Origin of the sequence: Streptomyces sp. NPDC056224 (genome assembly GCF_042267665.1) — a bacterium.
Taxonomy (GTDB): Bacteria; Actinomycetota; Actinomycetes; order Streptomycetales; family Streptomycetaceae; genus Streptomyces.
In genome coordinates this window covers 1-57,671 of sequence record NZ_JBHJTK010000036.1, presented here as the reverse complement: position 1 = coordinate 57,671, position 57,671 = coordinate 1, and the positions used below count along the sequence as shown (strand labels likewise).

The 57,671-nt window shown below is 72.9% G+C and carries 49 protein-coding genes (1 of these 49 running past the window's edge); 33 read left to right on the top strand and 16 right to left on the bottom strand.

Annotated elements, in window-relative coordinates; all coding sequences use genetic code 11:
- Window position 1 carries a 1-nt sliver of a cystathionine beta-synthase gene (locus tag ACFCZ1_RS29915; RefSeq protein ID WP_376681407.1) on the top strand. Its footprint begins 1,385 nt before the window's first position, so only 1 of the gene's 1,386 nt is visible here; its start codon lies beyond the left edge, outside the window; the stop codon is cut by the window's left edge — 1 of its three bases falls inside, at window position 1.
- A gap of 419 nt (window positions 2-420) precedes the next feature.
- Here ACFCZ1_RS29915 and ACFCZ1_RS29910 read toward each other — a convergent pair whose 3' ends face one another.
- Complete coding sequence (locus tag ACFCZ1_RS29910) at window positions 421-792, bottom strand: hypothetical protein (RefSeq protein WP_376681395.1); 372 nt, start codon at window positions 790-792, stop codon at window positions 421-423.
- A 141-nt stretch (window positions 793-933) separates the two neighbouring features.
- On the opposite strand from ACFCZ1_RS29910, the gene ACFCZ1_RS29905 reads away from it, so the two are divergent.
- Window positions 934-1,776, top strand: coding sequence for a MurR/RpiR family transcriptional regulator (locus tag ACFCZ1_RS29905; protein ID WP_376681394.1), 843 nt, complete (start codon window positions 934-936; stop codon window positions 1,774-1,776).
- A gap of 114 nt (window positions 1,777-1,890) precedes the next feature.
- On the opposite strand, the gene ACFCZ1_RS29900 is transcribed toward ACFCZ1_RS29905, so the two are convergent.
- Window positions 1,891-3,291, bottom strand: a complete 1,401-nt coding sequence (locus tag ACFCZ1_RS29900) for a diaminopimelate decarboxylase (RefSeq protein ID WP_376681393.1) — start codon at window positions 3,289-3,291, stop codon at window positions 1,891-1,893.
- Between the two features lie 95 nt (window positions 3,292-3,386).
- Between ACFCZ1_RS29900 and hutU the strand changes: the two genes are divergently transcribed.
- The 8 genes from hutU to ACFCZ1_RS29860 all read left to right on the top strand — a co-directional run bounded on the left by hutU (window position 3,387) and on the right by ACFCZ1_RS29860 (window position 13,089).
- Window positions 3,387-5,051, top strand: a complete 1,665-nt coding sequence (hutU, locus tag ACFCZ1_RS29895; RefSeq protein WP_376681392.1) for a urocanate hydratase — start codon at window positions 3,387-3,389, stop codon at window positions 5,049-5,051.
- A 23-nt stretch (window positions 5,052-5,074) separates the two neighbouring features.
- Entirely contained in the window at window positions 5,075-6,265 is a 1,191-nt protein-coding gene (locus ACFCZ1_RS29890) for an allantoate amidohydrolase (protein WP_376681406.1), read from the top strand.
- On the top strand, window positions 6,256-7,611 hold the full coding sequence (locus ACFCZ1_RS29885) for a formimidoylglutamate deiminase (protein WP_376681391.1): 1,356 nt from the start codon (window positions 6,256-6,258) through the stop codon (window positions 7,609-7,611). Before ACFCZ1_RS29890 ends, ACFCZ1_RS29885 begins: the two co-directional genes overlap by 10 nt.
- A gap of 118 nt (window positions 7,612-7,729) precedes the next feature.
- The gene (gene hutI / locus ACFCZ1_RS29880) at window positions 7,730-8,908 is read left to right on the top strand and encodes an imidazolonepropionase (RefSeq protein WP_376681390.1); all 1,179 of its coding nucleotides are present in this window, start codon (window positions 7,730-7,732) and stop codon (window positions 8,906-8,908) included.
- Window positions 8,909-9,021: 113 nt separating this feature from the next.
- On the top strand, window positions 9,022-9,696 hold the full coding sequence (locus ACFCZ1_RS29875) for an LPXTG cell wall anchor domain-containing protein (protein WP_376681389.1): 675 nt from the start codon (window positions 9,022-9,024) through the stop codon (window positions 9,694-9,696).
- A gap of 17 nt (window positions 9,697-9,713) precedes the next feature.
- Window positions 9,714-10,736, top strand: coding sequence for a hypothetical protein (locus ACFCZ1_RS29870; protein WP_376681388.1), 1,023 nt, complete (start codon window positions 9,714-9,716; stop codon window positions 10,734-10,736).
- Window positions 10,733-11,764, top strand: a complete 1,032-nt coding sequence (locus ACFCZ1_RS29865; protein ID WP_376681387.1) for a hypothetical protein — start codon at window positions 10,733-10,735, stop codon at window positions 11,762-11,764. The genes ACFCZ1_RS29870 and ACFCZ1_RS29865 overlap by 4 nt, the downstream gene beginning before the upstream one ends.
- On the top strand, window positions 11,761-13,089 hold the full coding sequence (locus ACFCZ1_RS29860) for a hypothetical protein (RefSeq protein ID WP_376681386.1): 1,329 nt from the start codon (window positions 11,761-11,763) through the stop codon (window positions 13,087-13,089). Before ACFCZ1_RS29865 ends, ACFCZ1_RS29860 begins: the two co-directional genes overlap by 4 nt.
- A 67-nt stretch (window positions 13,090-13,156) precedes the next feature.
- Here the strand turns inward: ACFCZ1_RS29860 and ACFCZ1_RS29855 are convergent, their stop codons facing one another.
- Window positions 13,157-14,671 carry a peptide MFS transporter gene (locus ACFCZ1_RS29855; RefSeq protein WP_376681385.1) on the bottom strand — a complete coding sequence of 505 codons (1,515 nt, stop codon included), beginning with the start codon at window positions 14,669-14,671 and terminating at the stop codon, window positions 13,157-13,159.
- Between the two features lie 476 nt (window positions 14,672-15,147).
- Between ACFCZ1_RS29855 and ACFCZ1_RS29850 the strand changes: the two genes are divergently transcribed.
- Window positions 15,148-15,825, top strand: a complete 678-nt coding sequence (locus ACFCZ1_RS29850; RefSeq protein WP_376681384.1) for a response regulator transcription factor — start codon at window positions 15,148-15,150, stop codon at window positions 15,823-15,825.
- 14 nt (window positions 15,826-15,839) lie between these two features.
- Window positions 15,840-17,108 carry an ATP-binding protein gene (locus ACFCZ1_RS29845; RefSeq protein WP_376681383.1) on the top strand — a complete coding sequence of 423 codons (1,269 nt, stop codon included), beginning with the start codon at window positions 15,840-15,842 and terminating at the stop codon, window positions 17,106-17,108.
- A gap of 37 nt (window positions 17,109-17,145) precedes the next feature.
- On the opposite strand, the gene ACFCZ1_RS29840 is transcribed toward ACFCZ1_RS29845, so the two are convergent.
- On the bottom strand, window positions 17,146-17,724 hold the full coding sequence (locus ACFCZ1_RS29840; protein WP_376681405.1) for a GtrA family protein: 579 nt from the start codon (window positions 17,722-17,724) through the stop codon (window positions 17,146-17,148).
- A 200-nt stretch (window positions 17,725-17,924) separates the two neighbouring features.
- Between ACFCZ1_RS29840 and ACFCZ1_RS29835 the strand changes: the two genes are divergently transcribed.
- From ACFCZ1_RS29835 to ACFCZ1_RS29820, 4 genes are all read left to right on the top strand, one after another.
- Complete coding sequence (locus ACFCZ1_RS29835; RefSeq protein ID WP_376681382.1) at window positions 17,925-19,064, top strand: 5-(carboxyamino)imidazole ribonucleotide synthase; 1,140 nt, start codon at window positions 17,925-17,927, stop codon at window positions 19,062-19,064.
- Complete coding sequence (purE, locus tag ACFCZ1_RS29830) at window positions 19,061-19,597, top strand: 5-(carboxyamino)imidazole ribonucleotide mutase (RefSeq protein WP_376681381.1); 537 nt, start codon at window positions 19,061-19,063, stop codon at window positions 19,595-19,597. The genes ACFCZ1_RS29835 and purE overlap by 4 nt, the downstream gene beginning before the upstream one ends.
- Complete coding sequence (locus ACFCZ1_RS29825; protein WP_376681380.1) at window positions 19,594-20,772, top strand: dipeptidase; 1,179 nt, start codon at window positions 19,594-19,596, stop codon at window positions 20,770-20,772. Before purE ends, ACFCZ1_RS29825 begins: the two co-directional genes overlap by 4 nt.
- 156 nt (window positions 20,773-20,928) lie before the next feature.
- Window positions 20,929-21,999 carry a membrane dipeptidase gene (locus tag ACFCZ1_RS29820; protein WP_376681379.1) on the top strand — a complete coding sequence of 357 codons (1,071 nt, stop codon included), beginning with the start codon at window positions 20,929-20,931 and terminating at the stop codon, window positions 21,997-21,999.
- A gap of 178 nt (window positions 22,000-22,177) precedes the next feature.
- Here ACFCZ1_RS29820 and ACFCZ1_RS29815 read toward each other — a convergent pair whose 3' ends face one another.
- Complete coding sequence (locus tag ACFCZ1_RS29815) at window positions 22,178-23,521, bottom strand: UDP-glucose dehydrogenase family protein (RefSeq protein ID WP_376681378.1); 1,344 nt, start codon at window positions 23,519-23,521, stop codon at window positions 22,178-22,180.
- A gap of 195 nt (window positions 23,522-23,716) precedes the next feature.
- Between ACFCZ1_RS29815 and ACFCZ1_RS29810 the strand changes: the two genes are divergently transcribed.
- From ACFCZ1_RS29810 to ACFCZ1_RS29800, 3 genes are all read left to right on the top strand, one after another.
- Entirely contained in the window at window positions 23,717-24,874 is a 1,158-nt protein-coding gene (locus tag ACFCZ1_RS29810; RefSeq protein ID WP_376681377.1) for an acyl-CoA dehydrogenase family protein, read from the top strand.
- A gap of 129 nt (window positions 24,875-25,003) precedes the next feature.
- A complete protein-coding gene (locus ACFCZ1_RS29805; RefSeq protein WP_376681376.1) occupies window positions 25,004-25,645 on the top strand; it encodes a hypothetical protein in 642 nt (213 codons plus the stop codon).
- A gap of 152 nt (window positions 25,646-25,797) precedes the next feature.
- Entirely contained in the window at window positions 25,798-26,880 is a 1,083-nt protein-coding gene (locus ACFCZ1_RS29800) for a sugar phosphate nucleotidyltransferase (protein ID WP_376681375.1), read from the top strand.
- Window positions 26,881-26,994: 114 nt separating this feature from the next.
- Here ACFCZ1_RS29800 and ACFCZ1_RS29795 read toward each other — a convergent pair whose 3' ends face one another.
- Entirely contained in the window at window positions 26,995-28,329 is a 1,335-nt protein-coding gene (locus ACFCZ1_RS29795; protein ID WP_376681374.1) for an LCP family protein, read from the bottom strand.
- Between the two features lie 105 nt (window positions 28,330-28,434).
- Between ACFCZ1_RS29795 and ACFCZ1_RS29790 the strand changes: the two genes are divergently transcribed.
- A complete protein-coding gene (locus ACFCZ1_RS29790) occupies window positions 28,435-28,971 on the top strand; it encodes an acyl-CoA thioesterase (RefSeq protein ID WP_376681373.1) in 537 nt (178 codons plus the stop codon).
- A 44-nt stretch (window positions 28,972-29,015) separates the two neighbouring features.
- Here the strand turns inward: ACFCZ1_RS29790 and ACFCZ1_RS29785 are convergent, their stop codons facing one another.
- Complete coding sequence (locus ACFCZ1_RS29785) at window positions 29,016-30,533, bottom strand: LCP family protein (RefSeq protein ID WP_376681372.1); 1,518 nt, start codon at window positions 30,531-30,533, stop codon at window positions 29,016-29,018.
- A gap of 177 nt (window positions 30,534-30,710) precedes the next feature.
- Here ACFCZ1_RS29785 and ACFCZ1_RS29780 point away from each other — a divergent pair, with 177 nt between their 5' ends.
- Window positions 30,711-31,736 (top strand): glycosyltransferase family 2 protein, encoded by a 1,026-nt coding sequence (locus tag ACFCZ1_RS29780; protein ID WP_376681371.1) that lies wholly within the window; start codon window positions 30,711-30,713, stop codon window positions 31,734-31,736.
- A gap of 63 nt (window positions 31,737-31,799) precedes the next feature.
- Here the strand turns inward: ACFCZ1_RS29780 and ACFCZ1_RS29775 are convergent, their stop codons facing one another.
- The 4 genes from ACFCZ1_RS29775 to ACFCZ1_RS29760 all read right to left on the bottom strand — a co-directional run bounded on the left by ACFCZ1_RS29775 (window position 31,800) and on the right by ACFCZ1_RS29760 (window position 37,720).
- Window positions 31,800-33,494, bottom strand: a complete 1,695-nt coding sequence (locus ACFCZ1_RS29775; protein WP_376681370.1) for an LCP family protein — start codon at window positions 33,492-33,494, stop codon at window positions 31,800-31,802.
- 62 nt (window positions 33,495-33,556) lie between these two features.
- Window positions 33,557-35,296, bottom strand: coding sequence for an LCP family protein (locus tag ACFCZ1_RS29770; RefSeq protein ID WP_376681369.1), 1,740 nt, complete (start codon window positions 35,294-35,296; stop codon window positions 33,557-33,559).
- A 224-nt stretch (window positions 35,297-35,520) separates the two neighbouring features.
- A complete protein-coding gene (locus ACFCZ1_RS29765) occupies window positions 35,521-36,738 on the bottom strand; it encodes an LCP family protein (protein WP_376681368.1) in 1,218 nt (405 codons plus the stop codon).
- 232 nt (window positions 36,739-36,970) lie between these two features.
- Complete coding sequence (locus ACFCZ1_RS29760; RefSeq protein ID WP_376681367.1) at window positions 36,971-37,720, bottom strand: TIGR03089 family protein; 750 nt, start codon at window positions 37,718-37,720, stop codon at window positions 36,971-36,973.
- A 138-nt stretch (window positions 37,721-37,858) separates the two neighbouring features.
- On the opposite strand from ACFCZ1_RS29760, the gene ACFCZ1_RS29755 reads away from it, so the two are divergent.
- On the top strand, window positions 37,859-39,247 hold the full coding sequence (locus ACFCZ1_RS29755) for a peptidoglycan recognition protein (protein WP_376681366.1): 1,389 nt from the start codon (window positions 37,859-37,861) through the stop codon (window positions 39,245-39,247).
- Window positions 39,248-39,467: 220 nt separating this feature from the next.
- Window positions 39,468-40,469, top strand: a complete 1,002-nt coding sequence (locus tag ACFCZ1_RS29750) for a DNA-3-methyladenine glycosylase family protein (protein WP_376681365.1) — start codon at window positions 39,468-39,470, stop codon at window positions 40,467-40,469.
- 63 nt (window positions 40,470-40,532) lie between these two features.
- Here ACFCZ1_RS29750 and ACFCZ1_RS29745 read toward each other — a convergent pair whose 3' ends face one another.
- The 3 genes from ACFCZ1_RS29745 to ACFCZ1_RS29735 form a co-directional block, all read right to left on the bottom strand.
- The gene (locus ACFCZ1_RS29745) at window positions 40,533-41,849 is read right to left on the bottom strand and encodes a coenzyme F420-0:L-glutamate ligase (protein WP_376681364.1); all 1,317 of its coding nucleotides are present in this window, start codon (window positions 41,847-41,849) and stop codon (window positions 40,533-40,535) included.
- Window positions 41,846-42,832: a 2-phospho-L-lactate transferase gene (cofD, locus tag ACFCZ1_RS29740; RefSeq protein ID WP_376681363.1), complete on the bottom strand. Its 987-nt coding sequence runs from the start codon at window positions 42,830-42,832 to the stop codon at window positions 41,846-41,848. The genes ACFCZ1_RS29745 and cofD overlap by 4 nt, the downstream gene beginning before the upstream one ends.
- Before the next feature lie 107 nt (window positions 42,833-42,939).
- The gene (locus ACFCZ1_RS29735) at window positions 42,940-43,455 is read right to left on the bottom strand and encodes a cysteine dioxygenase family protein (protein ID WP_376681362.1); all 516 of its coding nucleotides are present in this window, start codon (window positions 43,453-43,455) and stop codon (window positions 42,940-42,942) included.
- A 628-nt stretch (window positions 43,456-44,083) separates the two neighbouring features.
- Between ACFCZ1_RS29735 and ACFCZ1_RS29730 the strand changes: the two genes are divergently transcribed.
- From ACFCZ1_RS29730 to ACFCZ1_RS29720, 3 genes are all read left to right on the top strand, one after another.
- Window positions 44,084-44,347, top strand: a complete 264-nt coding sequence (locus ACFCZ1_RS29730; protein WP_003983763.1) for a WhiB family transcriptional regulator — start codon at window positions 44,084-44,086, stop codon at window positions 44,345-44,347.
- A gap of 255 nt (window positions 44,348-44,602) precedes the next feature.
- Complete coding sequence (locus ACFCZ1_RS29725; RefSeq protein WP_376681361.1) at window positions 44,603-48,205, top strand: glycosyltransferase family 2 protein; 3,603 nt, start codon at window positions 44,603-44,605, stop codon at window positions 48,203-48,205.
- Window positions 48,202-49,689: a DUF5719 family protein gene (locus tag ACFCZ1_RS29720; RefSeq protein WP_376681360.1), complete on the top strand. Its 1,488-nt coding sequence runs from the start codon at window positions 48,202-48,204 to the stop codon at window positions 49,687-49,689. Before ACFCZ1_RS29725 ends, ACFCZ1_RS29720 begins: the two co-directional genes overlap by 4 nt.
- Before the next feature lie 21 nt (window positions 49,690-49,710).
- On the opposite strand, the gene ACFCZ1_RS29715 is transcribed toward ACFCZ1_RS29720, so the two are convergent.
- Window positions 49,711-50,178 (bottom strand): metallopeptidase family protein, encoded by a 468-nt coding sequence (locus tag ACFCZ1_RS29715; protein WP_376681359.1) that lies wholly within the window; start codon window positions 50,176-50,178, stop codon window positions 49,711-49,713.
- A gap of 90 nt (window positions 50,179-50,268) precedes the next feature.
- Between ACFCZ1_RS29715 and ACFCZ1_RS29710 the strand changes: the two genes are divergently transcribed.
- From ACFCZ1_RS29710 to ACFCZ1_RS29685, 6 genes are all read left to right on the top strand, one after another.
- The gene (locus ACFCZ1_RS29710) at window positions 50,269-50,670 is read left to right on the top strand and encodes a DUF3499 domain-containing protein (RefSeq protein ID WP_376681358.1); all 402 of its coding nucleotides are present in this window, start codon (window positions 50,269-50,271) and stop codon (window positions 50,668-50,670) included.
- A 78-nt stretch (window positions 50,671-50,748) separates the two neighbouring features.
- The gene (locus tag ACFCZ1_RS29705; protein ID WP_376681357.1) at window positions 50,749-52,119 is read left to right on the top strand and encodes a phosphomannomutase/phosphoglucomutase; all 1,371 of its coding nucleotides are present in this window, start codon (window positions 50,749-50,751) and stop codon (window positions 52,117-52,119) included.
- Window positions 52,120-52,277: 158 nt separating this feature from the next.
- Window positions 52,278-52,463, top strand: a complete 186-nt coding sequence (locus ACFCZ1_RS29700; protein WP_215149771.1) for a Trm112 family protein — start codon at window positions 52,278-52,280, stop codon at window positions 52,461-52,463.
- Window positions 52,464-52,534: 71 nt separating this feature from the next.
- A complete protein-coding gene (locus tag ACFCZ1_RS29695) occupies window positions 52,535-53,668 on the top strand; it encodes an SIS domain-containing protein (protein WP_376681356.1) in 1,134 nt (377 codons plus the stop codon).
- Window positions 53,669-53,705: 37 nt separating this feature from the next.
- Entirely contained in the window at window positions 53,706-54,863 is a 1,158-nt protein-coding gene (gene manA / locus ACFCZ1_RS29690) for a mannose-6-phosphate isomerase, class I (protein ID WP_376681355.1), read from the top strand.
- Between the two features lie 72 nt (window positions 54,864-54,935).
- Window positions 54,936-55,859, top strand: coding sequence for a cation diffusion facilitator family transporter (locus tag ACFCZ1_RS29685; protein WP_376681354.1), 924 nt, complete (start codon window positions 54,936-54,938; stop codon window positions 55,857-55,859).
- Window positions 55,860-55,949: 90 nt separating this feature from the next.
- Here ACFCZ1_RS29685 and lepB read toward each other — a convergent pair whose 3' ends face one another.
- A complete protein-coding gene (gene lepB / locus ACFCZ1_RS29680) occupies window positions 55,950-56,639 on the bottom strand; it encodes a signal peptidase I (RefSeq protein ID WP_376681353.1) in 690 nt (229 codons plus the stop codon).
- Window positions 56,640-56,932: 293 nt separating this feature from the next.
- Between lepB and ACFCZ1_RS29675 the strand changes: the two genes are divergently transcribed.
- Window positions 56,933-57,671 (top strand): adenosylhomocysteinase (locus tag ACFCZ1_RS29675; RefSeq protein WP_376681352.1); only part of this gene is annotated, 739 nt, incomplete at its 3' end.

The window sequence follows — 57,671 nt, the reverse complement described above, 5'->3', positions numbered from 1 at the left end:
GCGGTCACGCCGCGTGCCCGCCCGTCACGCAAACGGTACGGGCCCGACACGTGACGGCAGCACCGGCTTAACACGGCTCCGGCACAGTGGTGGTTGTCGGCAGGGAGGCCCGGGAGACCGGGGCCCCGGCCGGCACCACCGAACGGCGTTGCGTGTCTCCGGAGCGGCTCCCGGACCGCGTGGACGCCGCCGGACGCGGACGGCCCTGACCCGTCCCGTGTCCTTCGCGGGGACCGCCGTCGTCCCGCCCCCGGGCAACCGGGGTGCGGCGGTTCCCGCGCACACTCCTTCCGGGGCCCGGTTCGCTTCGGCCCGTCCGCCCGCCCGCTCGTGCGGTCGCCGGCCGGGCATTCGGTTCCGCCGGGCTTCGAGGCGCGGTGGCCCGCAGGCAGCGCCCCCGCAACGGCGCCGCACCCCGCCCTATGCGGCGGGCCCCCGCCGCAGCCGCTTGTGGGCGTGGACGAAGTTCACGCCCAGGATGCCCGCCCAGGCCACCACGAGCCCGCTCAGGTGCGCCTGCGCCGCGGCGATCGCCGACAGCGGGATCGCCAGGACCAGCGTGACGACGGCGAAGCCGAAGCGTTCGCCGAAGTTCCCCTCCGCCGGGGCGGACGGACCGGCGGGGCCCCGCGCGGCGGACAGCCGGTCCTCCGCGAGCCGCCGCCGGAGCTGCGTGTCGACCTTCTCGACGAACGAGTCCACCAGCGCGGCCTCGTACTCCGGACCCAGCTCCCTGCGGGCGTCCAGCGTGGCGTCGAGTTCCTTCTTCAATTCCCGGGCATGCGCGTCCATCCCCCCACCGTAGGAACGGCCCCGGGCCCCGGCACTGGGGCTGGCCCCCGTATCCGGATCGCGGGCGCGGCTTGCCGTGCTGCATAACCACATGCAGAGTGCTCGGTGACTGAATATCTCACCGGGACGGAGGGGACGGGCATGAGCGACAGCCCGGCCGCGCGGCTGCAGAAGCTCTTCGAGGGGCACCGGCTGACGCCGACCCAGCGGCGGATCGCGCACTGCATGGTGCGCGGAGCGGCGGAGGTGCCTTTCCTGTCGAGCGTGGAGCTCGCGGAGCTGGCCGGGGTGAGCCAGCCGTCGGTGACCCGGTTCGCCGTGGCGCTGGGCTTCGACGGGTATCCCGCGCTGCGCCGGCACCTGCGCGAGGTGGCCCCCGCCGAGCGGGCGGAGACCGGGCGCGAGGACGCGTACAACGAGTACCAGCAGGCGGTCCAGGGCGAGATCGAGAACCTGCGCCGGCTCGCGGCGATGCTGGCCGACCCCGCGCCGGTCCAGGAGGCGGGGCGGCTGCTGGCCGCCTCGACGCCGCTGCCGGTGCTGGGACTGCGGGCGGCGTCCTCGCAGGCGCGCGGGTTCGCGTACTTCGCCGCCAAGGTGCACCCGGACGTCCGGCTCCTCGACGAGGGCGGCTCGATGCTGGAGGACCGGATCGACGCGGCCGTCGGGGCGGGAGCGTCGGCGCTGTTGTGCTTCGCGCTGCCCCGCCATCCCCGGGAGGTCGTGGACACCCTGGAGCGGTCCCGGCGGGCCGGGCTGACCGTGGTGACGGTCGCGGACTCGGTCTTCGCGCCGGTGGCCCGCCACTCGGACCTGCTGATCCCGGCGCCGGTCGGGACCGGGCTGGCCTTCGACACGGCGTGTGCGCCGATGCTGCTGGGCCGGGTGCTGCTGGAGTCGATGGCGGACGCCCTGCCGGACGCGCAGGCCCGGCTGGAGGCCTTCGACACCCGGGCCGCCGCGCGGGGGCTGTTCGTCGAGTAGCCGCCGACGGCAGCCGAGCCCGGCCCCGGCCGCCGGGCGCCCCCCGCCCCCGCCTTGCGGCGCACGGCACCAGCGGCGGCGGGCCGGGTCCTTCGGGCCTCCGGCGCGGCGGCCTCAGGGCAGCAGTGCGTCGGCGAACGCGCCGCCGGCCTCCGCCACGATCTCCGTGAGGGACTGCGCCGGGCGGACCAGGGCGAAGCGGACCTCCCCCTGCGGGGTGACCGTGAAGCCGTGGACCGCCGGGCGCGGCAGGCTGTTGTAGCCGTAGTGGGCGGTGAAGAAGTAGGCGCCCGTGTCGGGGACCCCGATCAGGTCGCCCGGGTCCAGCCGCGGCAGCTCCCGCGCCGTGGCGAGCAGGTCGCCCGCGAAGCAGGCCGGGCCGGCGACGTCCTGGGCGACGGGGTCGCCGTCCTTCGGGGCGCCCTTCGCGTCGTACGGAAGGATCCGCACCGGCCAGGCCGCCGGGGCGTACACCGTCCGGGTCGCCAGCTGCACCCCCGCGTGGGTCAGGGCGATCGGGCGGTTCCCGGTGGTCTTGGTGTACTCCACCCGGGCCAGGACCAGCCCGTGCTTGGCCAGCAGGGACCGGCCGAACTCCGTGACCAGGCCGTACGAGCCGTCGAAGAGCGCGGGAGCCGCCTCGCGCAGGGCGCTCACGTACTGCGCGTACGTCGGGGTCCGCTCGTCGGAGGCGAAGTTCACCGGCAGGCCGCCGCCGATGTCGAGGGTGTCGACCTGGCGGCGGCCCGCCGCCGCGTTGATCTCGTCGGCCAGCGCGTGCATCTCCCGTACGCCCTGCGCGATCAGCGGCAGCGGGACGCCCTGCGAGCCCGAGTGGGTGTGCAGCCGGGTCAGCCACGGGCGGTCGAGGAAGGCCCGTACGAGCCACTCGCGCGCGCCCGGGTCGCGCAGCGCGATGCCGAACTTCGAGGTCGCCGTGGCGGTGGACAGGGCGTCGATGGATCCGGCCCCGGTCTGGGGGTTGATCCGGACCCCGATCGGGGACCGGGACGGGGCCGCGGCGACCAGGGCGTCCAGCCGCTCCAGCTCCTGCCGGTTGTCGGCGTTGACGGCGATGCCGAGGGCCAGGGCCTCGCGCAGCTCGGCCGCCGTCTTGGCGGGGGAGTCCAGGACGGTCCGCTCCGGCCGCACCCCGGCAGCCCGGGCCATCGCCAGCTCGCCGGGGCTGGCCACCTCGCAGCCGAGCCCGGCGCCGGCGAGCAGCCGCAGCACCGGGACGAGCGGGGCGGCCTTGACCGCGAAGGTGTGCAGGACGGGGGTGCCGGGCGCCAGGGCGTTCGCGAACGCGCTGGTCAGGGCGGTGGCGGAGGCTCGGATCCCGGCCGTGTCCAGCAGGCAGACCAGGGGTGGCCCGGATTCCCCGGACGGGGTCGGGGAGGACCCCCCTCCGTCACCCCCGCCGCCCACCAGGCCCTGCTCGACCGCGGCCCGTACCGCCAGATCCCGGCGCTCGACGGCGCCCCGCATGTCCATGTCGCCAGCCATGTCCGCCATCCCATCATCCGGCGCGGCCGATCGCAGCTGTTGACTGAATCTATTCAGCGGGCGAGGATGTGAATGGATTAACCAACATCGGAGGAGGCACAGCCATGTCAGGACCTCGCCCCGTACGGGCCTCGCGCGGTACCGCACTCAGCACCCTGGGATGGCAGCAGGAAGCTGCGCTGCGGATGCTGCAGAACAATCTCGACCCCGAGGTCGCCGAGCACCCGGACAAGCTCGTCGTCTACGGTGGCACCGGCAAGGCCGCCCGCGACTGGCGCTCGTACGACGCCATGGTCCGCACCCTGCAGACGCTCAAGCAGGACGAGACGATGCTCGTCCAGTCCGGCCGCCCCGTCGGCGTCATGCAGACCCACGAGTGGGCGCCGCGCGTCCTGCTCGCCAACTCCAACCTCGTCGGCGACTGGGCCAACTGGGAGGAGTTCCGCCGTCTGGAGCACCTCGGCCTGACCATGTACGGGCAGATGACCGCCGGTTCGTGGATCTACATCGGCACCCAGGGCATCCTCCAGGGCACGTACGAGACCTTCGCCGCGGTCGCCGCCAAGAAGTTCAACGGCACCCTCGCGGGCACCATCACCCTGACCGCCGGCCTCGGCGGCATGGGCGGCGCCCAGCCGCTGGCCGTGACGATGAACGACGGCGTCGCGATCTGCATCGACGTCGACCCGCGCGCCATCGAGCGCCGCATCGAGCACCGCTACCTGGACGTCAAGGCCGACAACCTGCGCCACGCCCTCCAGCTGGCCACCTCGGCCCGCGACGCCCGCAAGCCGCTCTCCATCGGCCTGCTCGGCAACGCCGCCGACCTGCTCCCGCAGATGCTCGCCGAGGGCGCGCCGATCGACATCGTGACGGACCAGACCTCCGCGCACGACCCGCTCGCCTACCTGCCGACCGGCGTCGACTTCGACGACATGGCCGCCTACGCCGCCAAGGACCCGGCGGGCTTCACCACCCGCGCCCGCGAGTCGATGGCCAAGCACGTCGAGGCCATGGTCGGCTTCATGGACGCCGGCGCCGAGGTCTTCGACTACGGCAACTCCATCCGCGGCGAGGCCCAGCTGGCCGGCTACGACCGCGCCTTCGCCTTCCCCGGCTTCGTCCCCGCCTACATCCGCCCGCTGTTCTGCGAGGGCAAGGGCCCCTTCCGCTGGGCCGCCCTGTCCGGCGAGGCCTCGGACATCCACAAGACCGACAAGGCGATGCTGGAGCTCTTCCCGGAGAACGAGTCCCTGCACCGCTGGATCAAGATGGCGGGCGAGCGCGTCCACTTCCAGGGCCTGCCCGCGCGCATCTGCTGGCTCGGCTACGGCGAGCGCGACAAGGCCGGCGAGCGCTTCAACGAGATGGTGGCCGACGGCACCCTCGCCGCGCCGCTGGTCATCGGCCGCGACCACCTCGACTGCGGCTCGGTGGCCTCCCCGTACCGCGAGACCGAGGCCATGCTCGACGGCTCCGACGCCATCGCCGACTGGCCGCTGCTCAACGCCATGGTCAACGTGGCCTCCGGCGCCTCCTGGGTCTCCATCCACCACGGCGGCGGCGTCGGCATGGGCCGCTCCATCCACGCGGGCCAGGTCACCGTCGCCGACGGCACCCCGCTCGCCGGCGAGAAGATCCGCCGCGTCCTCACCAACGACCCGGGCATGGGCGTCATCCGGCACGTCGACGCCGGCTACGACATCGCCGAGACGGTGGCCGACGAGCGCGGCGTCCGCGTCCCCATGCGCGAGGGTGACTCCGCGTGAGTGAGGCTCCCTCCTTCCACACCATGTGGGCGGAACTCGCGCCGGTCGGGCGCGACGCCGGTACCGGCGGCTACCGCCGGTACGCCTGGAGCGGGGCCGACGCCGACTGCCGGACCTGGTTCCAGGAGCAGGCCGAGGCGCGCGGGCTGACGTACGAGACCGACCGCAACGGCAACCAGTGGGCCTGGCTCGGCGACCCCCTCGCGGGGGACGCCGTGGTCACCGGCTCGCACCTGGACTCCGTCCCCGACGGCGGGGCCTTCGACGGCCCCCTCGGGGTGGTGTCCTCCTTCGCGGCCCTGGACGAACTCCGCAGGAGGGGCGCGGAGTTCTCCAGGCCGCTCGCCATCACCAACTTCGGTGACGAGGAAGGGGCCCGCTTCGGGCTCGCCTGCGTCGGCTCCCGGCTCGCCGCCGGGCAGCTGACCAAGGAGAAGGCGTACGAGCTCCGCGACGCCGACGGCATCTCCCTGCCCCGGGCCATGGAGGCCGCCGGGTACGACCCCGAGGGCATCGGGGCCGATCCCGAACGCCTGGGCCGGATCGGCGCCTTCGTCGAACTGCACGTGGAGCAGGGGCGGGCCCTGGACCTGTCCGGGGACCGCGTCGGCATCGCCTCCGCGATCTGGCCGCACGGCCGGTGGCGGTTCGACTTCCGCGGCGAGGCCAACCACGCGGGCACCACCCGCCTGGTGGACCGCCGCGACCCGATGCTCACGTACGCGGCGACCGTGCTGGCCGCCCGTACCGAGGCGGCCCTCGCCGGGGCCGTGGCCACCTTCGGGAAGATCTCGGTCGAGCCGAACGGGGTCAACGCCATCCCCTCCCTCGTGCGGGGCTGGCTCGACTCCCGCGCGGCCGACCAGGCCACCCTCGACACGGTCGTCACCGCCATCGAGAAGGCCGCCCGCGAGCGCGCCGACCAGGACGGCATCGACCTCGGGGTCGTCCGGGAGTCCTTCACCCCGGTCGTCGAGTTCGAGCACGCCCTGCGCGACGAGCTGAACCGGATCCTGGGCGGGGCCGTCCCCGTGCTCGGCACCGGGGCGGGACACGACGCCGGAATCCTCTCCGCGGCCGTCCCGACCGCGATGCTGTTCGTACGGAACCCCACCGGCGTCTCCCACTCCCCGCGGGAGTTCGCCGCCGAGGACGACTGCGTGGCAGGCGTCCTCGCCCTCGCCGACGTACTGGAAGGCCTGGCATGCCGTTGAACGCGCACGGCCGCACGACGTACTGGCTGGAGCACGCCTGGCTCGGCACCCATGTCGAGCCGGGCGTCGCCCTCGAAACGGGGGCCGACGGCCGGATCGCCGCGGTCCGCACCGGGGCCGCGACCCCGCCCCCCGGCGCCGAGGTCCTGCGTGGCCTCACCCTCCCGGGTCTGGCCAACGCCCACAGCCACGCCTTCCACCGGGCCCTGCGCTCCCTCGTCCAGGTCGGCTCGGGCACCTTCTGGACCTGGCGCGACTTCATGTACAAGGTCGCCCAGAACCTCACCCCCGACACGTACTTCGCGCTCGCCCGCGCCGTGTACGCCGAGATGGCGCTGGCCGGCATCACGAACGTCGGCGAGTTCCACTACGTCCACCACAACCCGGGCGGCGCCCCGTACGCCGACCCGAACGCCATGGGCGAGGCCCTGATCGAGGCCGCCGCCGAGGCCGGCATCCGGATCACCCTCCTCGACACCGCCTACCTCTCGGCGGGCTTCGGCGAGGCCCCGAACGCGCACCAGCTGCGCTTCTCCGACGGCACCGCCGACGCGTGGGCGGAGCGCGTGAGCGCCCTCAAGCCGCGCGAGCACGCCCTGATCGGCGCGGCGATCCACTCGGTGCGCGCCGTGCCCGCCGCCCAGCTGGCCACCGTCGCCCGCTGGGCCGAGGAGCGCCGGGCCCCGCTGCACGTCCACCTCTCCGAGCAGACCGCGGAGAACGACGCCTGCCGGGCGGCGCACGGCCTGACCCCGACCCAGCTCCTCGCCGAGCACGGGGTGCTCGGCCCGCGCACCACCGGCGTCCACAACACGCACCTGACCGACGAGGACATCGCCCTCCTCGGCGCCGCCGCCACCGGCACCTGCATGTGCCCCACCACGGAACGCGACCTCGCCGACGGCATCGGCCCGGCGACCCGCCTCCAGCGCGCGGGCAGCCCGCTGTCGCTCGGCAGCGACAGCCACGCCGTGATCGACCTGCTCGAAGAGGCCCGTGCGATGGAACTCGACGAGCGCCTGCGCAGCCGTACCCGGGGCCACTGGACGGCGAACGCGCTGCTGACCGCGGCCACCGCCGGCGGCCACGCGGCCCTCGGCCGGCCCGACGCGGGCCGCCTGGAGGCGGGCGCGCTCGCGGACTTCACCACGATCGCCCTGGACTCCGTGCGGACGGCGGGCCCGGTGCCGCGCCTGGGCGCCGAGACGGCGGTCTTCGCCGCGACGGCCGCCGATGTCCGGCACACGGTGGTCGGCGGCCGGCACGTGGTCCGCGACGGCGCCCACAGGCTGGTCCCCGACGTCCCGTCGGCCCTGGCCGAGTCCATCGCCGCCCTCCGCTCCTGACCGCAGCGCCTGCGGCGGGCGCCCCGGCCCGGACCCGCTCCCGACCGCCGGTGCGGTTCACGACACGGCGCTCCGGGCGGGGTCCGGGGCGGAGCCCCAGGTAACTCCGAGAGGAATCATGACCACCACCGTCATCACCAACATCGGCAGCCTCGTCACCAACGACCCCGCCCTCGGCGACGGCTCGCCGCTCGGCCTGATCGAGAACGCCGCCGTCGTCATCGAGGACGAGAAGACCGTCTGGGTCGGCCCCGCCGCCAAGGCCCCGGCGGCCGACGAGAGCTACGACGCCGACGGCCGCGCCCTGATCCCCGGCTTCGTCGACTCCCACAGCCACCTCGTCTTCGCCGGCGACCGCACCCAGGAGTTCAACGCCCGGATGTCGGGCCGCGCCTATTCCGCCGGCGGCATCCGCACCACCGTCGCCGCCACCCGCGCCGCCACCGACGCCGAGCTCGAAGCCAACCTGGTGCGCCACCTGGACGAGGCCCGCCGACAGGGCACCACCACCTTCGAGACCAAGTCGGGCTACGGCCTCACCACCGCCGACGAGGCCCGCGCCCTGCGCATCGCCGCCGCGCACACCGAGGAGGTCACCTACCTCGGCGCGCACATCGTCTCCCCGGACTACGCCGAGGACCCGGCCGGCTACGTGGACCTCGTCACCGGCGAGATGCTGGCCGCCTGCGCCCCGTACGCCCGCTGGGTGGACGTCTTCTGCGAGAAGGGCGCCTTCGACGGGGACCAGGCCCGCGCGATCCTCACCGCGGGCGCGGCCGCCGGGCTGATCCCGCGCGTCCACGCCAACCAGCTCTCCCACGGCCCCGGCGTCCAGCTCGCCGTCGAGCTCGAAGCCGCCTCCGCGGACCACTGCACCCACCTCACCGACGCGGACGTCGACGCCCTGGCCCAGGCCTCCGCCACCACGGTGGCCACCCTGCTGCCCGGCGCCGAGTTCTCCACCCGCGCCCAGTGGCCCGACGCCCGGCGCCTGATCGAGGCCGGAGCCACCGTCGCGCTGTCCACCGACTGCAACCCCGGCTCGTCCTACACCAGTTCGATGCCGTTCTGCATCGCGCTCGCCGTCCGCGACATGCGGATGACCCCCGACGAGGCCCTGTGGTCCGCGACCGCCGGCGGAGCCCGCGCGCTGCGCCGCGCCGACATCGGCGCCGTCACGCCCGGAGCCCGCGCCGACCTGGCCCTCCTGGACGCTCCCAGCCACGTCCACCTGGCCTACCGCCCCGGTGTCCCGCTCGTTTCCGCGGTGTGGCAGAAGGGTCTGCGGGTCCACTGACGAACGGTCAATCCGGGCCCGTCCTTTGTCTTCCCTCCGTAAGGACCCGGGCGTACCTTGAGCCACCGATCTGATGTGTCGTCAGGAACTTGTGGCCCGAGGGGAAGACGAAGGTGCCCGACCGGAAACGCTCCACCGCGCTCGCGCTGGCCTCCGCGCTGGCCGGATCGGCGGTCCTGCTGGCCGCCCCCGCAGCCCGTGCCGCCGTCGTCGACGTGGCGTACGACTGCAAGACCCCGATCGGGGACAAGTCGGCGGTATCGCCCATCGACATCAAGGCCGTCAAGGAAGGCGACGGCTACAAGCTCACGATGACCTTCCAGAAGGGCGTCTCGTCCAGCCCGATCGAACTCGGCAAGGGCGCGATGAACCCCAGTGCCGTCATCCTCGTCGGCGGGGCCGAGAAGGTCTCCGTACCGGTCTCCGGCCCGCCCAACCCCGAGGCCGTGCCCGCCAACACCCCCATCAGGATCACCGACCTGTCGGGCACCTACACCCCCAAGAAGAGCGGCAAGGTCACCTTCACCGCCGGAGTGCTCACCATCAAGGCGATGGGCACCACGACCACCTGCACCCCCGGCAACAGCCCGGGGCCGTCCCTGGAACTGGACGTCACGGCCCCCGGCGGCGGCGCCGTGCAGTCCGGCGGCGACACGGACGGCACCCTCCCGCAGACCGGCCCCACCGACTCCGCCCTCGCCCTCGGCACCCTCGGCGGCACCGTGCTGCTGTCCGGCGCCGCCGGTGTGCTCTGGCTGAACCGGCGCGGCCGGCGGGCCGGGTCCTGAACGGAGCACCCCCGGCCATGAGCGTGCTCCACACCTTCCGACGGCTCGGGGTGCTGCTCCTCGCGGCGACCGCGCTGCACGCCGCCGCCGCGGCCCCCGCCGCGGCCGACGACCCCGGCTGGACCGCCGAGCCCGCCGCCGGCGCGGCCGCCCGGCCCGGCGCGGCCCGCCCGTACTTCTACCTGTCCGGCACCCCCGGCACCGTGCTGGAGGACCGCCTCGCCCTGACCAACACCACCGACCGGGAACGCACCATCACCCTGCGCGGAGCCGATGCCTACAACACGGCCGAGGGCGCCTTCGCGGTGCGCCCGGCCGGGCCCGCGGCCACCGGCGGCCCGGCCGGCACCGGGCCCGGCGCCGGAGCCTGGGTCGGCTTCGGCTCCGGTGCCACGGTGACGATCCCGCCCCGCACCCGCGCGGTGGTCCCCTTCACCGTCACCGTGCCGCCCGCGTCCCCGCCCGGCGACCACCCCGCCGCGGTGGTGGCCACCGAAAGCGGCCACGAGGTGGGCGTACGGATCCACCTGCGGGTCAGCGGCCCCACGCTGGCCGCCCTCACCGTCGAGGACGTCGCCGTACGGGGCCGGGGCCCGGCCGCGGTCGTCGCCTACACCCTGGTCAACCGGGGCAACGTGGCCCTCGCCCCCGAGCTCGCGATCCGCGCCGAGGGCCTGTTCGGCGAGGTTCCGGGCCGCGGCGCCCGCGCCCTGCCGGTGGAACTGCTCCCCGGCCAGCGGGTGCGGCTGACCGAGCCCTGGCCCGGTGCCCCCGTGGCCGACCGGGTCCGGGTCACCCTCACGGTCACCGCCCCCGGCGGCGCCCTGGCCGCCGGGATCGGCACGCGCTGGCTCGTGCCCCGGGACCTCGCCGGCTGGACGGGGCTCGGCCTGCTCGGCCTCGGCGCGGCCGCCGCGGCCGCACTGGTCCTCGTACGCGGCCGGCGGCGCCGCCAGGATCCGCCGGGCGACGAGCCGGGCGACGAGCCGCCCGCGCCGGCCCCCGCACCCGAACACGAACTGACGGGAGCCTCCAGGTGAGAAGACTCGGAGCCCTGCTCGCCGCGGGACTGGCGGTGTGCGCGCTGGCGCTGTGCCCGACGCCGCCGGCCGCCGCCGACGAGGCCGGGCCCGCCGTGGCGCTCTCGCTCCAGGAGGCCGCCAAGGGCACCGGGATCACCGTCACCGGCACCGGGTGGCGGCCCAGGACGCTGGTGATGCTGCTGGTCTGCGGGCAGAACATGATCGGCGGCACCAACAGCTGCGCCAACGCCGACGGTGCGGCCGTCTCGGTCGCCGACGACGGGCACTTCACCGCGCAACTGCCCGTGGTGGCACCGCCCAAGCCCTGCCCCTGCGTCGTCAGCGTCACCTCCGTCAACGGCGACCAGTCCACCGTCGCCACCCCTCTGAAGATCACCGACCATGCGGTGGCGGACCTGCCCGCCGAATCGGGCACGCCCCGCCTGGCGATGCTCACCGGGGTCCGGCTGGAAGGCGAGGACGGGGTGCTGACCTGGTTCGGAGCCCCGCCCAGCCGGAAGTTCAAGGTCACCGTCGGCAACCTCGGCCCGGCGCCGGTCAAGGACCCCGTCTTCCAGCTCGGCACCGCCCACGGGGTGTTCGCGCCCCTGTGGGAGGAGGCCCGGTGGAAGGGCAGCATCCCGCCGGGCGGCAAGGCGGAGATCACCCTGGACGTCGCCCTCACGGCGGGCGCCCACGGCGACTACACGATCTCCCTCAAGTACGGCGACACCGTCGTGGCCACCCAGCCCTGGGGCGTGGACCGGCCGTACGGGGTCCTGCTCTTCTGGGGCCTGCTCCTGCTGGTGATCCCGGCCGCCGTCTTCCGCGTCGGCATGGCCGTCGTCGACAGGGTCCGGCCGCGCGCCGCGGCCGCCGCGGGCCGCCACCGGGGGCCCGCTCCGGCGCGCCCCGGGCGGGCGCCGGAACCCCCCGAGACCACCACGGCGGTCCTGCCGTGGTTCACCCCGGACAGCGCGCCGGAGACAGCACCACAGACGTCCGCACCGTCTGAGAACCGTTCGACGACGAAGGGACACTCGTGAAGACCCAACGGAGGGTGAGCGCGGCCGTGGTCGCGCTGCTGCTCGGCGGCGCGGGCATCGCCATTTCGGCTTCTCCCGCCCTGGCCGCCGAGGCCACGTACAAGGTCAGATGCGTGCCGCCGGCCGGCGGTGGCGACCCGGTGGAGGGCGAGACCACAGCCAGGATCACGGCCCCGGCCGCGGCCAGGGTCGGCGACGAGGTCGACGTGGTCTGGGAGACGGTCAAGCCCGCCTCGAACAACACGGACCTGATGGACATCCCGAAGGACGCGGTCCAGCCCACCGGCTGGATCGCGCTGGGCGGGGGGATGGGCGAGCTGAAGGTCGTCGGGGAGAAGAAGAACCCGCCGATCCCCAAGAAGGCCCCGATGGTCATGTCGCCCATGAAGGGCAAGCTGAAGCTCACCAAGGCCGGCAAGATCACCCTGACCCCCGGCAAGTACGACGTCGCCGTCACGTTCTCCTTCGGCACCTTCGTCACCAAGTGCGCACCGGTGGGCGAGGTGAAGGGCGGGGCGACCATCGACGTGTCGGCCGGCTCCAGCGGCGGTACGACCAGCGGGGGCACGACGAGCGGCGGTACGACCAGCGGGGGCACGACGAGCGGCGGCACGACCACGGGCGGGGCGACCACCGGCGGCTCCACCACCTCGGGCGGCTCCACCACCGGAGGAGCCGGCGGCCAGACCGACTTCCCGGGCAAGCCCGTCGAGGTCTCCTTCGACTGCGGTCCGGTCGTCCCCGGGGGCATCAAGACCCCGGTCACGATCAACGCCAGGAAGAACGGCGGCAGCTACGACCTGACCGTCAAGACCGCCAAGGGCGCGATGGCCGCGCCCATGGCCCTGCCGGCGGGGGCCCTCAAGCCCTCGATGGACGTCAAGCTCGGCGGCGCCGACAGCGGCACGGTCAAGGTCTCCGGCCCGGCCAACGCCGAGGCGATCCCGGACAAGGGGCCGGTCAGCCTCAGCGACATGACCGGCACCTACAAGCCCGGCAAGACCGGCAAGGTGACGCTCAGCCCGGACCAGCTGACGATCGACGTCACGATGGCCCCGGGCTCGACGCCGATCAACGTCCCCTGCAAGGCGGCCAGCAGCGGCGTCTCGCTGGAGCTGGACACCACCGCCCAGGCGGGCGGCTCCGGCTCCTCGACCAGCACCGGCACCAGCACCGGCACCGGCACCTCGGGCGGCCTCGCCGACACCGGTGCCGAGGACGAGGGCGGAATCCAGGCCCTGGCCCTGGTCGCCGGCACGGTGATCCTGCTCGGCGGCGCGGTCTTCACCTTCACCCCGTGGCGCCGCCTGCGCGGCACCCGCTGACCGGATACGCGAGCGGCCCGGCACACCGTTCGGTGTGCCGGGCCGCCTCACGTGCCAGGGGGGTGCGTCAGTGCACGCCGCCCATGAGGGTCTGGACCTTCTTGCGGTACGAGTAGACCGCGAAGCCGGCCAGGACCGCGGCGAGCGCCTGGAAGGCGATCACCCAGGTGCCGTTGAGGTCCACGCCGCCGATGGACAGGAGGCTGGTGATGCAGTCACCGGCGGTGACCGCGAGGAACCAGACGCCCATCATCTGGGAGGCGTACTTCTGCGGGGCCATCTTCGTGGTGACCGAGAGGCCGACCGGGGAGACGCACAGCTCGCCGATGGTCTGGATCATGTAGATCGAGACCAGCCACATCGGGGAGACCTTGACGTCGCCGGTCGCCATGCCCATCGGGACGATGAAGACGAAGAACGAGGCACCGATCAGGACCAGGCCCATCGCGAACTTCACGATGGTGTTCGGCTCCTGGTTCTTGCGGGCCAGCCACAGCCACAGCCACGCGAAGACCGGGGCCAGGGCCATCACGAACAGCGGGTTCAGCGACTGGTACCAGGTGGCCGAGAAGTCGAAGCCGAAGACGGTGCCGGCGGTCTTGTCGTCCGCGAACAGGGACAGCGTGGAGCCACCCTGGTCGTAGATCATCCAGAACACGGCGGCGGCGATGAAGAACCAGATGTACGCGGTCATCTTCGACTGCTCGGAGCCCGACAGGTCCTTGTCGCGCTTGATGCGCGCCAGCACGGCGATCGGGATGATCAGGCCGGCCAGCGTCAGCGGGACCAGGGCCCAGTTCAGCGTGTAGGCACCGAGGCCGACCACGGCGCCGTAGAAGACGGCGATGGCCAGGACCACGAAGACGACCTTGGTGAGGACGGCCTTGCGCTCCTGCGGGGACAGCGGGTTCGGGACCACGCTGCTCTTCGGGCTCAGGTGCTTGGTGCCGAGCAGGAACTGGGTGAGACCCAGGCCCATGCCGACGGCGGCGAGGGCGAAGCCCAGGTGCCAGTTGTGCTCCTTGCCGACCGTGCCGACGACCAGCGGGGCGACGAAGGCGCCGAGGTTGATGCCGATGTAGAAGAGGGTGAAGCCACCGTCGCGGCGCGGGTCCTCCGGGCCGTCGTACAGGTGGCCGACCATCGTGGAGATGTTGGCCTTCAGCAGACCGGAACCGGCCGCCACGAGGATCAGACCGACGAAGAACATCGCCTGGCCGGGCAGCGCCAGCGAGAGGTGACCAGCCATGATCACGAAGCCGGCGATGGCGACCGTCTTGCGGGCACCCCAGACGCGGTCTCCGAACCATCCGCCCGGCATGGCCATCAGGTAGACCATCGAGACGTACACGGAGTAGATCGCCGTGGTGGTGGCCGCGGTCATGGCCAGACCGCCGCCCTGGCTGCCCGTGGCTGCGTCGGCGCCGCCCGAGACCAGGTAGTACACGAGAAGTGCGCGCATGCCGTAGTAGGAGAAGCGCTCCCACATCTCGGTCATGAACAGAGTGGCCAGGCCACGGGGGTGGCCGAAGAAGGTCTTCTCGGACGGATCCGCAGAGTCCCTCGTCAGGCTGGAAGCCATGGTCGATCCTTGCTTGGTCGGGACGCGCGTCGCTTCGTGAGCTGTTCAGCGCCCGGTGGGGGGTGGCCGGCACCGGCAGCGGGTGACCCACCCCACGCCTCGGGGCTTCGCCCCCGACGGATCGGAGGCGAAGGGTCAGCCGTAACCGGGATCCACGCCCTGTCGCACACCTTCGCGCTGACAAGGCCCGGCCCACAGGTCATTCACTGTCATCTGGGGCGGACAAACCGACCAGAGCAGAATTTGAGGTCTTTGGCTCGCTTTTCGGCACAAAGATCCCCTGGGTAGTGCATCAGGCGTCTCGCCACCATACGACACGACACTGCGGCATATGGAAGGTTTTGAGACACGGATCACAAGGCTGGCCGGGAACCGATCAACCATATTCGAAGGCACTCGCGCGTTCATAACCACAGATCAGGAGGGTCCCGCAGGCATGCCCCTCCTGGCAGCCGCTGCGGACTACCATCACCCACATGACGCGTGTACTGCTCGCCGAGGACGACGCATCCATCTCGGAACCCCTGGCCCGCGCCCTGCGCCGGGAAGGGTACGAGGTCGAGGTCCGGGAGGACGGCCCCACAGCCCTGGAGGCCGGGCTGCAGGGCGGCGTCGACCTGGTCGTCCTGGACCTGGGCCTGCCGGGCATGGACGGCCTGGAAGTCGCCCGCCGGCTGCGCGCCGAGGGCCACGGCTTCCCGATCCTCGTCCTCACCGCCCGCGCGGACGAGGTCGACACGGTCGTCGGCCTGGACGCCGGCGCCGACGACTACGTGACCAAACCCTTCCGGCTCGCCGAGCTGCTGGCCCGGGTCCGGGCCCTGCTCCGGCGCGGCGCGAACGAGACCGCCCAGCCCCCCGCCACCCACGGCGTGCGCATCGACGTCGAGTCGCACCGCGCCTGGATGGGCGAGGAGGAGCTCCAGCTCACGGCGAAGGAGTTCGACCTGCTGAGGGTCCTGGTCCGCGACGCCGGCCGGGTCGTCACCCGCGACCAGCTCATGCGCGAGGTCTGGGACACCACCTGGTGGTCCTCCACCAAGACCCTCGACATGCACATCTCCTGGTTGCGCAAGAAGCTCGGCGACGACGCCGCCAACCCCCGCTACATCGCCACCGTCCGCGGCGTCGGCTTCCGCTTCGAGAAGAGCTGAGCGTTGACTGAGCCATGCGCCGCCGCCTGATCAACTCCACGCTCGCCGTGGTGCTCGTCGTGATCGCCGTGTTCGGGGTCTCCCTGGTCATCGTGGAGACCCGGACCATCACCAGCAGCGCCCAGGACCGCATCGAGTCCGAGGCGCTGCGCCTGGTGGGGATCGTCGAGGCGAACGTCCTGGAGAAGAAGCCCGTCGACCCCCAGGCGCTCGCCGACCAGCTCGACATGGGCCACCACGCCAGGATCACCATCCCCGGGCAGCCGGCCGTGGAGGTTGCGGACCGCATCGACGGCGACGTCATCCGGGGCACCGCGCGCGGCGAGCAGGGCGAGATCGTGGTCGTCGAGGAGTCCCGCTCCACCGTGACCAAGGAGGTCGGACGGACCCTGGCGGTGGTCGGCGCCGTGGCGCTGCTGGCCGTCGTGGCGGCCGTACTGCTCGCCGTACGGCAGGCGAACCGGCTGGCCTCCCCCCTCACCGACCTGGCCGAGACGGCGGAGCGGCTGGGATCGGGCGACCCGCGGCCCCGGCACAAGCGGTACGGGGTCCCCGAGCTCGACCGCGTCGCGGACGTCCTCGACTCCAGCGCCGAGCGGATCGGGCGGATGCTGACCGCCGAGCGGCGCCTCGCCGCGGACGCCTCCCACCAGCTGCGCACCCCGCTCACGGCGCTGTCGATGCGGCTGGAGGAGATCACCGTCACCGAGGACCTGGACACCGTGCGGGAGGAGGCGTCCATCGCCCTCACCCAGGTGGAGCGGCTCACGGACGTCGTGGAGCGCCTCCTGACGAACTCGCGGGACCCGCGGACCGGCTCGGCGGTCCCCTTCGACCTCGACGAGGTCGTCAAGCAGCAGGTGGAGGAGTGGCGCCCCGCCTACCGCAGCGCGGGCCGGGCCATCGTGCGCTCCGGCAAGCAGGGCGTACGGGCCGTCGGCACCCCGGGAGCCGTCTCGCAGGTACTGGCGACCCTGGTGGAGAACGCGCTGATGCACGGCGGCGGCACCGTCGCGCTGCGCACGCGGGTCGTCGGCAACCAGGCGGTGCTGGAGGTCACGGACGAGGGTCCGGGGGTCCCGCCCGATCTCGGGAACCGGATCTTCGAGCGGGCGATCAGCGGCCGCAACTCCACCGGGATCGGCCTGGCGGTCGCCCGGGACCTCGCGGAGGCGGACGGCGGGCGGCTCGAACTGCTCCAGGCGCAGCCGCCGGTCTTCGCCCTCTTCCTCAGCCGTACGGCACCGCGGCGGAGCGAGCCGGAGCGGGCCACGGTCAGGTAGGGCCGGAGCGGGCCAGTCCGGTCGGGCGACCGGCGGGCTAGGTGTTCGCGGGCGCGGGGATCGGGCTGGGCACCGGATCCGGCAGCGGATCGGGCATCGGGTCCGGACCGGGCTCGGGCCGGGGCAGCGGCGCCGGATCGGGCATCGGCTCGGACTGCTCGAACCGCGTCGCGGCCACGGGCAGGGCCCTGAAGACCCAGGTCCGGTAGGACCAGAAGCGGAAGACGGTGGCGGCGGCGATGCCGATGAACTTGAACACGTTGCTGGCGACCTGACCGTCCCAGCCGAGGCCGTAGGTGGCTGCGTACAGCACGCCGTTCTCGATGACCAGGCCGATGCCGCTGAAGACGGCGAACAGGGTCAGCTCGCGGGTGCGGCCGCTCTGGGCGCGGTCCCGGTAGGCGAAGTAGCGGAAGCCGAGGTAGTTCGTGGCGATGGCGACGACGGTCGCTATCACGCTCGCGCGCACCACCTGGAGGTCGGTGGTGCTGCGGATCAGGTTGAAGACACCCAGGTTGACCAGCACACCCAGACCGCCGACCGCCCCGAACTTGGCGACCTCCCGAACGAGACCGCGTACGCGTTCGAGAACCGATCCGTCGCCCGGCGTGCTCATCTGAATGGCCAGTCCCTGTCGGTCGCCGCCCCGCGCGGGGCGTCCGGTCTTCTCCGTCAACCCCCACATGGTAAGTGTCCCCCCTGTGGCCCGTGTGTGCCTTCGGGCAGCGTGCGACGCACGGCACACCCGGGCTCCGCCGACGGGTCCTGGCCAGGGTCACGTCCGGATGGCGGAATACCGCCGGATACCCTGGAGGAGTGACGTTCCCGGTAGTCGGCATGGTCGGCGGCGGACAGCTCGCCCGCATGACCCACGAGGCGGGTATCCCCCTCGGCATCAGATTCAAGATCCTCAGTGACACCCCACAGGACTCGGCGGCCCAGGTCGTGAGCGACGTCGTCATCGGCGACTATCGCGACCTGGAGACGCTGCGCGCCTTCGCGCGCGGCTGCGACGTGATCACCTTCGATCACGAGCACGTACCCACCGAGCACCTCAGGGCCCTGGAAGCGGACGGCGTCCCCGTCCGCCCGGGGCCCCACGCGTTGGTGCACGCCCAGGACAAGGGGGTGATGCGCGCCAAGCTCGACGAGATCGGCGCGCCCAGCCCCCGCCACCGGATCGTGCGCGATCCGGCGGACGTGGCGGCCTTCGCGGACGAGGTGGGAGGCTTCCCGGTCATCCTCAAGACGGTGCGCGGCGGATACGACGGCAAGGGCGTGTGGTTCGTCCGCACCCCCGACGACGCGGAGGCGCCCTTCAGGGCGGGCGTCCCCGTCCTGGCGGAGGAGAAGGTCGAGTACACCCGCGAGCTCGCGGCCAACATCGTCCGCTCCCCGCACGGCCAGGCGGTGGCCTACCCCGTGGTGGAGTCCGTCCAGGTGGACGGGGTCTGCGACACGGTGATCGCCCCCGCCCCGAACCTCTCGGAGGAGCTGGCGGGCGAGGCCCAGGCGCTCGCCCTGCGCATCGCCAAGGAGCTCGACGTGACCGGCCACCTGGCCGTGGAGCTGTTCGAGACCGCCGACGGCCGGATCCTGGTCAACGAACTGGCCATGCGCCCGCACAACAGCGGCCACTGGACCCAGGACGGGGCCGTCACCTCCCAGTTCGCCAACCACGTACGGGCGGTCCTGGACCTTCCGCTGGGCGACCCGCGCCCGCGTGCCCGCTGGACGGTCATGGCGAACGTACTGGGCGGGGACTACCCCGACATGTACGCGGCGTACCTGCACTGCATGGCCCACGACCCGCAGGTGAAGATCCACATGTACGGCAAGGACGTGAAGCACGGCCGCAAGGTCGGCCACGTCAACACCTACGGCGACGACCTGGACGATGTGCTGGAGCGCGCACGCCACGCTGCCGACTACCTCAGAGGAACGGTCACCGAATGAGCACCTCCGCCGCTGGTCCCGTCATCGGCATCGTCATGGGCTCGGACTCCGACTGGCCGGTCATGGAGGCCGCCGCCCAGGCCCTGGACGAGTTCGAGATCCCGTACGAGGTCGACGTCGTCTCCGCCCACCGGATGCCGCGCGAGATGATCGAGTACGGGGAGCAGGCCGCCGGCCGCGGCCTCAAGGCGATCATCGCGGGCGCCGGCGGCGCCGCCCACCTGCCCGGCATGCTCGCCTCCGTCACCCCGCTGCCGGTCATCGGCGTCCCGGTGCCGCTGAAGTACCTCGACGGCATGGATTCGCTGCTGTCGATCGTCCAGATGCCCGCCGGGGTTCCCGTCGCCACCGTCTCGGTTGCCGGGGCGCGCAACGCGGGCCTGCTGGCCGTACGGATGCTGGCCGCGCACGACACCGAGCTGCTGGCCCGGATGCGCGACTTCCAGCAGGAGCTGAACGACCAGGCCACCGAGAAGGGCAAGCGGCTGCGGACGAAGGTCGCGGGCGCGGACTCCTTCGGGTTCGGCAAGTGAGCGCGGCGCAGCGCCTGGACGAGGCGCGAGAGCTCCTGGCCGAGCACCCCGTCGTGGACGGCCACAACGACCTTCCCTGGGCGCTGCGCAAGCAGGTCCGCTACGACCTGGACCAGCGGGACATCGCCGGCGACCAGTCGGCGTACCTGCACACCGACATCCCGCGGCTGCGGGCCGGCGGGGTCGGCGCGCAGTTCTGGTCGGTGTACGTGAGCACCGAGCTGACCGGCGACGAGGCGGTCAGCGCCACGCTGGAACAGGTGGACGTGGTGGACCAGCTGATCGCCCGTTACCCGGGCGACCTGGTGCGGGCGCTGACGGCGGACGACATGGAGGCGGCCCGCGCCGACGGCCGGATCGCCTCGCTGATGGGTGCCGAGGGCGGCCACTCGATCAACAACTCGCTCGCCACCCTGCGGGCCCTGCACCAGCTGGGCGTGCGGTACATGACGCTCACGCACAACGACACCATCGACTGGGCGGACTCGGCGACGGACGAGCCCCGGCACGGCGGTCTCACCGACTTCGGCCGCGAGGTCGTCCGGGAGATGAACCGCGTCGGCATGCTGGTGGACCTCTCGCACGTGGCGGCGACGACGATGAGCGACGCGCTGGACGTCTCGGCCGCGCCCGTGGTCTTCTCGCACTCCTCGGCGCGTGCGGTGTGCGACCACCCGCGCAACATCCCGGACGACGTGCTGGAGCGGCTCCCGGCCAACGGCGGCGTGGCGATGGCCACCTTCGTGCCGAAGTTCATCCTCCCGGCGGCCGTCGAGTGGACGCTGGCCGCGGACGCGAACCTGCGGGCCCACGGCTTCCACCACCTGGACACCACGCCCGAGGCGATGGCCCTGCACCGGGCCTTCGAGGCGCGGCGTCCGCGCCCGGTGGCCACGGCCGCCACCGTCGCCGACCACCTGGACCACATGCGCGAGGTGGCCGGGGTCGACCACATCGGCATCGGCGGGGACTACGACGGCACGGCCTTCACCCCGTCCGGGCTGGACGACGTGGCGGGCTACCCGAACCTGATCGCGGAGCTCCTGGCGCGCGGCTGGTCGAAGGCCGACCTGGCCAAGCTGACCTGGTCCAACGCGGTACGGGCGCTGCGCGACGCGGAGGCGGTTGCGCGGGACCTCTCGGCGTCCCGGGGCCCGTCCAACGCGGTGATCTAGCGGGGGCGGGGCGGGGCGGGGCGGCTACGGCGGCCGGGTGTGACCTGCTGACCTGCGGGTCACACCCGAATGCCACATCTGCCGGGCGACCCGGGCGCCCCACATGTCACGGTGGCACCATCTCTCCCTGCTGCCGCCGAGACCGGAGCGAACGCCATGGCCGACCTGCAGGACGAACCCCACTCAGTGGGCATCGGAGCAGAAGACGTCCCCGCACCGTCCGATACGGCGGCCTGCGCCCTCGAACGGGCCGCCGCGCTGCTGTCCGTGCATCCCGTCGCCGACGGGTGCAACACGCTCGTCTGGACGCTGCGCCAGAGCCCGTACCACGACATCGACAAGCCGGGGGACAGCGGAGTCGACACCGACCTCCCCCGGCTGCGCGCGGGCGGAGTCGGCGCGCAGTTCTGGTCGCTCCTGACCCCGCACGGGGCGGGGACCCCGACGGGCCAGGTCGTCTCCGACACCCTGGAACAGATCGACGTGGCGCTGGCCCTGATCCGTCGCTACCCGGACAGCCTCTGCCTGGCGCTGACCGCCGACGACATGGCCGACGCCCGCAACCGCGGCCGGATCGCCTCGTTCCTCGGCCCGGTGCCCGGCGAGGCCGTGACCGACTCCCTGGGCCCGCTGCACGCCTTCCACGCGCTGGGCGTACGCATCCTCGCGCCCGCCGGAGCGCCCTGGGCCCAGCAGGACCTGACGGCCTTCGGCCACGAGGTGGTCCAGGAGGCCAACCGGCTGGGCATCGTGCTGGACCTGACCGGGTGCCCGCCCACGGCGGCCCGTCAGATCGCGACCGCCTCGAAGGCCCCGGTGGTCGTCTCGAACACGGCGGCCGCGGCCCTGAACCCGCACCCGGGCAACGTCACGGACGAGGTCCTGCTCGCGCTGCGGGAGGCGAACGGCCTGGCGATGGTCACCTTCGACGCCACGCGGACCGGTGACTCCCTGCACGCGGTGGCGGACCACGTCGACCACGTCCGCGCGGTCGCGGGTCCTCAGGGTGTCGGCCTCGGCGCCGCCTTCGGCACCGAACGGGGCACCTCCCGCCCGACCGGCCTGACCGACCCCTCGGGCTACCCCCATCTGATCGCGGAACTCCTGGACCGGGGCTGGCCGGAAGCCGACCTGGCCCTGCTGACCTGGGGCAACGCCCAACGGGTCCTCCGCGACGCGGAATTCACCTCCCGCGCCGCCCACCACCGCCGCAGCCCCTCGTCCTGACCACGCCCCCCGCACGACCCGGCCCCGGCGGTCCTCCCCGGCTTCGCGCCGCCGCGCCGCCCTCGGGCCGTCGCGGCCGGGCCCCGCCGGGGTCCGGGGCGCCGGCCCCGTCCGAGGAAGGGGCGGGCCGGGGAACGGCCCCGCGCCGCGGCCCGGTGGCCGGCCCGCGGCCGGGCGGCTACGCGCGAGGGCGGCCCATCGCCCGGTACGTCCAGCCCTCGGCGCGCCAGAGCTCGGGATCGAGCGCGTTGCGGCCGTCCAGGATCAGCCGGTCGGTGACGACGCGGCCCAGCTCCGCCGGGTCCAGGTCACGGAACTCGCGCCACTCGGTCAGGTGCAGGACGACCTCCGCGCCGCGCGCCGCCTCCAGCGCTGAGTCCGCGTACCCCAGGGTGGGGAAGACCCGCCGGGCGTTGTCCATGCCCTTGGGGTCGTAGACGGTGACCTGGCCGCCCTGGAGGTGTATCTGCCCGGCCACGTTCAGTGCGGGGGAGTCGCGTACGTCGTCCGAGTCCGGCTTGAAGGTCGCGCCCAGGACCGCGACGCGCTTGCCGAGGAAGGACCCGCCCACCGCCTCCCGGGCCAGCTCCACCATGTGTCCGCGGCGCCGCATGTTGATGGAGTCGACCTCGCGCAGGAAGGTCAGCGCCTGGTCGGCGCCGAGCTCACCGGCGCGCGCCATGAAGGCCCGGATGTCCTTGGGCAGGCAGCCGCCGCCGAAGCCGATCCCGGCCCGCAGGAACTTCGCGCCGATCCGCTCGTCGTAGCCGATGGCCTCCGCCAGCTTCACCACATCACCGCCCGCGGCCTCGCACACCTCCGCCATCGCGTTGATGAACGAGATCTTGGTGGCCAGGAAAGAATTGGCGGCGGTCTTGACCAGCTCGGCGGTCGGGAAGTCGGTGACCACCAGCGGGGTCCCCTCCGACATCGGCGTCCCGTACACCTCGCGCAGCAGCTTCTCCGCGCGCTCGCCCTGTACGCCGATCACGATCCGGTCGGGGTGCAGGGTGTCCTGCACCGCGAAGCCCTCCCGCAGGAACTCCGGGTTCCAGGCGAGCTCCACGTCCGCGCCCGCCGGAGCCAGCTCCACGAGCTTCGCCGCCAGCCGCTCCGCCGAGCCCACCGGTACCGTCGACTTGCCGACCACCAGGACCGGGCGCGTCAGGTGCGGGGCCAGTGAGGCCATCGCCGCGTCGACGTAGGACATGTCGCAGGCGTACTCGCCGTGCTTCTGCGGAGTGTTCACGCACACGAAGTGGACGTCGCCGAACTCCCCGACCTCCTCCCAGGAGGTCGTGAAGCGCAGCCGCCCCGTCGAGCCCGGCAGCCCGGCCACGTGCGCGGCGAGCAGCTCCTCCAGCCCGGGCTCGTACATCGGCACCCGGCCCGCCGCCAGCATCTCGATCTTCTCCGGCACCACGTCCAGCCCCAGCACCTCGAAGCCCAGCTCCGCCATCGCCGCGGCGTGGGTCGCGCCGAGGTATCCGGTGCCGATCACAGTGATCCTGAGGGGGGCCATGGGTGCTCCAGAGGTGCGGGGCCGTTTGCGGCCACTGAGCATAGTCGGGCCCACCAGGGGGGACGTTCCCCAGGAGCACCACCGCTGTCACGCAGCTCACGTAGGCCGTCCATATCGCCATCCGTGACCGGGCGACTAAGATTGGGTTACTTAACGGTAGTTAGCATCACGCATCACCCTGGGGAGTGAGAGATCTTGGCGGGTTCTGCCGACTTCGACCTGTACCGCCCGGCCGAGGAGCACGACATGCTCCGCGAGTCGGTCCGCTCGCTCGCCGAGGCGAAGATCCTCCCGTTCGCCGCCGCGGTCGACGAGGAGTCCCGCTTCCCGCAGGAGGCCCTGGACGCCCTGGTCGCCAGCGACCTGCACGCCGTCCACGTGCCCGAGACCTACGGCGGCGCCGGCGCCGACGCCCTCGCGACCGTGATCGTGATCGAGGAGGTGGCCCGCGTCTGCGCCTCCTCCTCCCTGATCCCGGCCGTCAACAAGCTCGGCTCGCTCCCGGTGATCCTCTCCGGCTCCGAGGAGCTCAAGGCCAAGTACCTCGGCCCCCTGGCCAAGGGCGACGCGATGTTCTCGTACGCGCTGTCCGAGCCGGACGCGGGCTCCGACGCCGCCGGCATGAAGACGCGGGCCGTGCGCGACGGGGACTTCTGGGTCCTCAACGGCGTCAAGCGCTGGATCACCAACGCGGGCGTCTCCGAGTACTACACGGTCATGGCCGTCACCGACCCGGAGAAGCGCTCCAAGGGCATCAGCGCCTTCGTCGTCGAGAAGGGCGACGAGGGCGTGTCCTTCGGCGCTCCGGAGAAGAAGCTCGGCATCAAGGGCTCCCCGACGCGCGAGGTCTACCTCGACAACGTCCGCATCCCCGCCGACCGCATGATCGGCGCCGAGGGCACCGGCTTCGCCACCGCGATGAAGACCCTCGACCACACCCGCATCACGATCGCCGCCCAGGCGCTCGGCATCGCGCAGGGCGCCCTGGACTACGCCAAGGGCTACGTCCAGGAGCGCAAGCAGTTCGGCAAGCCGATCGGCGACTTCCAGGGCGTGCAGTTCATGCTCGCGGACATGGCCATGAAGATCGAGGCCGCCCGCCAGCTCACGTACGCGGCCGCGGCCAAGTCCGAGCGCGTCGACGGCGACCTGACCTTCTTCGGTGCCGCGGCCAAGTGCTTCGCCTCCGACGTGGCCATGGAGGTCACCACGGACGCCGTCCAGCTCCTCGGCGGCTACGGCTACACCCGTGACTACCCGGTCGAGCGCATGATGCGCGACGCCAAGATCACCCAGATCTACGAGGGCACCAACCAGGTCCAGCGGATCGTCATGGCCCGCAACCTGCCGTAACCCGGGTCTGACCTGCGTCGACGCGAACGCCCCCGGCAGCCCGCCGGGGACGTCCGCGTCGGGGGCGGCGGGCTGGGCTGTGCGCCGATCCAGTCGTCGGCGCGTGGGGTGGGGCGGGGAAAGATGTCCGTGGAACGCGAGATATCCGGTCTGCTGCGGCAGATCGCCCACAAGGACGTCATCGAGATCGGCCCCTCGTCCGCCCTGGGGCGGATGGCGGCCCTGGCCCACGTGGCGGAGCACTACGGCTTCGAGTACGGGCGCACGCACCGGACCGGGCACAAGAAGCAGCTGGCCCTGGTCGAGATGTACCGGGACCCCGGCCCCGGGGTTCGCGCCCGCCAGGCCGCCACCGTCGCCGCGTACCCGCAGGCGGGCAACGGCGGCGCGGTGCCCGGGCTGTGCCAGGGGTCCTTCCGGCCCCTCCCCGAGGCGGCCGACGCCGTCGCCCGGGTCAAGGACCGGATCATGTTCGACGCCCTGTCCTCCCACGCCGCGGACGGTGGCCGAAAGACGGTCGGCTACGGGATGTGCGTGGTCCTGGCCCTCGCCCTGCTCGTGTCCGGGAAGTCCTTCGTCGCGCTGGCCGGCGGAGGCGTGTCGGCGGCGTTCCTGGCCGGCGCGTTCAAACTGGGCGACATCCGCCGACAGCGGATCGCCCGGCGGCTGACGGGCGCCGGATTCGTCCCGGTACGGGACGGGCGCGGCAGGCAGAGCTTCCTGCGGCCCGGGCAGCAACTGCCCGGCCACGCCAATCCGTTCGCCCCCTGACCGGGCGAACAACACACTCATTTCATGACACACCGAGCGCGGCGTCCGCATGCGTGCGCGCGCCGGCAGACGCATCCGGCACCGGCCTCCGGGCGCCCCCGGATGGGCTAAATTTGGACCTTCGTACGCCGGAATCGGTTGGGGAGAACGCAATGACGGAAGCGATCCTGCTGGTCGGCGGACAAGGGACGCGACTGCGCCCCGTGACGGTGAACACGCCCAAGCCGATGGTCCCCACAGCAGGCGTCCCGTTCCTCGCCCACCAGATAGCCCGGGCCGCCGCTGCCGGGGTCACGCACATCGTGATGGCCACCTGCTACCTCGCCGAGGTCTTCGAGCCCTACTTCGGCGACGGATCCGAGTTCGGCGTCCACCTGGAGTACGTCGTCGAGGACGAACCGCTCGGCACCGGCGGCGCCATCCGCAACGCCGCGCAGCTGCTCACGGGCGGCCCGGACTCCGCCGTCCTCGTCTTCAACGGCGACATCCTCACCGGCCTGGACATCGCCGGCCTCGTGGCGTCCCACGAAACGGCCGACGCCGACGTCTCGCTGCACCTGGTGCAGGTCGACGACCCGCGCGCCTTCGGTCTGGTCCCCACCGACTCCGAGGGGCGGGTACTGGCCTTCACCGAGAAGCCGCAGACCCCCGAGGAGATCATCACCGACCAGATCAACGCCGGCTGCTACGTCTTCCGGCGCAGCGTCATCGACTCCATCCCGGCCGGCCGCCCGGTCTCCGTCGAGCGCGAGACCTTCCCCGGTCTGCTCGCCTCCGGGGCCAGGCTGCACGGTGTCACCGAGAACACGTACTGGATGGACCTCGGCAAGCCGGAGGCCATCGTCCAGGCCTCCGCCGACCTGGTCCGCGGTGTGGTGTCCTCCCCGGCCGTCCCCGGACGGCGCGGCGAGTTCCTCGTGCTGCCCGGCGCCCAGGTGGCCGCCGGGGCCAAGCTGTCGGGGGGCACCGTCGTGGGCGCCGGCGCCCGGATCGAAGCGGGGGCGGTCGTCCAGGGCTCCATCGTGCTGGAGGGCGCGTTCATCGGCCCCGACGCGCAGGTGAGCGCCGGCCTGATCGGTGCCCGTGCCTCGGTGGGCGCGCGGACCGTGCTGGACGGCGCCGTCATCGGCGACGACGCCGTCGTGGGGGCCGACAACGAACTCCGCGCGGGCGCCCGGGTGTGGTGCGGGGCGCAGCTGCCCGCCGCCGCCATCCGCTTCTCCCCGGACGCGTGATCCCGGACGCGTGATTCCGGCCATCTGATGCCCGGCCATCTGATGCCCGGGCGTCCGATGCCGGGCATCTGATCCCGGGCGCCCGGAGGCCGGGCGCCCGTCGGTCCGGTCCGGTCAGTTGCCGCGGACGGTGACCTTCTCGTCGTTCTGGATCTGCTTCACCAGCTGCTGCACCTTCGCCTTGTCCCACACGAGGTTGCCGCCGCGCTGGCCGGAGATCGGCATGTTCATCGAGACGCCGTCACCGCCGTTGACGCCCTTCATCGCGAAGAACATCTGGCCCATGTCGTACAGGCCCATGTCCTTGTCCACGATCAGCGTGTCCAGGCCCGCGCCCAGCAGCGGGTACAGCTCGAACGGGTTGAGGACCGTGGACGGGGTCGCGGCCTGGCCGGCGAGCGCCGACAGGAACTTCTGCTGGTTCTTCGTCCGCTGCAGGTCCGACTCGGCGAAGGCGTACCGCGTCCGTACGAAGGCCAGCGACTGCTCGCCGTTGAGCGTCTGCTTGCCGGCCTTGAAGTCGGCGCCCGACTTCTCGTCCTTGAAGCCCTCCTCGATGTCCAGCTCCACACCGCCCAGCGCGTCCACGATGTTCGCGAAGCCGGCGAAGCCGATCTCCGCGTAGTGGTCGATGCGCAGGCCCGTGTTGTGCTCGACCGTCCGGACGAGCAGCTCGGGGCCGTCCTCCGCGTACGCCGCGTTCAGCTTCACCCGCCGCCCCTGGGCGGGGAACTTCTTGCCCGACTCGGAGCCCACGAAGGACGGGATCTCCACGTCCGAGTCGCGCGGCAGCGAGATCATCGTGTTCCCGCTGGAGCACTTCGCGAGGATCATCATCGAGTCGGTCCGCTTGCCCTCGGCCGAGCCCGTGTGGAGCTTCTTCTTCTCCTCGTCGGACATCCCCTCGCGGCTGTCGGAGCCCACGATCAGGTACGTCGTGCAGTCGCCCTCCTTCGGGCGCTCGACGACCTTGGAGAGGTCCACCTCCCGGCGCACCTTGGAGTCGGCCCAGAAGTAGGTGGAGACCGAGGTCACCACCAGCGCGGAGACCAGCGCGATCGAGCCGATCTTGATCCGCTTGCGCCAGTCCGGCGCCGGGCCGGGCGCCCGCCCGGGGCGCCCGGGCCCGCCGGGCCCCGAGGGCGGCTGCGCGGGCCCGCCGGGCCCCGCGGGCGAGCCGTAGACCTGGCCCGTGTTGTAGCCGCTGTCGTAGCCGCCGTAGGTGTCGGGGCTCTGCGTCTGCTGCGGGGGCACACCCGGTGCGGGCGGCTGCGTTCCGGGCCGCCGGGCGGGCGGCGGGACCGCCGGGCGCGCGGGCTGCTGCCGCTGGACGTGCCGCATCCGCTGCGGGCCCTCGGGCTGCGCCTGCGCGCTGCCGCGTCCGTACCCGTCGTCACGGCGGCCACGCTCGTCGCGGTCGCCGCTCCACCCCTCTGGCCAGTCATTCATGCGCCAAGGATGCCTGCCCGGGCGCGTCGTCCGACAGCCCGGGGGGCCATCCGTACCGCGGCTGTTGCAGAGCTGATGCCTCCGATACGCATCTAAGGTGTCCGTATGACACAGATACCGGGCGAGCTGCCCGGGAAGCCGACCGCGGCCTCCCGTACGACCCTCAGCCACATCATGACCGCCAACGACACCAACCTCCTGGGCACGGTGCACGGTGGCGTGATCATGAAGCTGGTGGACGACGCGGCGGGGGCCGTGGCCGGCCGCCACTCCGGTGGCCCCGCGGTCACCGCGTCCATGGACGAGATGGTCTTCCTCGCCCCCGTGCGCGTCGGAGACCTCGTGCACGTGAAGGCCCAGTGCAACTGGACCGGCCGCTCCTCCATGGAGATCGGCGTACGGGTCCTCGCGGAGCGGTGGAACGAGTCCACCCCCGCCACCCAGGTCGGCAGTGCCTACCTCGTCTTCGCGGCCGTGGACGCCGAGGGCAAGCCCCGCCCGGTTCCGCCCGTCCTCCCGGAGACCGAACAGGACGAGCGCCGCTACCAGGAGGCCCAGATCCGCCGCACGCACCGGCTCGCCCGCCGCAAGGCGATCATGGCCCTGCGCGAGGAGCGGGCGGCCCAGGGCTTCGACGAGTGACGGCCGCCGGGCTCCGCGGCCCGGCGCCACTGTGACGACAGGGTCTAGCTCCCGCAGACCACGTCGCCGCCCGTGACCACCCCGGCGGCGCCGCCCTGGTACGGGTCCTCCGCACGAACCGGCACCACCTTGCGGTAGTCCGAGCCCGCGACCACCGTCACCGTCCGCCCCTGGCCCGGCACCGCCCGCAGCTCGCTGCCCGGCAGCGCGCTCGCCACCGACCGGGCGGAGCGGTCCCAGCGCGGGTCGTAGGCGACCACCGTGCGCTTGACGTCGCGGCCGGCGCCGTTGCCGGGGGCCCCGGTGGTGTCGAAGCCGGTGGCGCGCAGCGCCGCGTCGACCCGGCCGCCCAGGCCGTCGATCCGGGTCCCGTTCTCCACCTGGACGCGGATCTGCTGCGGGGGCACGTCCACCGCCACCGCCGCCGGCCGACCGCCGGGCTTCCCGGGCCGGGCCGGGGCGAGCGGACGGTCCTGCCGCAGCGCCTCGAACAGCTTCGCGGCCTTCGGCTCGTCCCACTTCACCGTCGAGCCGATGCCCTTGACGGGGTACGAGGGGTCGCCGACGGGCACGGAGGCGAACTCCGAGGACGACGGGGTGAAGTCCCGCATGGCCTGTCCCAGTGCGAGCATCTGCTCCGAACCGAAGCCCGTGTCGGCCCGGACCGAGCCGAGCAGCGTGGAGCTGACCTGCTTGAACTTCACCGGGTTGAGCAGCACCCCGCCGGCGGTCGCCTGCTGGATCAGGGCGGCGACGAACCGCTGCTGGCGCTGCATCCGGCCGAGGTCGGAGGCCCCGTCGACATGGCGCGAGCGTACGTACTGCAGGGCCTGCCCGCCGGTCAGCCGGTGGGTGCCGGGCAGCAGGTCGAGGCCGGTGTTCGCGTCGCGCATGGTCTTGGCGGTGCAGATCTCCACGCCGCCGACCGCGTCGACCGTCTTCATGAAGCTGGTGAAGTCGACCTCCAGGTAGTGGTCGATCTTCACCCGGGTCATGTTCTCGACGGTCCGTACGGTCAGGTTGGGCCCGCCCTCCGCGTACGCGGCGTTCAGCTTCACGGGGTGCCCCTTGTGCGGCTTGCCGCTGTTCAGGTCCTGGTGCTCGGGGATCTCGGCGTAGCTGTCGCGGGGCAGGCTGACCACGCTCGCCCGTTCGCGGTCCGCCGACAGGTGGACCAGCATGATCGTGTCGGTGCAGTGGCAGGGCGCTCCGCCGAGGCGGTACTCGCGCCTCTCCTCGGGGCTGATCTTCTCCCGGCCGTCCGTGCCCACGAGCAGGAAGTTCAGCCCGTGCCCGGCCTGTGGGCGGTTCTTCATGTCCTTGAACGGGTCCACCCGCTCGATCCCGGTGTCCAGCCCGGTCATCACGGCGTGCCCGACGGCCCCCGAGCCCAGCACCACCACCGACAGCCCGGCCGCGATCCGCACCCCCCACCGGGGTCTGTCGCCCCGGCGCCGGGCCGTACCGCTGCCCGTACCGCCGTCCGGACCGCCGCGCCGTGCGCGCCGCGGCTGCGGCTGGGGCGGCCTGGCGGGACGGGTGGGGCGGTGCGGCTGGGGCACGGTGGACACCTCCGCGGGGATCAACGGGAGCCCCGGTCGACGGACGGGCCAGATCGGTCTGATTCGTCAGAACAGTAGGCCCATACGATCAGCGTCTGTCCGTACCGCTCACTCGGCGCGCACCCGGTTCCCCCGTACGCGGTAACGTGACACCGATACCCGACCTTGAAGGACCACATGCCCGCCCAGCAGCCCGCAGTCTCGGTGATCATGCCGGTGCTCAACGAGGAGCACTACCTCCGCGACTCCGTCCGCCACATCCTGGAACAGGAGTACGCGGGCGAGATGGAGGTGGTGATCGCGCTCGGGCCGTCCACGGACCGCACCGACGAGATCGCCGCCGAGCTCGTCGCCGAGGATCCCCGAGTCCACACCGTCCCGAACCCCACCGGCCGGACCCCGGCGGCCCTGAACGCCGCCATCAAGGCGTCGCGTCACCCGATCGTGGTACGCGTCGACGGCCACGGCATGCTCTCGCCGGACTACATCGCCACCGCCGTCCGCCTCCTGGAGGAGACCGGCGCGCAGAACGTCGGCGGCATCATGCACGCCGAGGGCCAGAACGCCTGGGAGGACGCCGTCGCCGCCGCGATGACCTCCAGGATCGGCGTCGGCAACGCGCCCTTCCACACCGGCGGCCGGGCGGGACCGGCCGAGACCGTCTACCTCGGCGTCTTCCGCCGCGAGGCGCTGGAGCAGCAGGGCGGCTACAACGAGGAGTTCATCCGCGCCCAGGACTGGGAGCTGAACTTCCGCATCCGTGAGGCCGGCGGTCTGATCTGGTTCTCGCCGGAGCTGAAGGTCCAGTACCGCCCGCGGCGTTCCGTACGGGCGCTGGCCAAGCAGTACAAGGACTACGGCCGGTGGCGGCACGTGGTGGCCCGCTACCACGAGGGCTCCATCAACCTGCGCTACCTGGCCCCGCCGACCCTGGTCTGCGCGATCGCGGCCGGCGTGGTCGTGGGCGTGACCGTCAGCCCGCTGGGCTTCGCCGTCCCGGCCGGCTACCTCGCGGCGATCGCCGCGGGATCCGTCCCGGCGGGCAAGGGCCTCTCCCTCAAGGCCCGGGCGCAGATCCCGCTCGCCCTGGCCACCATGCACCTGTGCTGGGGCTACGGCTTCCTGACGAGCCCGCGCTCGCTCGCGGACAAGCTGATCGCGAGCCGCCGCCCGGCCGTGCAGCAGAACGCCCCGCAGGCCTGAGACGCACGAAAGGGGCCCGGCGGCAGCAACCACTGTGCCGCCGGGCCCCTTTCGTGTAAGCGCCTACCAGGTGAAGCCCGGCTGGATCGGCATGCAGGCCTGATCGTTGTCGCCGTTGAGCGCGTGGGCGGAGTCCGGCGCCTTGGTGGGGGCGGCCGGCGGCGGGGTCGGCGCGTCGCCGGTCCGCCAGTCCTTGCCGACGAACAGCGTGATCCCCGGTACCTCGTCGGACTTCTGCACCGAGGAGGCCGGCAGGCCGAGCGCGGTGGCCACGACGGCGGCGTCGGCCGCCTGCCCGTCAGTGGCGAAGCGGATCACCGTGGTGTCCTCGGCCCCGGTCTGGACGTCGGCGGTGGCCTTGGTGAAGCCCCTGCCGGTCAGCAGTGCGGCGACGTCGCCCGCCCGGCCCTTGGCCTTGGCCTGGGCGCCGTCCTTGCCGCCGGTGGCGTTGCGGACGGAGACCGCGATCTTCGCCGGGGCGGACGCGGGAGCCGTGGTCGGGGCGGCCGGGGGAGCCGTGGTCGCGGAGGCGGCCGCCCCGGGGGAGGCGGCATCGGTGGGCGTTCCCGATCCCTTGCCGTCGAGCGCGATGTCCTCGCGGACCATCCGGAACACGGCCTCGGCCTCGCCCGCCATGGGCTCGACCCGTCCGTCCATGCCGGGCTTGGTGCTGTAGACCCACGGCATGGTGGTCATCGTGATCCGCCCCGGGGGGACCTTCTTGAGCTCCATGCTGAGGTCGTACAGCTTGTCGATCTTGTTCAGGCCGGGGTCCACGACCATGGCCTCGATCGCCGCCTGCGCCAGGCTGTTGAGTTTGACCGGGTTGGTGAGCTTGGCGTTCTTGCGGAACTCGCGGGCCATCGAGTTCATGTACTGGTGCTGGGCGTGGGTACGGCCGATGTCGGTGCCGTCCTCGAAGCCGTAGCGGGTGCGCAGCCACTGCAGGGCCTGCTCGCCCTGGATGACGGTCGTGCCCTTCTCCAGCTTCAGGCCGGAGCCCTTGCCGTCGCGGGTGCGGGAGTGGACGTTCTGCTCCACGCAGACCGGGACGCCGCCGATGGCGTCCGCCATCGAGACCACGCCCTTGAAGTCGATCATCATGAAGTGGTCGATGGGTATCTTCGTCAGCTCGGTCCAGGCGGCGACCGTGCAGCCCGGTCCGCCGCGCTGGAGCGACTCGTTGGTCTGGACGAGCCCCTTGCTGGCGGCGTGCACCTTGCCGCTGGGCTCGGTGCACTTGGGCATCATCAGCATCGTGTCGCGGGGCATCGACACCACGGACATGTTGCTGCGGTCCGCGGACAGGTGCAGCAGCATCTGCACGTCCGCCAGCGGCGGTCCGTCGAAGGTGTCCGTCGCCCCGCCGAGGGCCTGGTTCGCCGGGTCGTCGCGCGCGTCGGAGCCGATGAGGAGGATGTTCAGCGGGGTCTGCCCGAAGGCGTTGGGCTTGGAACCGCCCAGTTTGGTCTCGCCGAGGTTCAGCGGGTCCGTCTTGATGCTGCCGTTGAGGTGGCGGTAGTACAGGTAACCGGCCGCGCCCGTCCCGAGTATGAGCAGGGACAGTACGGAGGCCACCCAGCGCAGCACGCGCCGGCGGCCCCGCCTGCCGGGACGGCCGGCCGCCGCCTGTCCCGCGGTCCGGGACCCGTCCCGCGGCGGGGGCACCGAGCCGCTCGCGCCCGTGCCACCGCCGGATATGTCGTCGGCCGTGTCGTCGGCGGCGGCCCCCTCCCCGCGCACGCTGCTGTGCCTCACGCGTACTCCCCCTAAAGATCCTGATTGCTCGGCATTGTGCCGGTACTGCCTGCTACGGCCCGTTATTTGGCGCAGACGGCCTTGTCGGCCTGGGCCTGCTGGACGTCCTTGGGCAACTCCTGCGGAACGGGCGGCGCCAGCGGGGCGCCCGGCTGCTGGAAGTCCGGGCCCAGCGTCAGCTTCATCGGCGTCTTCGCCCCGGCGTCGGCCGTCCCCATCTTCATCGCCGAGGACGACAGCCCCATCATCTCCGCCAGCGCCCGGGCCTGGTCGGCCTGGTTGGGCGCGTACTCCAGCTGCGTGGCCCCGACCTTCGCGGGCGCGTTGCCGAGGTTGCTGGCCTTGGGCACGCCCTTGGTGATCTGCAGCCACTTCAAGGTGGTGGAGGCGGAGCCCGAGGGGCCACCGCCGTTGTAGACGGCCACCCGGACGTCCGCGGCGGGCGCCTTGTTGCCCTGGAGCAGCGCGTCCTGCTTGGCCTTCGTGTCCGCGTCGGCCGACTCCTTCGCGGCCTGCTCCTTCTTCTCGACCTCGGTGAGCGAGACGTCCCCCCGGATCATCTGCAGCAGCGGATCGGCCAAGGCGTGATCGACGACGACGGTTGCCTTCTTGCCTACCGGTTCGGCCGGATTGTCGACCACCGGCAGGGTGGTGAAGGTGATGTTCTTCGTGTCGATGCCCTTCAACTCGCCCGCCAGATCGGTGAGTTTGCCGATGGACCCGATCCCCGAGTCCACACCCAGCGATTTGGTGGCGGCCTCCGCGAGGGAGAGGAACTTTTTGGGGCTGGTCAGCGTCTCCTTCGACTTCATCTCACGCATCATCGAACCCAGGAACTGCTGCTGGATCCTGATCCGGTCCAGGTCGCTGTTGTTGCCGAAGCCGTGCCGGGTGCGGACGAAGGCGAGGGCCTGTTCGCCCTCCAGCCGGTGTTCGCCGGCGTCCAGTTTGAGGTGGGAACCCTCTTCGTCGTTGACGGCCTTGTCCAGGCACACCGGTACTCCGCCGACCGCCGTGCTCAGCGTCTTGACGGCGTTGAAGTCGGCCATCATGAAGTGGTCGACCTCGATGCCGGTGAGTTCCTTGACCGTCCGCATGGTGCAGCCCGCGTCGCGGCCCTCCTGGCCCAGGCTGGTGTTGAAGCGGGTGCCCTTGGTGGGGGGGATCGTCTTCGTCGATCCGTCCGGCTGCTTCGTCGGGCAGGACGGGATGTTGGTGATCAGGTCGCGCGGGATGGACAGCGCGGTGGCGTTGGAGCGGTCCTTGGCGACGTGGAAGAGGATCGTGGTGTCGGCGTGGCCGACGCTGTCCTTGTCCCCGTAGCCCTCGTTGCCGGCGCCGCTGCGCTTGTCGGTGCCGATGACCAGGATGTTGATGGCCTGGTCCTTCTTGAAGCCGCCGGTGCCCGCGCCCGCGATGTCGGTGACGCTGAGGTTGCTGTTCAGGTGGTCGTAATAGAGGTACCCGCCCACCGCCCCGGCGACCAGCAGGAACGCCAGCGTCCCACCGGTGATGACCAGCGCCTTCTTGCGGCGCCCGCCGCCCGCGCCCTTGCGGGAGCGGCCGGTGCGCCGGCCGGGCGGCCCGTCGCCGCGCCGCGGCTTCGGTACCGAGGGGGAAGGGGAAGGGGAGGGGGCGGTGGGCGCCGAGGGCGCCGCCGCTCTGCGGGGGGCGGTGACTCTGGGCCGCTGCTGCTCTGCGGAGTCGGCCAGTCGCAGTTCGTAGTGACCGGTGCGGGGGTTGAGCACCCACTGGTCTGCGGGGTCGATCTCGTCGGCCCGGCCACGGCTTTGCGCATCCACGGTTGCTCGAATCCTCCGTCGGTGCCTCGCGACGCGCCTCCCCCAAGGCGCACGGTCAACGATCCGGCTGCTGGTGCCCGGCCTCTGGTCCGGCCGGGGCACCGGATCGCTCACCTTATCCGTCAGCTTCGGCTGCAAACCATGCTGGTGACAAATTCCACTCCCCTTATAACGGGGCGAACTGCCCATCCCGCTCGGTTCGGTCACCGGCTTTTGGGATTGCTTTACCGGCAGTCGGCGACTCCCGCCGTCGTCCCGGTAAAGGTGGGGACGGGTGCGGGGGACGTGGCGGTTCCCCCGGTCCGCTCGTCCGGCGTGCCCGTCCTCGCCGCGCTCGGGGTGGACTCGACCGGCGCGATCCCGCCCTCGGGCTTCGGCGGGGCGACCGTCACCGGCCTGTCCGTCCGCAGCTGCTCGAACAGGCGCGCCGCGTCGGGCTCCACCAGCTCGTCGCGGTTCGGGTTCCCGGAGTACGGACGGCGGGGCACGGTCAGGAACTTGACCTGATCGGTCGGTATGTCCCTTACGCCCCGTACGAGTTCGTACAGGCCGCGCAGCGACGCCAGCCCGGGGTCCGTGGTCACCGAGGAGGTCGCCGCGTCCAGCAGCGGATACAGCCGGGCCGGGTTCAGCAGCACCCCGTTGCTCTGCACCTTCCTGACGAGCGAGCCGAGGAACTGCTGCTGGCGCTCCATCCGCTCCGTGTCGCTGCCGTTGCCCAGGCTGTAGCGGGCGCGCACGAAGCCGAGCGCCTGCTCGCCCCTGAGGGTCTGGCGCCCGGCGGGCAGCCGCAGCTTGGCCTCGGAGTCGTCGACCGGCCGCTTGAGGCAGATCTCCACCCCGCCGATGGCGTCGACCATCTGCTTGAAACCGCCGAAGTCGATCACCATGTGGTGGTCGATCCGGATCCCGGTGAGCTTCTCGGCCGTACGGATCGTGCAGGCGGCCCCGCCCCACTGGAAGGCCCAGTTGAACTGCGCGAACTGCGCGCGGGTGCGGCTTCCGTCCGCCATCAGACAGGCGGGGACGTCCGCCATCAGGTCCCGCGGTATCGACACGGCCGTCGCGCTCTGCCGGTCCGCCGGCAGGTGCAGCAGGATCGTGGTGTCCGAGCGCTGCCCGCCCTGGTCCTGCCCGTACCGGGCGTTGTCCTTGCCGGAGCGCGAGTCCGAGCCGATCAGCAGGATGTTCTGGGCGCCCCCCGCGAAGTGCGCCGGGCGGTCGCGCTCGTAGCGCCGCAGCTCGGCCGCCGCCGAGGTGTCCTCGGTGATGTTCCCGTCGAGCTTCCTGTAGAGCCACCAGCCGGTGACGGAGCCCGCCAGGACCACGCAGCCCGCCCCGGCTCCGATCCAGCGCAGCAGTCGGCGCCGGCGGCTGCGCGGAGGCCTCGGGGCGCCTCCGGCGGTCTCCGTTCCGCCTGGTATGCCTGCGCTGTCCGTCACTGGCGTCGTCCCCTCGCCGCTACGACCGCGGGCCGTACGGGTGAGTGCGGCCACTGCCGATCCTGCCCCTGGGCTGCGGGAGGGGCCCGGGGGCAGGGGCGTGTCTAGGGCCGTGTGGGTGACAAATCGCCCGTTCCCGCTGTTGAGCAGACCGGGTGACCGGCGGGAGGACGGCGGGAGGACGGTGGGCGGACGGCGATCGGGCGGGGATCGGGCGGGGATCGGGCGGCGGTCAGACCGTGTGGGTGACGCGCTCGCTCTCGATCCGCTGCGCCAGCGCGTCCTTCGCCAGCCGGTCAAGATTCCGGCACAGCACCACGGACCCGCCCGACGCCAGAGCGGCGTACAGCCCGGCCGAGAGGCCGTCCCACGTGTCGTAGCCGAGTCCGCTCAGCACCCGGGAGCCCTCCCCGAGGCCGAGCCTCGTCGCGTCCTCACGGGCGCGGTCCGTGAGCTCCGCGTACGAGAGCTCCTCGCCGCCGACGACCAGCCCGGGGCCCTCGGGGTCCACCGGCGCGAACGGCGCGAAGCGGTCGCCCTGCCCCGGCACCTCCACCGCGTAGTCCGCGAACCCGGCCGGCGGCTGCGGGAACCGTCCGCCCAGCGGCCGCAGCGCGAGCGCCACGCGCTCCCCGGAGCAGGCCCGGGCCTCCTCCAGCGAGTCCGGCCCGCTGACGACGAGGTCGGCACCGGCCGGGTCGCCGCCGACCTCGGCGACGACTCCGACCGAGGCGCAGGCGAGCAGCCAGGCGGCGCTCTGCCAGTGCGCGGGCAGCATCAGCGCGAGCCGGTCCCCGGGCCCGGCGCCCAGGTCGCCCTGGAGCAGGTTCGCGGTCTTGGCCACCCAATTGGCGAAGGTGGCGACGGACAATTCCACGCGCTCGCCCGTGGCGTCGTCGTAGAAGGTGACGAGCGGGCGGCCCGGATCGGCGGCGAGCGCGGATCGCAGCAGGTCGGCAGGGGTGCGGTCAGTGGAGTTCACCCGGCACAGATTACGCGGGCCCGTCCTCCGTGCGGCGGCCCGCGGCTGCGCCGTACGGGGGAGGGGTATCGGCGTGTCGCAGACGGAGCGTCAGTTCCCGAATGGCGCCGGGCGCCGCGGCTACTCACGATCCTTTTCATGCGTGGATTCCTTGCTTCCTCGATCGGCGTCGTGACGGCTGCCGCACTGGCCCTTCCCGTCGCGCTTCCCACTCCGGCCCTGGCCGAGGCCTCCCCCGTCACCCCCGCCGGGACCACCCAGTCGCTGCCGCTCGTCCCCCTGGGACCCTCGGCGGACCGGACCCCCGGCCTCCCCGGCACGAGCACCTCGCCCCGCCTTCCCGAGGCGCAGGGCCTGGCCGCACGCGAGGTCAAGACGTTCTCGCTGGTCGGCGTCGTCTGGGATGACGCCGCAGCCGAGCTCCACGGCCGGGTCCAGGTCCGTACCCGCTCCGTGAAGACCTCGGCCTGGTCCGGCTGGCAGGACGTCGAGACCCACAACAGCGAGCACGCGGCCGACCCCGACGCGGTGGAGCGGGCCTCCGGCCGGGTCCGCGGCGCTACCGCCCCGCTGTGGGTGGGCGAGTCCGACGGCGTGGAGGTCCGCGTCCAGGCGGAACCGGCGGCCTCCTCCCCCCGCGCGCCGTCCCGGCTCCCCACGGGCATGCGGATCGAGCTGGTCGACCCGGGCGCGGAGGTGCCCGGCGCCGGGCCGGACGGCAAGAACGGCGGGCCCCTGGGCGACGACAAGGGCGAGCTGGGGGCGCCCGGCCTGACGATGGAGATGGCCGAGGCCTCCGCGGCGAACCTCCCGCACGCCGAGCTGGGCGCCAACGAGATCATCGCCCTCGACAAGGCCGACTCCACCGCCGACGCGATCTACGCGAGCGAGGGCGAACTGAGCGCGGCGGCCGCCCCCTTCATCGGCCCGCGCCCGCGGATCGTCACCCGCAAGGGGTGGGGCGCGGACGAGGGGCTGCGCGAGAAGGGCTTCGTCTACACGAACACCGTGAAGGCGGCCTTCGTCCACCACAGCGCCTCCGGCAACAACTACGCCTGCAAGGACGCCCCGGCGGTGCTGCGCAGCCTGTACCGCTACCACGTGCTCAGCAGCGGCTGGCGCGACTTCGGTTACAACTTCGCCGTCGACAAGTGCGGCACGGTGTACGAGGGCCGCGCGGGCGGGGTCTCCAAGCCGGTGCTCGGCGCCCACACCATGGGCTTCAACACCGACAGCATGGGCGTCGCGGTGCTGGGCACGTACACCTCGACCGCGCCCCCGGCGGCGGCGGTCGACGCGATCGCCCGCCTCACGGCCTGGAAGCTCGGCCTCTTCGGCAGGGACCCGCGCGGGAAGACGACCCTGAAGTCGGGCGGCGGCAACCTGTACGCCAAGGGCACGAACGTGAAGATGAACGTGATCTCCGGCCACCGCGACGGCTTCGCGACGGAATGCCCGGGCAAGAAGCTCTACGGCAGACTCCCGACGGCCCGCACCTCCTCGGCAAGGCTCCAGGGCCGCCCCTAGCACTGTGACCGGCAGCGGCCACCGGGTCGCGGCCCCGGCCAGCCCTTCCGGCCACAGCACCAGCCTCGGGCGGTCGGCGGTCGGCGGTCGCGGTGGTGTCCGGGGCGCGTCGCCGCCGGGATCGCCCGGCCGGCGATCCCGGCCCCGCCGCACCTCCCGGCGGCGGCCGGGGGAGAAGGGGCGGGGCGGGGGAGGGGCCCCGCAGGGCTACGCTCAAGGTATGGCCGGCCGCTTCGATCCCCTCACCCGCGCCGCAGTCCGCGGCGGGCGGACCGACGTACCCCCGGCAGACGGCAAGAGGGCCGGCGCCGGCGCCAGGGAACGCCGCTGGACCCCCGACGGTCCCGTCGACCTCGGGCTCACCCTCGGCCCGCTCAGACGCGGCCCGGGCGACCCCACCTTCCGCACCACCCCCGACGGCTCGGTCTGGAGGGCGACCCTGACCCCCGACGGCCCCGCCACCCTCCGCCTGGGCGGGCGGCCCGGCCAGGAGGTGCACGCCGAGGCCTGGGGCCCGGGCGCCGACTGGATCCTCGAACAGCTGCCCGCACTCCTCGGCGCCGGCGACGACCCCGCCGTCTTCGTCCCCCGCCACCGTCTCGTGCACGCCAGCCACCGCCGCCGCCCGGGCCTGCGCCTCACCCGTACCGGCCTGGTCCTGGAGTCCCTGATCCCCACCGTGCTGGAGCAGAAGGTCACCGCCGACGAGGCCTACCGGGCCTGGCGCCGCCTCGTACACCAGTACGGCGAGCCCGCACCCGGTCCGCAGGACCTCGGCCTCCGCGTCATGCCCACCGCCCGGACCTGGGCGATGATCCCGTCGTGGGACTGGCACAAGGCCGGGGTCGACGCCAAGCGCTCCGCGGCGATCGTCCGGGCCGCCCGCGTGGCGAACCGCCTGGAGGAGGCGGCCGGCATGGCGCTGCCGGAGGCTGCGCGACGGCTGGAGGCCGTCCCCGGCATCGGCCCGTGGACCTCCGCCGAGACCCTTCAGCGCAGCAACGGCGACCCCGACGCCGTCACGACCGGCGACCTCCACCTCCCCGGCATCATCGGCTACGCCCTCGCCGGGGACCGCGACGCCGACGACGCCGCCATGCTGGAGCTCCTCGCCCCGTACGCGGGCCAGCGCCACCGCGCCGCCCGCCTCATCCTCCTCGCGGGCCACACGCCGCCCCGCCGCATGCCCCGCATGCCCCGGACGGACATCGGACGGCTGTGACAGCGCCAACAGCGCCAACAGCACCGAGAGCGCCAACAGCGCCCGCGGCGCCGACCGTCCCGGCTACCGCACCTCGATGAAGTCCGCGGCGGACCGCGCGGGCCGCTCCCGCGGCGGCTCCGCCGCGTGACCCACGGCCACCGCCCCCATCGGGTCCCAGTCCTCCGGCAGCCCCAGCACCTCCCGCACCACGTCCCGGCAGAACATCGTCGAGGACACCCATGCCGAGCCCAGCCGCTCCCCGGCCAGCGCCACCAGGAAGTTCTGCACGCCCGCGCCCGTCGCGACCACGAACATCTCGCGCTCCGCCGCGTCCCGGCGGGCGTGCCCGTAGTCGTGCGCGCCGTCCGTCACCATGCACGGCACCACCAGGTACGGCGCGTTCCGCAGCACCTCGCCCCGCCGCACCCGCTTGGCGATGGACTCCTCGGACTTCCCGTCCGCCCGCAGGTCCGCGATCCACGCGTCGCGCATCGCGTCCAGCAGCCGTACCCGTGAGGCCTCGGACTCCAGCAGCACGAACCGCCAGGGCGTCGTGTGGTGCGGGGCGGGCGCCGTCACGGCCGCCGCCACCGCCCGCCGTACGGCGCCCGGGTCCACCGGCTCGGCCGTGAAGGCCCGTACGGTACGGCGCTGCGTCACGGCCTCGCGCACCGCCTCCGAGGTGCCCAGCCGGAACATGTCGTCGGCCGGTGTGCGCACGATGTCGCGCGCCGAGGAGCCCTCGCCGAGTACGTGGGCCAGCCCGCGTACGACGGCCACCGGCAGCCCGGCCGCCTTGCCCTTGACCAGGTCGCCGGCGGCGGCCAGCTCGTCCGCGGTCGCCACGACCGTCGCGCTCAGGGCGTTTCCGTGCGCGTCCGTGCCTCCCCGCAGGTCGTCCAGGACCCGCACCCCGGCCGAGCCGATCGCCACGTCCGTGAGCCCGGTGCGCCAGGGCCGCCCGAAGGTGTCGGTCACGACCACGCCCACGTCCACGGAGAGGGCATCGCGCACCCCCGCGCGGATCGCGGCGGCCGAGGCGTCCGGGTCCTCGGGCAGCAGCAGGACGGTGCCGGGGGCGGTGTTCGAGGCGTCCACGCCGGCGGCCGCCATCACCAGGCCCTGCCGGTTCTCGACGATCCGCAGGGGGCCCCGGCGAGCGACGACGCGTACGGTCTCCGCGTCGATGGCGTCCTCGCGCGAGTCCGCCGCGACGATCCGTCCCTCGGCCTTGGAGACGATCTTCGAGGTGACCAGCAGGATGTCCCCGTCGCGCAGGTCGGGCGCGGCCACCGTGATCAGCTTCGCCAGGTCGTCGCCCGGCCGGACCTCGGGTATCCCCTCGACGGCCCGCACCTCGTAGGAGGGAACGGGTGCGGCGGCGTGCGCGTCGGTCACCGGGAGGCCTCCGCCAGCTCCAGCGCCGCCCGGGCCATCTCCGCGGTGGCCGCCAGGTCGGTCATCATCAGCGGCACCGCGCGGCAGGTGATCCCCGCGGCCTCGACCTCGGCGACGGCGTCCGCGTCGGCCGTGTCCACCAGCCAGCCGTCGAGCAGCCCGCTCCCGTAGTGGCGGGCCACCGCGGCGGCCGTGGCCTCCACGCCCACCGCGGCCAGCACCTTGTCCGCCATGCCGCGCACCGGCGCGCCGCCGACGATGGGGGAGAGGCCCACGACCGGCGCCCCGGCGGCGGCCACGGCCTCGCGGATGCCGGGAACGGCGAGGATCGTCCCCACCGAGACCACCGGGTTCGACGGCGGGAAGATGATCACGTCGGCGGCCGCGAGGGCCTCCAGCACGCCCGGCGCGGGCTTGGCCTGCTCGGCCCCGACGGGGACGACGGCCTCCGCGTCCACCGCGGCGCGCAGCCGGACCCAGTACTCCTGGAAGTGGACGACCCGCCGTTCTCCCCCAGACTCCGTCTGGGAGGAGCCCCCGGTGTCGGGGTCGGTGATCGCGACGTGGGTCTCGACCCGGTCGTCGGACATGGGCAGCAGTCGTACCCCGGGCTGCCAGCGGTCGCACAGGGCCTCGGTGACGGCGCTCAGCGGGTAGCCGGCGCCGAGCATCTGCGTACGGACGATGTGGGTGGCGAAGTCACGGTCGCCGAGGCCGAACCAGGTGGGCCCGACCCCGTACGCCGCGAGTTCCTCCTTGACGGTGAAGGACTCGTCGCTGCGGCCCCATCCCTGGTCCTCGTTGATGCCACCGCCGAGGGTGTACATCACCGTGTCCAGATCGGGGCACACCTTGAGCCCGAACAGGTGAATGTCGTCACCGGTGTTGCCGATGACCGTGATGTCCGCGTCGGGGACCGCGGCCTTGAGGCCGCGCAGGAACCGGGCGCCGCCTATACCGCCGGCCAGAACAACAATGCGCATGCAGGCAGTCTGTCAGCCGCGGGCCGTCGTCGAGGCTGGTGGTCGGTGGGGGCACCTCCCAGCGGTAGCTGGGGGAGGGTGGGACCGTCAGGCCGCCGGGCCCGAGGTCAGGCGGGGACGGACTCGTGGCGTGCGGGCGAGCAGCCGTGCATCGGCATCTCGGTCAGGCCGGGGAAGTAGACGTGCAGGCTGACGGCGCCTTCGAGGCGATCGTTGACGACCTCGTGGGCGTAGCCGGGGGCGAAGACCCGCTGGGAGCCGGCGCCGAGGGCGAGCCGTCCGCGCGTGTGGTGTTCGGTGAGCTCGCCTTCGAGGACGGTCAGGACGCCGGAGGAGGCGCCGTGGTCGTGCCGGCCGCTGCCCTGGCCGGGGACCCAGCTGAGCAGCCAGACCTCGTAGCCGGGGCCGGTGCGCAGCCGGTGGTACCACCGGGTGGTCGCGTCGTACTGGACGAGGTGCTCCCAGGAGGCGCGGTCCTCGGCGATGGAGCGGGCGAGGCCGGCGAACTCGGCGACGGTGGCCGGGTGCTCGCGGGCGGGCTGGAGGAGGTGCTGGACGGCGAGGATGTCGCCGGCGATCTGGAGGTCGCTCTCGGTGTTCGCGGGGGTGCTGGCGCTGTTCATCGTGGGGATACCTCGACGGATGTCAGTGGTGCTGGCGGTTGCTGCGGGGGCGGGCTGGAGCGGTGCGGAGCCGGGGCTCCGGAGGCATCAACAGCTGCAACAGCAACAGCGAAGCTGGGCAGCGCACAGGAACCCACGAATGGGGGTCCGGGTGGTGGCTGCGGTCGCTGACATGGGAACAAGGAGAGCGGCTCGGGGGTCGGACTGTCAACCCAATGTCGGGTTTGGGGGAAAAGTTTCACCTCATCCGGTTGCTGTGCACGGAGAAAGGTTTGTGCAGTCAGGGTCCGGGGATGTGGCGCTGCAGCCGAGTTCAAACCAGGCTCGTCCGCTTCGTGACCGGAATGTGATCTACGCCGCTTCTTTGGCTGGATCGCAACCCCTCCCGGGAGGGACGCGTGGATTACGGGTGAAGGCGGGCGTGGCGTGACGCCTGTTGCATCTGTCATGATTTTTGGCGATTTGAACACTTTCTGCTTAGGCTTGGTTCCGCAGAGTGAATAAGGGGCCCAATAGCAGATCCCGGCTTGACTGCTCCGGAGCCACACACTTGTAATTTCACTCGTGTCGTTACGTAGCGATCAGTGACGACGACCACGGGGACGCACAGACAGAGCGAGGGGCGCACATGACCGAGCTGTTTCAGGAACTGCTGGTCGAGGAGGCGGACGAGGAGCTCGGATGGCAGGAGCGCGCTCTGTGCGCCCAGACCGACCCCGAGTCCTTCTTTCCCGAGAAGGGCGGCTCCACCCGCGAGGCCAAGAAGGTCTGCCTCGCCTGCGAAGTCCGCTCCGAATGCCTTGAGTACGCCCTCGCCAACGACGAGCGATTCGGCATCTGGGGCGGTCTGTCCGAGCGCGAGCGCCGACGGCTGAAAAAGGCAGCGGTCTGATCCGCCCGGGGCGCTTCCCGGCGAGTACGTACCGCACCTACCGCACATCGCACGACATATCGAACTGCCCGGCCCGCAAGGCACCGAGCAGAGCAAACGGTCCGCCTCCCGCACCTTCCCCGCAGGAGGCGGACCGTCGCTTTTCCAGCCGTTAGTGTGGGGCGCTGTCCAGCAGCCTCCGAGGGCACACCACCCCCGGACCCTCCCCCCGGACTCCGTCCGGGAGGACCCCCAGGCCGGAGGGCCAGTAGCGCGATGTCCCTGCACAGCCAGTCGGCGGCCTCCTATCAGGCCCCCACCACACCCGAGTTCCCCCGGCACGTCGTCACCGCGGTCCTCGTCGCCCACGACGGCGCCCGCTGGCTGCCCCGGACACTCGCCGGCCTCCTCGCCCAGGAACGCCCCGCGCAGAACCACATCGCCGCCGACACCGGCAGCGCCGACGACTCCGCGCGGCTGCTCACCGAGGCGTTCGGCGACGACCGCGTCCTGCACCTCGCCCGCCGCACCGGCTTCGGCACCGCCGTCGACGAATGCGCCCGCAGCGCGGGCACACTGACCCCCGAGGACCTCCCGTACCTCAAGCGCCCCAGCGGCTGGGACCCCGTCAGCCGCACCTGGCGCGACGACGCGTACGACCTCCCCGACCTCCCCCACGGCGAACCCGTCCAGTGGCTGTGGCTCCTGCACGACGACAGCGCGCCCGAGCCCGACGCCCTCACCGAGCTGCTCCGCGTCGCCGACGAGAACCCCGACGCCGCCGTCATCGGCCCCAAGCTGCGCGGCTGGTACGACAAGAAGCAGCTCCTCGAAGCCGGCGTCACCATCGCCCGCAGCGGCCGTCGCTGGACCGGACTCGACCGCCGGGAACAGGACCAGGGCCAGCACGACCAGGTCCGCCCCGTCCTCTCCGTCTCCACCGCAGGCATGCTGGTGCGCCGCGACGTCTACGACGCCCTCGGCGGCTTCGACAGACGCCTGCCCCTCATGCGCGACGACGTCGACCTCTGCTGGCGCGCCCAGAGCACCGGCCACACCGTCCTCGTCGCCCCCGACGCCGTCATGCGCCACGCCGAGGCCTCCGCCCGCGAACGCCGCACCGTCGACTGCGCGGGCCGTACGAGCGCGAGCCCGCACCGCGTCGACAAGGCGGGCGCCGTCTACACGATGCTCGCCAACAGCTCCGGCCGCGCCCTGCCCTACGTCCTGCTGCGCGTCCTGCTCGGCACCGTCCTGCGCACCCTCGCCTACCTCATCGGCAAGGCCCCCGGCCAGGCCGTCGACGAGTTCACCGGCCTGCTGGCCACCCTGCTCCGCCCCGGCCGGATCCTCGCCGCCCGACGGCGCCGCCGCCGTCCGGCCGTCCCGGCCGCGGACCTGCGCCCGCTCTTCCCCCCGCCGGGCGCCTCCCTGCGGGCCAACGCCGAACAGCTCGCCGGCTACTTCGCCGACGGCCGCGACACCGATGCCGCCCCCGCCGGCCGGCACGGCGGCGGCAGCATCCTCAACGCGCCCGGCGAGGACGACTTCCTGGAGACCGAACGGTTCGCGCGCCTCAAGCGGATCGCCCGCAACCCCGCGCCCGTCCTCTTCGGCCTCCTCCTGCTCGTCTCGCTGGCCGCCTGCCGCTCCCTCATCGGCGGCGGCTCCCTCATGGGCGGCGCCCTGCTCCCCGCCCCCGACAGCGGCTCCGAGCTCTGGCGCGCCTACACCGACGGCTGGCAGCCCGTCTCCACCGGCTCCACCGCCCCCGCACCCCCGTACATCGCCGTCCTCGGCGCCGTCGCCACCCTGCTCTTCGGATCCACCCGGGCCGCCCTGACCCTGCTGCTCGTCGGCTCCGTCCCGCTCGCCGGACTCACCGCCTACTTCGCCTCCCGGCCGCTCGTCGAATCCCGGCTGCTGCGCGCCTGGGCCGCCGTCGCCTACGCCTTCCTGCCCGCCGTCACCGGAGCCCTCGCCGGCGGCCGCCTCGGCACCGCCGTCCTCGCCGTCCTGCTCCCGCTGATCGCCCGCTCCGCCGTCGCCGCCTTCGCCCTCGGCGGAGCCGACGGGGAACGGACCGGCTGGCGCGCGGTGTGGACGTACACCCTCCTGCTGACCCTGGCCACCGCCTTCACCCCCGTCGTGTGGCCCCTCGCCGCGGTCCTCGGGGCCGCCGCGCTGGTCATGCGCCTCGCGCGCTCGAAGGCGCAGTGGAAGACGTACGCACCGCGGCTGATCGCCACCCTCGCCGTCCCGGTCCTCGTGCTCGCGCCCTGGTCGCTGGGCCTGCTCACACACCCCGGCCGCCTGCTGCACGAGGCCGGACTGCCCTACGGAACCGGCTCCGCCTCCGCCCTGGACCTGCTCGGCACCAGCCCCGGCGGCCCCGGCACCACCGGCGGCGTGCTGCTGCTCGGCATCGTCCTCGCCGCCCTGGGCGCCCTGCTGCGCACCGACCGGCAGTTCGCCGTCCGCGCCGCCTGGGCCACCGCCCTGGCCGGGCTGCTCCTCGCCGTCCTCCTCAACCGGACCGCCTGGGCCGGCCCCGCCACCCTCGTCTACGGGCTCGCCCTGCTGGCGGCCGCCGCGCTCGGCGCCGACGGCGCCAGGGAACGGGTCGCCGCCCGCAACTTCGGCTGGCGCCAGCCGCTGGCCGCGCTCATCGCCCTCACCGCCGCCGCCGGACCCCTCCTCGCCGCGGCCGGCTGGCTCATCGCCGGAGCCGACGGCCCGCTCCAGCGGCGCGACCCGGTGCAGGTGCCCGCCTTCGTCGCCGAGGCGGGCGGCGACGACAACCAGACCCGCACCCTGATCCTCGCCGCGGAGCCGCCCGGCACCGTCTCCTACAGCCTCGTCCGCGGCTCCGGAGGCCGCCTCGGCGACGCCGAGACCGCCGCCCGGACCGGCAGCGACCCCCGCCTCGACAAGGTCGTCTCCAACCTCGTCGCCGGCTCCGGCGCCGACCAGTCCAGCCAGCTCAGCGCCTACGCCATCCGCTTCGTCATGTTCCGCCCCGGCGGACCCGAGGACATCCGCCGCGTCCTCGACGCCACCCCGGGCCTCAGCCGCCGCCACCAGCAGGACGGCACCGCCCTCTGGGGCGTCGAGCCCTGGCTGCCCCGCGCCGTCATCGTCTCCGGCAAGCAGGGCGAGGCCCCGATCCCGGTCGCCGCCGGCCCCGTCGAGGCACACGGCAAGATCCCGGCCGGTGAAGCGGGCCGCGTGCTGCGCATCGCCGACCGCGCCGACGCCGGCTGGCGGGCCACCCTCGACGGCAAGCCCCTGAAGCCCAAGACCCTCGACGGCTGGGCGCAGGGCTTCGAACTGCCCGCCGACGCCGGCCGCCTCGACCTCGTCCACGAGCACTCCCTCGTACGGACCGTCTGGCACTGGGCGCAGGGCGTCCTCGCCCTGGTCCTGCTGGTCATGGCCCTGCCCGGCCGCCGCGAGCAGCTCGACGACGACCTGCCCGAGGAGGAGGCCGCGATCCCCGCCCAGCCCGGCCCGGGCGAGGCCGGCGAGGGCCGCCGCGCCCGCCGCCTGCGCGCCGAGGCCGCGCCCGCCCCCGCACCGGTGGAGGCCGCCGTCACCGCCGACCCGTACGCGGACATCCCGGCGCAGCCGGTGTACGGGGAGGAGGCGTACGGGGAGGACGCGTACTCCTACCAGCCCCACCCGGAGCAGGGCGGCTACGCCTACGAGCCGCAGGCGCAGCCGTACGGCCAGACGCCGGGGTACGAGCAGTACCCGTACCCGCAACAACAGCAACAGCAACAGCAGCCGGTTCAGGACCCGGACCAGCAGCAATACCCCTACCCGTACGACACCTACGGACAGTACGACCCGCGTCCGGACGGGAGCCCCCAGCAGTGAAGCAGCGCGCACCCATGACGCTCGCGGCCGTGACCGCGGCGCTGGCCGCCCTCACCGCCGCCGCGGCCCTCACCGCCCCCGCCGCCGAGGGCACCGCCACCGGCAGGGCCACGGCCGCCGCCCGGATGCCGGTGGAACGGTCCCTGCTGGTCTGCCCGGCGCCGAGCTCCTCGGACATCGCCGAGACCACGTACACGGCGTTCACCCCCGGCGCGGCCGGATCCGCCGAGGGCAAGGGCTCGGCCCGGCTGCTCGGCGCCACCAAGGACGCCAAGCCGGTGCTGGAACCCAAGGAGGCGGGCAAGCCCTTCGGAGCCACCGCCTCCGGCGCCGACGCGCCCGCGCTCACCGGCAGCGCCGACGGGATCCTCGCCCCCGGCTGGACCGCGCAGCTGACCACCAAGGTCGCCGTCGGCCGGACCCGGGGCGTCCTCGGCGCCGGCTGTACCGCGCCCGGCACCGACTTCTGGTTCCCCGCGGTGAGCACCGCCAAGGGGCGCGAGGACTACGTGCACCTCACCAACCCCGACGACGCCGCCGCCGTCGTCGACATCAAGCTCTTCGGCCCGGACGGGGTGGCCAAGCCCGACGCGGGCACCAGCGAGAACATCCGCATCGACCCCAAGTCCAGCAAGTCCGTCCTGCTGTCGTCCCTGGTCCCGGGGGCCCAGCTCGCGGACGCCACCGCCCACGTGACGACCCGGGCAGGCCGGGTCGGCGCCTCCGTGCAGGCCGGCGAGGAGGGCGTGGGCGCCGACTGGCTGCCCGCCGCCACCGACCCGGCGGGCTCCCTGGTCCTGCCGGGCATCCCGGCCGACGCCGTCTCCGTCCGGCTCGTCGCCTTCGTACCCGGCGAGGAGGACGCGGACGTGAAGATCCGGCTGGCCGGGCCGGGCGGCTCCATCTCCCCGGCGGGCAACGAACAACTGCACGTCAAGGCCGGTATGACGGCGAGCGCCGACCTCAAGGACGTGACCCGCGGCGAGCCGGGCTCGCTCCTGCTGACCCCGGTGGACGCCAAGAAGGCCTCCCCGCTGGTCGCGGCGGTACGGGTGGTGCGCGGCACCGGCGCCAAGCAGGAGCTCGGCTTCGTCCCGGCCTCCGGGCCGGTGGGCACGCGGGCGACGGTGGCCGACAACCGGCCCGACGAGAACGCGACCGTCCTGTCGCTGACGGCGGCGGGCGACAAGGACGCGAAGGTCAAGGTGACGGCCTCGCCGGGCACCGGCGGCGGGGACGCGTCCTCCCAGGAGGTGACCGTCAAGGCGGGCACCACCCAGACGGTGACCGTGGCCCCGGCCGGCGCGAAGGGGGCCTACGCCCTCACCGTCGAGACCCTCTCCGGCGGCCCGGTCCACGCGGCCCGCACCCTGTCCCTCCCGCACGAGGGCATCGCGATGTTCACCGTCCAGACCCTGTCGGACGACCACTCCACGGTCTCGGTCCCCAGGGCGACGCAGGACCTGTCGGTCCTGACCCGCTGACCGCGCGGCCCGCGCCGCGGCTCAGTCCTGGCCGTAGCGCGGGTCCACGGTCTCCGGGGACAGTCCCAGCAGCTCCGCCACCTGCTCCACCACGATCTCGTGGACCAGCAGCGCCTTCTCGTCCCGCGTCTTGGTACGGATCTCGACCGGCCGCCGGAAGACCACGATCCTGGCCGGCCGGCCGTCGCGGGGCTCCGCGACCGCCCCCAGCGGCACCGCCTCGTCGTTCCAGCCGCCGTCCGCGCCGCCCGGCGGGCCCGGCACGTCACCGATCAGGAACTCCACCTCGGCCAGCTGCGGCCAGCGCCGCTCCAGCCGCTCCACGGAGTCCCGTACGAGGTCCCCGAACAGCTCCGACCGGCTCGCTGACAGCGGCACCTGCGGCGGCGCCACCGGCCCGCGCATCCCGCGCCCGTGCCGGTCCCGCCGACGCGGCCGGGGCTCGGCGGGGGGCTCTGCGGGACGGGAAGTCAGGGGGCTGTCGGTCACCTCCGCAGGGTAGCTCCCGGTACGACACGGGGGAGTGAGGGGCGGGAGAGTCGTCGCGGCCCGGTCAAGAGTGCGGTACCGTCCAACGTCGTGAGCCTTGTACGTCGCTGTTCGCGCACCGCGTGCGGCCGCCCTGCCGTCGCGACACTGACGTACGTCTACGCCGATTCGACCGCAGTTCTCGGCCCGCTCGCCACCTACGCCGAACCCCACTGCTACGACCTGTGCGCCGAGCACTCCGAGCGCCTGACCGCCCCGCGCGGCTGGGAAGTCGTCCGCCTGTCCGACGGCTCCGCGCCGTCGCGCCCCAGCGGTGACGACCTCGAAGCCCTCGCCAACGCCGTACGCGAGGCGGCCCGCCCGCCCGAGCGCAGGGCCGAGGCCTGGGGAGCCCCCCGCAAGGAGTCCGGCGGCGCGCCCGGCCAAGGGGGCCCGGCCACCGGCGAGACCCGTCGCGGACACCTGCGCGTCCTGCGTTCGCCCGATTCCTGACGCTCAGATCGCCTGAAGGGCCGCGCAGTGGGCAGGGTAGGTTTGCCGGACCGCACAGGACCTTCAGGAGGGCAGGCAGTGGCCGCAGATCTTTCGAACATCGTCAAGGCATACGACGTCCGCGGCGTCGTACCGGACGAGTGGGACGAGTCCCTGGCCGAGCTGTTCGGTGCCGCATTCGTCGAGGTCACCGGCGCCACGGCGATCGTGATCGGCCACGACATGCGCCCCTCCTCCCCGGGCCTGTCCGCCGCCTTCGCCCGCGGCGCCGCCGCCCGCGGCGTCGACGTGACCCTCATCGGGCTGTGCTCCACCGACCAGCTCTACTACGCCTCCGGTTCCCTGAACCTGCCCGGCGCCATGTTCACGGCCTCGCACAACCCGGCCAAGTACAACGGCATCAAGCTGTGCCGCGCGGGCGCCGCCCCGGTCGGGCAGGACACCGGCCTGTCGCAGATCCGCGAACTGGTCGAGAAGTGGTCCGACGAGGGCGCCCCCGCCGTCGCGGCCGGCACCGTCCCCGGCACGATCACCGAGCAGGACAGCCTCCCCGGCTACGCCGCGCACCTCAAGGGCCTGGTCGACCTCACCGCCGTCCGCCCCCTCAAGGTCGTCGTCGACGCGGGCAACGGCATGGGCGGCCACACCGTCCCGACCGTCTTCGAGGGCCTCCCGCTGGACCTCGTACCGATGTACTTCGAGCTGGACGGGACCTTCCCCAACCACGAGGCCAACCCCCTCGACCCGAAGAACGTCGTGGACCTGCAGGCCCGCGTCCTCGCCGAGGGCGCCGACCTCGGCATCGCCTTCGACGGCGACGCCGACCGCTGCTTCATCGTCGACGAGCGCGGCCAGGGCGTCTCCCCGTCCGCGATCACCGCCCTGGTCGCGGCCCGCGAGCTCGCCCGCAACGGCGGCACCGGCACCGTGATCCACAACCTGATCACCTCCTGGTCCGTCCCCGAGGTCGTCCGGGAGAACGGCGGCACCCCCGTCCGCACCCGCGTCGGCCACTCCTTCATCAAGGAGGAGATGGCCAAGACCGGCGCCATCTTCGGCGGCGAGCACTCCGCGCACTACTACTTCAAGGACTTCTGGAACGCGGACACCGGCATGCTCGCCGCGCTCCACGTCCTCGCGGCCCTCGGCGGCCAGGACGGCCCGCTGTCCGAGCTGGTCTCCTCCTACGACCGCTACGCCGGCTCCGGCGAGATCAACTCGACCGTCGCCGACCAGACCGCCCGCCTGGCCGCCGTCAAGGAGGCCTTCGGCAACCGCGACGGCGTCACCCTGGACGAGCTGGACGGCCTGACCGCCACCGGCGGCGACTGGTGGTTCAACGTCCGCGCCTCCAACACCGAGCCGCTCCTGCGCCTCAACGTCGAGGCCCGCGACACGGCCACCCTCGCCAAGGTCCGCGACGAGGTCCTGTCCCTCATCCGGGCCTGATCCACCCGCCGACGGGGCTGACGGTGCCGCACTGCGGTTGGATCAGCCCCGCCGGCGCCCCGCCGCCGGGGCGACGCGGACACCTCCGGACCGCACCGGAGGTGACTCGGCGGTACGCTGACCACGCCCAATCCGCATGTTCGAAGGGAACGCGCCCCATGCCGCTCGAAGCCGGTCTCCTGGAGATCCTCGCCTGCCCCGCCTGCCACTCGCCCCTTCAGGACAAGTCGGCCGACGAGACGGCTCCCGAGCTGATCTGCACCGGCCAGGACTGCGGCCTCGCCTACCCGGTCCGAGACGGCATCCCCGTGCTCCTCGTGGACGAGGCCCGCCGCCCCGCCTAGGCCGCGCCGCCCTCCCCACCGCACCACGAGACGCGCAGACTGGTTCCGTCCCACAACAGCCGGAGGCCGCCATGCTCGACGAGTCGCTCCTCGACGCACCGGACGATCTCGCCCGCGCCGACCGGCGGGGCCTGCTCCGCGGTGCCGCCGAAGCCGGGGCCAGGGTCCGCACCGCGACCCGGCACGCGGCCGAGGCGGGCCTGGGCGACCTTCGCCCGGACGGCCGCCCCCGGACCGTCCTGATCGCCGGGCCCGGCACGGCCGCCACCGGCGTCGCCGACCTGCTCGGTGCCCTCGCCGGAGCCTCCGCGCCCGTCATCCGGCTGGACCCCACCGGCGTCGCCCACGCCGCGGGCGCCCTGCGCTGGGCCCTTCCCGGCTGGGCCGGCCCCGTCGACCTGCTGCTCATCGCCACCACCGACGGCACCGAGCCCGGGCTCGCCGTCCTCGCCGAACAGGCCTACCGGCGCGGCTGCACCGTCGTCGCCGTCGCCCCGGAGCGCTCACCGCTGAGCGAGGCGGTGGACGGCGCACACGGACTCCTCGTACCGATGGCCAAGGCCCCGTACCAGGAGTACGACGAGTCCGCCGCGGCCGGACCCGGCGCCCTGTGGGCCCTGCTGACCCCGCTGCTGGTGCTCCTCGACAAGGTCGGCCTGATCTCCGCCGCCCCCGACACCCTCCAGCTCGTCGCCGACCGGCTCGACCGCACCGCCGAGCGCTGCGGACCCGCCATCGCCACCTACTCCAACCCGGCCAAGACCCTCGCGGCCGAGCTGGCGGACACCCTCCCCCTCATCTGGAGCGAGGGCGTCGGAGCCGGCCCGGCGGCCCGGCGCTTCGCCGCCACCCTCGCCGAGCTCGCGGGCCGCCCCGCGCTGTCCGCGGCGCTCCCCGAGGCGCTCCCCGCCCACGGCGTCCTGCTCGCCGGCTCCTTCGCCGCCGGCGCCGATCCCGAGGACTTCTTCCGTGACCGGGTCGAAGAGCCCCAGGCTCTGCGCGCCCGCGTCGTCCTGCTGCGCGACCGGCCGGCCGGCGGCCTCACCGCCGCTCCCGCCGCACGCGAGCTCGCCCTCAGCCACGACACGGCCATCAGCGAACTCGAACCGGAGGAGGGCGTGGAGCTGGAGCAGCTCGCCGAACTCCTCGCCGTCACGGATTTCGCCACCGCCTACCTGGCGTTGGCTTCCGGGGGTCACAGCTGAGGTACGTACGTACCCTGCGCTATCCAGGAAGACGACGATGGACCGCCTGACGAACACGATCCGCCCCTACGCCTGGGGATCGACCACCGCCATCCCCACGCTCCTCGGTGTGGAACCCACCGGTGAGCCCCAGGCCGAGATGTGGATGGGAGCCCACCCGGGCGCCCCCTCCCGCGTCGACCGCGGCGCCGGGGAGACGGCTCTGTCGGACGTCATCGCCGCCGATCCCGAGGGCGAGCTGGGCGCCGCCACCGTCGCCAAGTTCGGTCCCCGGCTGCCCTTCCTCCTCAAGATCCTCGCCGCGGGCGCCCCCCTCTCCCTCCAGGTCCACCCCGACCGCACCCAGGCCAGGGCCGGCTTCGAGGACGAGGAGCGCCGCGGAGTCCCGATCGACGCGGGCCACCGCAACTACAAGGACCCCAACCACAAGCCCGAGATGCTCTGTGCGCTCACCGCGTTCGACGGACTGTGCGGCTTCCGGCCCCCGCAGCAGTCCGCCGATCTGCTCGAAGGCCTCGGGGTCGACTCGCTCAAGCCGTACGCCGACCTGCTGCGTGCCCACCCCGAGGACGCCGCGCTGCGCGAGATGCTCACCGCCGTCCTGACCGCGGACCGCGAGCAGATGGCCCGCACCGTCCACGAGGTAGCGGCGGCCGTCGAGCGCCTGGGCGGCCCGTACGCCCCGTACGCCACCCTGGTCCACGAGTTCCCCGGCGACCCCGGAGTCATCGCGGCCATGCTGCTCAACCACTTCCGGCTCCAGCCGGGCGAGGCGGTGTTCCTCGGCGCGGGCGTCCCGCACGCCTACATCCAGGGCCTCGGCGTCGAACTGCTGGCCAACTCCGACAACGTGCTGCGCGCCGGACTCACCCCCAAACACGTGGACGTGCCCGAGCTGATGAAGATCGTGAAGCTCGAGTCGGACGACCCCCACCTGCTGCGCCCGGAGGGCGACGCCGAGGAGGTCTACGAGACCCCCATCGACGAATTCCGGCTCTCGCGCTACCTCCTGGCGCCCGGCGGGATCTCCCGCGTGCTCCCCGAGGACACCCCGCAGATCCTGCTCTGCACGGCGGGTTCACCGCGGGTCGGCGAACTGGCCCTGGCCCCCGGTGACTCGGTCTTCGTACCGGCGGGGGAAAAGGCCGAACTGTCCGGAACGGGGACCGTCTTCCGCGCCACCGTGGTGGTCTGACGTAGCGTCCCTCCCGTCGACTGCAACAATGTGCGGCCGGTAGTCAGTGGCTAGGAAGGACACCCTGCACCCATGAGCGCGTCGGGCGGTACCAAGGCGATCGTGGCGGCACTCGCCGCCAACCTCGCCATCGCTGTGGCCAAATTCGTGGCATTCCTCTTCAGCGGCTCCTCGTCGATGCTCGCGGAAAGCGTCCACTCGCTGGCCGACTCCGGGAACCAGGGGCTCCTGCTCCTCGGCGGCAAGAAGGCCCAGCGCGAGGCGACGCCGCAACACCCCTTCGGGTACGGGCGCGAGCGCTACATCTACGCCTTCCTCGTCTCCATCGTGCTCTTCACCGTCGGTGGCATGTTCGCCATCTACGAGGGCATCGAGAAGATCAACCACCCGCACCCGATCGAGGCCTGGTACTGGCCCGTCGGCGTCCTCGTCTTCGCGATCATCGCCGAGTCCTTCTCCTTCCGCACCGCGATCAAGGAGTCGGACGAGATCCGCGGCAACCAGACCTGGACCCAGTTCATCCGGCGCGCCAAGGCTCCGGAGCTGCCCGTCGTCCTCCTGGAGGATTTCGGCGCGCTCGTCGGTCTGGTCCTGGCCCTCGGCGGCGTCGGCCTCGCGCTGGCCACCGGGAACGGCGTCTGGGACGGCATCGGCACCCTGTGCATCGGCGCCCTGCTGATCGTCATCGCGATCGTCCTGGCCGCGGAGACCAAGTCCCTGCTGCTCGGTGAGGCCGCGGGCACCGAAGAGGTCGAGAAGATCAAGGTCGCGCTCGTCGACGGCGTCACCGTCACCCGCCTGATCCACATGCGCACCCTGCACCTGGGCCCGGAGGAACTGCTGGTCGCCGCCAAGATCGCGGTCGAGCACGACGAGACCGCGACCGAAGTGGCCCGAGCGATCGACGCCGCCGAGGCGCGCATCCGCGAGGCCGTCCCGATAGCGCGTGTGATCTACCTGGAGCCGGACATCTACCGCCCGGACGCCGCCAAGTAGCCCACGGACACCGGAAGGCCCCCGCGAGCAGCCCGCGGGGGCCTTCGGCCGTTCCGGGAGGCCCGGGGCCCGGGGCCCAAGGCCCGGGAGTCAGGGTGCGGGCCAGGCCGGTGCGACCGGCTCCGGACGCCGCCGGCGCACCACCAGCGCCCAGACCCCGAGTCCGCCCCCGACCAGGAAGGCGCCGACCCCGAACACGACGGCCCCGCCCGCGACCACGAGATCCGTCGGTCTCGCGACGGCCTCGCCGCGTACCGCCGACAGACTGACGGCGCCCTGGTCCCTGCCGAGGTGCAGCGAGGAGTCGTTGGAATTCCCGCGGTTGTCTCCCATCAGGAACACCCGCCCCTCGGGCACCGTCACATCGAAGGGCACGGTCGACGGCAGCGACCGGTCCAGGACGTACGGCTCGTCCAGCGGCTCCCCGTTGAGCCTGAGCGCGGTCTCTCCCCGCCGGTACTCGATCCGGTCGCCGCCCAGCGCCACCACCCGCGACAGCATGAGCCCGTCCGGAACCCAGTCCGGAACCGACAGCAGCACCACGTCCCCGCGGCCGATCTCCAGCCCGCGGCCGTCGCCGCCCATGGCGAACCAGCCGGTGCTCCCCTGAGCGTAGGTCGGCCGCATGTTCTGGCCCGCGATGCCGTGCTTCTCGTACGCCACCTCGGGGTGCCGGGCCGACACCGCCGCCCACACCTGCCCGCCGACCACCAGCAGCCCGCCGCCCACCAACAGCACGATCGCCCAGAGGCCCCGTCTCCGGCCACGCCCGCGTTCCATCAGCCCGTCCCCTCCGAAGCATCCGCATGCGGGGGCAGCGTACGGAACGCCGCCGGAAGACCTGAAGCCGCGGCAAGACTTTCCCCTCGGCCGACTGGGGCACGCCGCGTTGATCGGTGTAGATTCGTCATCAGTGTCAGGCGTCGCTGCTGATGGCGGTCGGGCGGTCTCACGACCGGCCGAGGGGAGAGAGGGCCCCCGACGGACTGTGCTCGGTGCGCTTCCCCTGCTCAGGCACGGTCGGCGCACGGCTCAGCCGTACCCACCCTCTCGAACCATGAGGAGCAGCACCCATGGACTTCAAGGTCGCAGACCTTTCCCTTGCCGCTTTCGGCCGCAAGGAGATCACGCTGGCCGAGCACGAGATGCCGGGCCTGATGTCGATCCGCGCCGAGTACGCGCAGGCCCAGCCGCTGGCCGGGGCGCGCATCACCGGCTCGCTGCACATGACCGTGCAGACGGCCGTGCTCATCGAGACCCTCGTCGCCCTCGGCGCCGACGTCCGCTGGGCCTCCTGCAACATCTTCTCCACCCAGGACCACGCGGCCGCCGCCATCGCCGTCGGCCCGAACGGCACCCCGGAGAACCCGCAGGGCGTCCCCGTCTTCGCCTGGAAGGGCGAGACGCTGGAGGAGTACTGGTGGTGCACGGAGCAGGCGCTGACCTGGCCGAACACCCCCACGGGCGGCCCGAACATGATCCTCGACGACGGTGGTGACGCCACCCTCCTCGTCCACAAGGGCGTCGAGTTCGAGAAGGCCGGCTCCGCCCCGGACCCGTCCACGGCGGACTCCGAGGAATACGCGCACATCCTCACCCTGCTGAACCGCACCCTCGGCGAGACCCCGCAGAAGTGGACGCAGCTCGCGTCCGAGATCCGCGGCGTGACGGAGGAGACCACCACGGGTGTCCACCGTCTCTACGAGATGATGGACGAGGGCACGCTGCTGTTCCCGGCGATCAACGTGAACGACGCGGTCACCAAGTCGAAGTTCGACAACAAGTACGGCTGCCGCCACTCCCTGATCGACG

Coding starts and splice junctions, on each gene's coding strand:
- ACFCZ1_RS29900 (WP_376681393.1), bottom strand. CDS start 3,291: ATGGCGGACATGGCTGGCGACATGGACATGCGGGGCGCCGTCGAGCGC.
- ACFCZ1_RS29840 (WP_376681405.1), bottom strand. CDS start 17,724: ATGAGCACGCCGGGCGACGGATCGGTTCTCGAACGCGTACGCGGTCTC.
- ACFCZ1_RS29815 (WP_376681378.1), bottom strand. CDS start 23,521: ATGGCCCCCCTCAGGATCACTGTGATCGGCACCGGATACCTCGGCGCG.
- ACFCZ1_RS29735 (WP_376681362.1), bottom strand. CDS start 43,455: ATGAACAGCGCCAGCACCCCCGCGAACACCGAGAGCGACCTCCAGATC.
- ACFCZ1_RS29800 (WP_376681375.1), top strand. CDS start 25,798: ATGACGGAAGCGATCCTGCTGGTCGGCGGACAAGGGACGCGACTGCGC.
- manA (WP_376681355.1), top strand. CDS start 53,706: ATGGACCGCCTGACGAACACGATCCGCCCCTACGCCTGGGGATCGACC.
- hutI (WP_376681390.1), top strand. CDS start 7,730: ATGACCACCACCGTCATCACCAACATCGGCAGCCTCGTCACCAACGAC.
- ACFCZ1_RS29890 (WP_376681406.1), top strand. CDS start 5,075: ATGTGGGCGGAACTCGCGCCGGTCGGGCGCGACGCCGGTACCGGCGGC.
- ACFCZ1_RS29755 (WP_376681366.1), top strand. CDS start 37,859: ATGCGTGGATTCCTTGCTTCCTCGATCGGCGTCGTGACGGCTGCCGCA.
- ACFCZ1_RS29695 (WP_376681356.1), top strand. CDS start 52,535: ATGCTCGACGAGTCGCTCCTCGACGCACCGGACGATCTCGCCCGCGCC.
- lepB (WP_376681353.1), bottom strand. CDS start 56,639: ATGGAACGCGGGCGTGGCCGGAGACGGGGCCTCTGGGCGATCGTGCTG.
- ACFCZ1_RS29750 (WP_376681365.1), top strand. CDS start 39,468: ATGGCCGGCCGCTTCGATCCCCTCACCCGCGCCGCAGTCCGCGGCGGG.
- ACFCZ1_RS29905 (WP_376681394.1), top strand. CDS start 934: ATGAGCGACAGCCCGGCCGCGCGGCTGCAGAAGCTCTTCGAGGGGCAC.
- ACFCZ1_RS29845 (WP_376681383.1), top strand. CDS start 15,840: ATGCGCCGCCGCCTGATCAACTCCACGCTCGCCGTGGTGCTCGTCGTG.
- ACFCZ1_RS29795 (WP_376681374.1), bottom strand. CDS start 28,329: ATGAATGACTGGCCAGAGGGGTGGAGCGGCGACCGCGACGAGCGTGGC.
- ACFCZ1_RS29885 (WP_376681391.1), top strand. CDS start 6,256: ATGCCGTTGAACGCGCACGGCCGCACGACGTACTGGCTGGAGCACGCC.
- purE (WP_376681381.1), top strand. CDS start 19,061: ATGAGCACCTCCGCCGCTGGTCCCGTCATCGGCATCGTCATGGGCTCG.
- ACFCZ1_RS29780 (WP_376681371.1), top strand. CDS start 30,711: ATGCCCGCCCAGCAGCCCGCAGTCTCGGTGATCATGCCGGTGCTCAAC.
- hutU (WP_376681392.1), top strand. CDS start 3,387: ATGTCAGGACCTCGCCCCGTACGGGCCTCGCGCGGTACCGCACTCAGC.
- ACFCZ1_RS29820 (WP_376681379.1), top strand. CDS start 20,929: ATGGCCGACCTGCAGGACGAACCCCACTCAGTGGGCATCGGAGCAGAA.
- cofD (WP_376681363.1), bottom strand. CDS start 42,832: ATGCGCATTGTTGTTCTGGCCGGCGGTATAGGCGGCGCCCGGTTCCTG.
- ACFCZ1_RS29730 (WP_003983763.1), top strand. CDS start 44,084: ATGACCGAGCTGTTTCAGGAACTGCTGGTCGAGGAGGCGGACGAGGAG.
- ACFCZ1_RS29855 (WP_376681385.1), bottom strand. CDS start 14,671: ATGGCTTCCAGCCTGACGAGGGACTCTGCGGATCCGTCCGAGAAGACC.
- ACFCZ1_RS29850 (WP_376681384.1), top strand. CDS start 15,148: ATGACGCGTGTACTGCTCGCCGAGGACGACGCATCCATCTCGGAACCC.
- ACFCZ1_RS29700 (WP_215149771.1), top strand. CDS start 52,278: ATGCCGCTCGAAGCCGGTCTCCTGGAGATCCTCGCCTGCCCCGCCTGC.
- ACFCZ1_RS29910 (WP_376681395.1), bottom strand. CDS start 792: ATGGACGCGCATGCCCGGGAATTGAAGAAGGAACTCGACGCCACGCTG.
- ACFCZ1_RS29870 (WP_376681388.1), top strand. CDS start 9,714: ATGAGCGTGCTCCACACCTTCCGACGGCTCGGGGTGCTGCTCCTCGCG.
- ACFCZ1_RS29685 (WP_376681354.1), top strand. CDS start 54,936: ATGAGCGCGTCGGGCGGTACCAAGGCGATCGTGGCGGCACTCGCCGCC.
- ACFCZ1_RS29790 (WP_376681373.1), top strand. CDS start 28,435: ATGACACAGATACCGGGCGAGCTGCCCGGGAAGCCGACCGCGGCCTCC.
- ACFCZ1_RS29725 (WP_376681361.1), top strand. CDS start 44,603: ATGTCCCTGCACAGCCAGTCGGCGGCCTCCTATCAGGCCCCCACCACA.